This is a genomic window from Candidatus Nitrosocaldus islandicus (genome assembly GCF_002906215.1).
Classification (GTDB): Archaea; Thermoproteota; Nitrososphaeria; order Nitrososphaerales; family Nitrosocaldaceae; genus Nitrosocaldus; species Nitrosocaldus cavascurensis.
Map to the genome: position 1 here is coordinate 1,208,676 of NZ_CP024014.1, position 56,227 is coordinate 1,264,902.

At 42.5% G+C, this 56,227-nt stretch carries 66 protein-coding genes and 2 tRNA genes (2 of these 68 only partly in view); 31 read left to right on the top strand and 37 right to left on the bottom strand.

Translation table 11 applies throughout. The features are described 5' to 3' along the window. The 7 genes from CRG89_RS06265 to CRG89_RS06295 all read right to left on the bottom strand — a co-directional run. Positions 1–338: the 5' end (the start) of a Gfo/Idh/MocA family protein gene (locus CRG89_RS06265; protein ID WP_103287436.1), read on the bottom strand. The gene continues 763 nt to the left of window position 1, outside the view; 338 of the gene's 1,101 nt are visible here — the first part of the coding sequence; its start codon is at positions 336–338; its stop codon lies off the left edge, out of view. Then, the gene (locus CRG89_RS06270) at positions 295–2,442 is read right to left on the bottom strand and encodes an exosortase/archaeosortase family protein (protein ID WP_158648762.1); all 2,148 of its coding nucleotides are present in this window, start codon (positions 2,440–2,442) and stop codon (positions 295–297) included. The genes CRG89_RS06265 and CRG89_RS06270 overlap by 44 nt, the downstream gene beginning before the upstream one ends. 76 nt (positions 2,443–2,518) lie before the next feature. Beyond that, positions 2,519–2,947, bottom strand: coding sequence for a hypothetical protein (locus CRG89_RS06275; protein ID WP_103287438.1), 429 nt, complete (start codon positions 2,945–2,947; stop codon positions 2,519–2,521). Between the two features lie 576 nt (positions 2,948–3,523). Further along, complete coding sequence (locus tag CRG89_RS06280) at positions 3,524–4,339, bottom strand: S-methyl-5'-thioadenosine phosphorylase (RefSeq protein ID WP_197706706.1); 816 nt, start codon at positions 4,337–4,339, stop codon at positions 3,524–3,526. Next, positions 4,329–4,847 (bottom strand): adenine phosphoribosyltransferase, encoded by a 519-nt coding sequence (locus tag CRG89_RS06285; protein WP_103287956.1) that lies wholly within the window; start codon positions 4,845–4,847, stop codon positions 4,329–4,331. The genes CRG89_RS06280 and CRG89_RS06285 overlap by 11 nt, the downstream gene beginning before the upstream one ends. 66 nt (positions 4,848–4,913) lie before the next feature. Next, positions 4,914–4,998: transfer RNA gene (locus CRG89_RS06290), tRNA-Leu, on the bottom strand. A 432-nt stretch (positions 4,999–5,430) separates the two neighbouring features. After that, a complete protein-coding gene (locus CRG89_RS06295) occupies positions 5,431–6,189 on the bottom strand; it encodes an SDR family NAD(P)-dependent oxidoreductase (RefSeq protein WP_197706705.1) in 759 nt (252 codons plus the stop codon). 378 nt (positions 6,190–6,567) lie between these two features. Between CRG89_RS06295 and glmM the strand changes: the two genes are divergently transcribed. Continuing rightward, positions 6,568–7,932 (top strand): phosphoglucosamine mutase, encoded by a 1,365-nt coding sequence (gene glmM / locus CRG89_RS06300; RefSeq protein WP_103287439.1) that lies wholly within the window; start codon positions 6,568–6,570, stop codon positions 7,930–7,932. 72 nt (positions 7,933–8,004) lie between these two features. Here the strand turns inward: glmM and CRG89_RS06305 are convergent, their stop codons facing one another. Next, positions 8,005–8,565 carry a hypothetical protein gene (locus CRG89_RS06305; protein ID WP_103287440.1) on the bottom strand — a complete coding sequence of 187 codons (561 nt, stop codon included), beginning with the start codon at positions 8,563–8,565 and terminating at the stop codon, positions 8,005–8,007. A gap of 157 nt (positions 8,566–8,722) precedes the next feature. Between CRG89_RS06305 and rpl7ae the strand changes: the two genes are divergently transcribed. Genes rpl7ae through infB form a run of 5 tightly spaced genes read left to right on the top strand, consistent with a single transcriptional unit; the run spans position 8,723 to position 11,923 of the window. Continuing rightward, positions 8,723–9,094 (top strand): 50S ribosomal protein L7Ae, encoded by a 372-nt coding sequence (gene rpl7ae / locus CRG89_RS06310; protein ID WP_103287441.1) that lies wholly within the window; start codon positions 8,723–8,725, stop codon positions 9,092–9,094. 45 nt (positions 9,095–9,139) lie between these two features. Next, a complete protein-coding gene (locus tag CRG89_RS06315; protein ID WP_103287442.1) occupies positions 9,140–9,352 on the top strand; it encodes a 30S ribosomal protein S28e in 213 nt (70 codons plus the stop codon). 57 nt (positions 9,353–9,409) lie between these two features. Beyond that, the gene (locus CRG89_RS06320; protein WP_103287443.1) at positions 9,410–9,619 is read left to right on the top strand and encodes a 50S ribosomal protein L24e; all 210 of its coding nucleotides are present in this window, start codon (positions 9,410–9,412) and stop codon (positions 9,617–9,619) included. A 38-nt stretch (positions 9,620–9,657) separates the two neighbouring features. Then, complete coding sequence (gene ndk, locus CRG89_RS06325) at positions 9,658–10,113, top strand: nucleoside-diphosphate kinase (RefSeq protein ID WP_103287444.1); 456 nt, start codon at positions 9,658–9,660, stop codon at positions 10,111–10,113. A 31-nt stretch (positions 10,114–10,144) separates the two neighbouring features. Beyond that, the gene (infB, locus tag CRG89_RS06330) at positions 10,145–11,923 is read left to right on the top strand and encodes a translation initiation factor IF-2 (RefSeq protein WP_103287445.1); all 1,779 of its coding nucleotides are present in this window, start codon (positions 10,145–10,147) and stop codon (positions 11,921–11,923) included. Positions 11,924–11,977: 54 nt separating this feature from the next. On the opposite strand, the gene CRG89_RS06335 is transcribed toward infB, so the two are convergent. The 6 genes from CRG89_RS06335 to CRG89_RS06360 form a co-directional block, all read right to left on the bottom strand. Next, positions 11,978–13,189: a ZIP family metal transporter gene (locus tag CRG89_RS06335; RefSeq protein WP_103287446.1), complete on the bottom strand. Its 1,212-nt coding sequence runs from the start codon at positions 13,187–13,189 to the stop codon at positions 11,978–11,980. Between the two features lie 100 nt (positions 13,190–13,289). Next, positions 13,290–14,312 (bottom strand): multicopper oxidase domain-containing protein, encoded by a 1,023-nt coding sequence (locus tag CRG89_RS06340; protein WP_103287447.1) that lies wholly within the window; start codon positions 14,310–14,312, stop codon positions 13,290–13,292. A gap of 175 nt (positions 14,313–14,487) precedes the next feature. Continuing rightward, positions 14,488–14,898 (bottom strand): thioredoxin, encoded by a 411-nt coding sequence (gene trxA, locus CRG89_RS06345; RefSeq protein ID WP_197706704.1) that lies wholly within the window; start codon positions 14,896–14,898, stop codon positions 14,488–14,490. Positions 14,899–14,936: 38 nt separating this feature from the next. Continuing rightward, positions 14,937–15,368 (bottom strand): archease, encoded by a 432-nt coding sequence (locus CRG89_RS06350; RefSeq protein WP_103287448.1) that lies wholly within the window; start codon positions 15,366–15,368, stop codon positions 14,937–14,939. Between the two features lie 55 nt (positions 15,369–15,423). Further along, positions 15,424–15,498: transfer RNA gene (locus CRG89_RS06355), tRNA-Arg, on the bottom strand. 63 nt (positions 15,499–15,561) lie between these two features. Then, entirely contained in the window at positions 15,562–16,401 is an 840-nt protein-coding gene (locus CRG89_RS06360) for a DNA glycosylase (protein ID WP_158648763.1), read from the bottom strand. 84 nt (positions 16,402–16,485) lie between these two features. Between CRG89_RS06360 and CRG89_RS06365 the strand changes: the two genes are divergently transcribed. Together CRG89_RS06365 and CRG89_RS06370 are read left to right on the top strand one after the other, a co-directional pair. After that, complete coding sequence (locus CRG89_RS06365) at positions 16,486–16,866, top strand: hypothetical protein (protein ID WP_148695138.1); 381 nt, start codon at positions 16,486–16,488, stop codon at positions 16,864–16,866. 66 nt (positions 16,867–16,932) lie between these two features. Beyond that, positions 16,933–17,127: a hypothetical protein gene (locus CRG89_RS06370; protein ID WP_103287451.1), complete on the top strand. Its 195-nt coding sequence runs from the start codon at positions 16,933–16,935 to the stop codon at positions 17,125–17,127. Between the two features lie 42 nt (positions 17,128–17,169). Here the strand turns inward: CRG89_RS06370 and hypF are convergent, their stop codons facing one another. Further along, positions 17,170–19,512, bottom strand: coding sequence for a carbamoyltransferase HypF (gene hypF, locus CRG89_RS06375; RefSeq protein ID WP_158648764.1), 2,343 nt, complete (start codon positions 19,510–19,512; stop codon positions 17,170–17,172). Between the two features lie 61 nt (positions 19,513–19,573). After that, positions 19,574–19,834: a muconolactone Delta-isomerase family protein gene (locus CRG89_RS06380; protein WP_158648765.1), complete on the bottom strand. Its 261-nt coding sequence runs from the start codon at positions 19,832–19,834 to the stop codon at positions 19,574–19,576. 70 nt (positions 19,835–19,904) lie between these two features. On the opposite strand from CRG89_RS06380, the gene CRG89_RS06385 reads away from it, so the two are divergent. From CRG89_RS06385 to CRG89_RS06420, 8 genes are all read left to right on the top strand, one after another. Beyond that, positions 19,905–21,029, top strand: a complete 1,125-nt coding sequence (locus CRG89_RS06385) for a 4Fe-4S dicluster domain-containing protein (RefSeq protein ID WP_103287959.1) — start codon at positions 19,905–19,907, stop codon at positions 21,027–21,029. 5 nt (positions 21,030–21,034) lie between these two features. Then, positions 21,035–21,490, top strand: coding sequence for a cyclic nucleotide-binding domain-containing protein (locus CRG89_RS06390; RefSeq protein WP_103287454.1), 456 nt, complete (start codon positions 21,035–21,037; stop codon positions 21,488–21,490). A 107-nt stretch (positions 21,491–21,597) separates the two neighbouring features. Continuing rightward, on the top strand, positions 21,598–22,437 hold the full coding sequence (locus tag CRG89_RS06395) for an FAD/NAD(P)-binding protein (RefSeq protein ID WP_103287455.1): 840 nt from the start codon (positions 21,598–21,600) through the stop codon (positions 22,435–22,437). 3 nt (positions 22,438–22,440) lie between these two features. Beyond that, positions 22,441–23,253 carry an NADH-quinone oxidoreductase subunit B family protein gene (locus CRG89_RS06400; protein WP_103287456.1) on the top strand — a complete coding sequence of 271 codons (813 nt, stop codon included), beginning with the start codon at positions 22,441–22,443 and terminating at the stop codon, positions 23,251–23,253. A 188-nt stretch (positions 23,254–23,441) separates the two neighbouring features. Continuing rightward, positions 23,442–24,674 carry a Ni/Fe hydrogenase subunit alpha gene (locus CRG89_RS06405; protein WP_342747490.1) on the top strand — a complete coding sequence of 411 codons (1,233 nt, stop codon included), beginning with the start codon at positions 23,442–23,444 and terminating at the stop codon, positions 24,672–24,674. Positions 24,675–24,795: 121 nt separating this feature from the next. Further along, positions 24,796–25,284: a hydrogenase maturation protease gene (locus CRG89_RS06410; RefSeq protein ID WP_103287457.1), complete on the top strand. Its 489-nt coding sequence runs from the start codon at positions 24,796–24,798 to the stop codon at positions 25,282–25,284. Continuing rightward, positions 25,262–25,546, top strand: coding sequence for a hydrogenase/urease maturation nickel metallochaperone HypA (locus CRG89_RS06415; protein WP_103287458.1), 285 nt, complete (start codon positions 25,262–25,264; stop codon positions 25,544–25,546). The genes CRG89_RS06410 and CRG89_RS06415 overlap by 23 nt, the downstream gene beginning before the upstream one ends. Before the next feature lie 1,105 nt (positions 25,547–26,651). Continuing rightward, on the top strand, positions 26,652–27,068 hold the full coding sequence (locus CRG89_RS06420; protein ID WP_103287459.1) for a 30S ribosomal protein S11: 417 nt from the start codon (positions 26,652–26,654) through the stop codon (positions 27,066–27,068). A 27-nt stretch (positions 27,069–27,095) separates the two neighbouring features. Here CRG89_RS06420 and CRG89_RS06425 read toward each other — a convergent pair whose 3' ends face one another. The 4 genes from CRG89_RS06425 to CRG89_RS06440 form a co-directional block, all read right to left on the bottom strand. Beyond that, a complete protein-coding gene (locus CRG89_RS06425; RefSeq protein ID WP_103287460.1) occupies positions 27,096–27,494 on the bottom strand; it encodes a hypothetical protein in 399 nt (132 codons plus the stop codon). Positions 27,495–27,542: 48 nt separating this feature from the next. Then, a complete protein-coding gene (locus CRG89_RS06430; RefSeq protein WP_103287461.1) occupies positions 27,543–27,968 on the bottom strand; it encodes a hypothetical protein in 426 nt (141 codons plus the stop codon). Positions 27,969–28,059: 91 nt separating this feature from the next. Continuing rightward, positions 28,060–28,470: a double-stranded DNA-binding protein gene (locus CRG89_RS06435; protein WP_103287462.1), complete on the bottom strand. Its 411-nt coding sequence runs from the start codon at positions 28,468–28,470 to the stop codon at positions 28,060–28,062. Continuing rightward, complete coding sequence (locus CRG89_RS06440) at positions 28,467–29,915, bottom strand: RtcB family protein (RefSeq protein ID WP_103287961.1); 1,449 nt, start codon at positions 29,913–29,915, stop codon at positions 28,467–28,469. Before CRG89_RS06440 ends, CRG89_RS06435 begins: the two co-directional genes overlap by 4 nt. A gap of 61 nt (positions 29,916–29,976) precedes the next feature. Here CRG89_RS06440 and purB point away from each other — a divergent pair, with 61 nt between their 5' ends. Continuing rightward, positions 29,977–31,344, top strand: a complete 1,368-nt coding sequence (gene purB, locus CRG89_RS06445) for an adenylosuccinate lyase (protein ID WP_103287463.1) — start codon at positions 29,977–29,979, stop codon at positions 31,342–31,344. Here purB and CRG89_RS06450 read toward each other — a convergent pair. Further along, positions 31,334–31,522, bottom strand: coding sequence for a hypothetical protein (locus tag CRG89_RS06450; protein WP_103287464.1), 189 nt, complete (start codon positions 31,520–31,522; stop codon positions 31,334–31,336). The two genes, purB and CRG89_RS06450, sit on opposite strands and share 11 nt — an antisense overlap. 130 nt (positions 31,523–31,652) lie before the next feature. Between CRG89_RS06450 and CRG89_RS06455 the strand changes: the two genes are divergently transcribed. Then, entirely contained in the window at positions 31,653–32,300 is a 648-nt protein-coding gene (locus CRG89_RS06455; RefSeq protein WP_103287465.1) for a DUF47 domain-containing protein, read from the top strand. A gap of 46 nt (positions 32,301–32,346) precedes the next feature. Continuing rightward, positions 32,347–32,919, top strand: coding sequence for a tRNA-intron lyase (gene endA, locus CRG89_RS06460; protein ID WP_103287962.1), 573 nt, complete (start codon positions 32,347–32,349; stop codon positions 32,917–32,919). 25 nt (positions 32,920–32,944) lie between these two features. Here endA and CRG89_RS06465 read toward each other — a convergent pair whose 3' ends face one another. The 3 genes from CRG89_RS06465 to CRG89_RS06475 form a co-directional block, all read right to left on the bottom strand. Further along, positions 32,945–33,352 carry a hypothetical protein gene (locus CRG89_RS06465; RefSeq protein ID WP_103287466.1) on the bottom strand — a complete coding sequence of 136 codons (408 nt, stop codon included), beginning with the start codon at positions 33,350–33,352 and terminating at the stop codon, positions 32,945–32,947. Between the two features lies 1 nt (position 33,353). Then, entirely contained in the window at positions 33,354–33,671 is a 318-nt protein-coding gene (locus CRG89_RS06470; RefSeq protein ID WP_103287467.1) for a hypothetical protein, read from the bottom strand. 73 nt (positions 33,672–33,744) lie between these two features. Then, positions 33,745–34,893 (bottom strand): hypothetical protein, encoded by a 1,149-nt coding sequence (locus CRG89_RS06475; RefSeq protein ID WP_103287468.1) that lies wholly within the window; start codon positions 34,891–34,893, stop codon positions 33,745–33,747. Between the two features lie 212 nt (positions 34,894–35,105). On the opposite strand from CRG89_RS06475, the gene CRG89_RS06480 reads away from it, so the two are divergent. Beyond that, the gene (locus CRG89_RS06480; RefSeq protein WP_148695136.1) at positions 35,106–35,381 is read left to right on the top strand and encodes a hypothetical protein; all 276 of its coding nucleotides are present in this window, start codon (positions 35,106–35,108) and stop codon (positions 35,379–35,381) included. Between the two features lie 56 nt (positions 35,382–35,437). Next, entirely contained in the window at positions 35,438–35,764 is a 327-nt protein-coding gene (locus CRG89_RS06485; protein ID WP_103287470.1) for a metal-sulfur cluster assembly factor, read from the top strand. A 51-nt stretch (positions 35,765–35,815) separates the two neighbouring features. On the opposite strand, the gene CRG89_RS06490 is transcribed toward CRG89_RS06485, so the two are convergent. The 4 genes from CRG89_RS06490 to CRG89_RS06505 all read right to left on the bottom strand — a co-directional run bounded on the left by CRG89_RS06490 (position 35,816) and on the right by CRG89_RS06505 (position 39,245). After that, a complete protein-coding gene (locus tag CRG89_RS06490; RefSeq protein ID WP_103287471.1) occupies positions 35,816–36,571 on the bottom strand; it encodes a succinate dehydrogenase/fumarate reductase iron-sulfur subunit in 756 nt (251 codons plus the stop codon). Between the two features lie 37 nt (positions 36,572–36,608). After that, positions 36,609–36,956 (bottom strand): succinate dehydrogenase, encoded by a 348-nt coding sequence (locus tag CRG89_RS06495; protein ID WP_103287963.1) that lies wholly within the window; start codon positions 36,954–36,956, stop codon positions 36,609–36,611. Positions 36,957–36,976: 20 nt separating this feature from the next. Beyond that, a complete protein-coding gene (locus CRG89_RS06500; RefSeq protein ID WP_197706699.1) occupies positions 36,977–37,405 on the bottom strand; it encodes a succinate dehydrogenase/fumarate reductase transmembrane subunit in 429 nt (142 codons plus the stop codon). A gap of 112 nt (positions 37,406–37,517) precedes the next feature. Continuing rightward, a complete protein-coding gene (locus CRG89_RS06505) occupies positions 37,518–39,245 on the bottom strand; it encodes a succinate dehydrogenase/fumarate reductase flavoprotein subunit (protein ID WP_103287473.1) in 1,728 nt (575 codons plus the stop codon). A 58-nt stretch (positions 39,246–39,303) separates the two neighbouring features. On the opposite strand from CRG89_RS06505, the gene CRG89_RS06510 reads away from it, so the two are divergent. Next, complete coding sequence (locus tag CRG89_RS06510) at positions 39,304–39,591, top strand: hypothetical protein (RefSeq protein WP_148695135.1); 288 nt, start codon at positions 39,304–39,306, stop codon at positions 39,589–39,591. Between the two features lie 58 nt (positions 39,592–39,649). Here the strand turns inward: CRG89_RS06510 and CRG89_RS06515 are convergent, their stop codons facing one another. Next, on the bottom strand, positions 39,650–40,957 hold the full coding sequence (locus tag CRG89_RS06515; RefSeq protein ID WP_103287475.1) for an ArsB/NhaD family transporter: 1,308 nt from the start codon (positions 40,955–40,957) through the stop codon (positions 39,650–39,652). A gap of 91 nt (positions 40,958–41,048) precedes the next feature. Between CRG89_RS06515 and CRG89_RS06520 the strand changes: the two genes are divergently transcribed. Further along, positions 41,049–41,558: a hypothetical protein gene (locus CRG89_RS06520; RefSeq protein ID WP_103287476.1), complete on the top strand. Its 510-nt coding sequence runs from the start codon at positions 41,049–41,051 to the stop codon at positions 41,556–41,558. Between the two features lie 10 nt (positions 41,559–41,568). Here CRG89_RS06520 and CRG89_RS06525 read toward each other — a convergent pair whose 3' ends face one another. Next, complete coding sequence (locus tag CRG89_RS06525) at positions 41,569–42,123, bottom strand: hypothetical protein (RefSeq protein ID WP_103287477.1); 555 nt, start codon at positions 42,121–42,123, stop codon at positions 41,569–41,571. Positions 42,124–42,276: 153 nt separating this feature from the next. Here CRG89_RS06525 and CRG89_RS06530 point away from each other — a divergent pair, with 153 nt between their 5' ends. Then, complete coding sequence (locus CRG89_RS06530; protein WP_103287478.1) at positions 42,277–42,933, top strand: peroxiredoxin family protein; 657 nt, start codon at positions 42,277–42,279, stop codon at positions 42,931–42,933. Between the two features lie 22 nt (positions 42,934–42,955). On the opposite strand, the gene CRG89_RS06535 is transcribed toward CRG89_RS06530, so the two are convergent. Further along, the gene (locus CRG89_RS06535) at positions 42,956–43,201 is read right to left on the bottom strand and encodes an antitoxin VapB family protein (protein WP_103287479.1); all 246 of its coding nucleotides are present in this window, start codon (positions 43,199–43,201) and stop codon (positions 42,956–42,958) included. 73 nt (positions 43,202–43,274) lie between these two features. On the opposite strand from CRG89_RS06535, the gene CRG89_RS06540 reads away from it, so the two are divergent. Then, a complete protein-coding gene (locus tag CRG89_RS06540; RefSeq protein ID WP_103287480.1) occupies positions 43,275–44,117 on the top strand; it encodes a sulfurtransferase in 843 nt (280 codons plus the stop codon). Positions 44,118–44,182: 65 nt separating this feature from the next. On the opposite strand, the gene CRG89_RS06545 is transcribed toward CRG89_RS06540, so the two are convergent. The 3 genes from CRG89_RS06545 to CRG89_RS06555 all read right to left on the bottom strand — a co-directional run bounded on the left by CRG89_RS06545 (position 44,183) and on the right by CRG89_RS06555 (position 49,194). Continuing rightward, on the bottom strand, positions 44,183–46,933 hold the full coding sequence (locus CRG89_RS06545; RefSeq protein WP_103287481.1) for a bifunctional acetate--CoA ligase family protein/GNAT family N-acetyltransferase: 2,751 nt from the start codon (positions 46,931–46,933) through the stop codon (positions 44,183–44,185). Positions 46,934–46,951: 18 nt separating this feature from the next. Then, the gene (locus tag CRG89_RS06550; RefSeq protein WP_103287482.1) at positions 46,952–48,373 is read right to left on the bottom strand and encodes an alpha/beta fold hydrolase; all 1,422 of its coding nucleotides are present in this window, start codon (positions 48,371–48,373) and stop codon (positions 46,952–46,954) included. A 68-nt stretch (positions 48,374–48,441) separates the two neighbouring features. After that, positions 48,442–49,194 (bottom strand): sulfurtransferase TusA family protein, encoded by a 753-nt coding sequence (locus tag CRG89_RS06555; protein ID WP_103287483.1) that lies wholly within the window; start codon positions 49,192–49,194, stop codon positions 48,442–48,444. A 113-nt stretch (positions 49,195–49,307) separates the two neighbouring features. Between CRG89_RS06555 and uppS the strand changes: the two genes are divergently transcribed. Further along, positions 49,308–50,108, top strand: a complete 801-nt coding sequence (gene uppS, locus CRG89_RS06560) for a polyprenyl diphosphate synthase (protein WP_103287484.1) — start codon at positions 49,308–49,310, stop codon at positions 50,106–50,108. Positions 50,109–50,197: 89 nt separating this feature from the next. Next, a complete protein-coding gene (locus CRG89_RS06565) occupies positions 50,198–50,851 on the top strand; it encodes a hypothetical protein (protein WP_148695133.1) in 654 nt (217 codons plus the stop codon). 28 nt (positions 50,852–50,879) lie between these two features. Here CRG89_RS06565 and CRG89_RS06570 read toward each other — a convergent pair whose 3' ends face one another. Genes CRG89_RS06570 through pth2 form a run of 3 tightly spaced genes read right to left on the bottom strand, consistent with a single transcriptional unit; the run spans position 50,880 to position 53,386 of the window. Next, on the bottom strand, positions 50,880–52,253 hold the full coding sequence (locus tag CRG89_RS06570) for an MFS transporter (protein ID WP_103287486.1): 1,374 nt from the start codon (positions 52,251–52,253) through the stop codon (positions 50,880–50,882). A 54-nt stretch (positions 52,254–52,307) separates the two neighbouring features. Further along, entirely contained in the window at positions 52,308–53,027 is a 720-nt protein-coding gene (locus tag CRG89_RS06575; protein ID WP_197706698.1) for a class I SAM-dependent methyltransferase, read from the bottom strand. Next, complete coding sequence (gene pth2 / locus CRG89_RS06580) at positions 53,027–53,386, bottom strand: peptidyl-tRNA hydrolase Pth2 (RefSeq protein WP_103287487.1); 360 nt, start codon at positions 53,384–53,386, stop codon at positions 53,027–53,029. The genes CRG89_RS06575 and pth2 overlap by 1 nt, the downstream gene beginning before the upstream one ends. A gap of 51 nt (positions 53,387–53,437) precedes the next feature. Here pth2 and CRG89_RS06585 point away from each other — a divergent pair, with 51 nt between their 5' ends. From CRG89_RS06585 to CRG89_RS06600, 4 genes are all read left to right on the top strand, one after another. Continuing rightward, entirely contained in the window at positions 53,438–54,745 is a 1,308-nt protein-coding gene (locus CRG89_RS06585; protein ID WP_103287488.1) for an FAD-dependent oxidoreductase, read from the top strand. Positions 54,746–54,770: 25 nt separating this feature from the next. Continuing rightward, positions 54,771–54,953, top strand: a complete 183-nt coding sequence (locus CRG89_RS06590) for a zinc finger domain-containing protein (protein ID WP_103287489.1) — start codon at positions 54,771–54,773, stop codon at positions 54,951–54,953. A gap of 64 nt (positions 54,954–55,017) precedes the next feature. Next, a complete protein-coding gene (locus CRG89_RS06595; protein ID WP_103287490.1) occupies positions 55,018–55,296 on the top strand; it encodes an elongation factor 1-beta in 279 nt (92 codons plus the stop codon). Then, positions 55,293–56,227, top strand: partial view of a CDC48 family AAA ATPase gene (locus CRG89_RS06600; RefSeq protein ID WP_103287491.1) — the 5' end (the start) only. It continues 1,234 nt past the right edge of the window; the window shows 935 of its 2,169 coding nt (coding positions 1–935); its start codon is at positions 55,293–55,295; its stop codon lies beyond the right edge, outside the window. Before CRG89_RS06595 ends, CRG89_RS06600 begins: the two co-directional genes overlap by 4 nt.

Sequence of the window (56,227 nt, forward strand, 5' to 3'; positions counted from 1 at the left end):
GGCTTCTCTACGAAGAAGTTGATTCCATGCCTTATACAGTCATTGACCATCCTAGCATGCAATGATACTGGAGTAGTTATATATACGAGGTCAAGATCCTCCTGGGAGAGCATCTTGCTATAATCATCATACACATTCATATCATGAAGTATGCCTTTCAGATAGTTCCTGATAGTATCGTCTTTCTCTGCTACTGCCTTAACCTTTACTCCATCCAATGCTGCAAGTATGCCAGCATGCAGTATGCCCATCTTACCCATTCCTATTATACCAACATTCAATGAACCCATCTCATCACACTCTAACATTACTCTTCCATACAACCTTAGGCTCATCATCTATACTTATTATCATACTCTTAACCAGTCCAGAGTCCCTAGCATTCTTCAACATTAGAAGTATATCATTTATGCTTACATCCCTATTCACTAACCTTCTGTACTCAACCATAACCTCTTCGGTTGTAGCGTATGCCTTGCCTAGTAGTGGTCTATCCCCTCCTCCTATCCCTTCCTTTCTCTTCTTCCTCTCTGCATTGACTACAGCATCTACTATCGCCTTGTCATCATGAGCAAGTCTTGAGTATATACTCTTGCTCCTACTCCTTGCAGAGTTGAATCTAGCAAACTCCCTTATCGATAAGAGCGAAGCCGGGAGTAGTGCTGTACCCATAACCAATGGGAACCTATGCCTTACAGTATTCTCAACATTCTTCTGAGCAAGCAACTCCTCTGTTATACTCTTCCAGTATGCTTTTACTGGCTTAGCCATAGATAGATAGAACTCCTCAGCACCTTTTACATCACTCTCATCCTTTATGAACCCGTTCCTTGCTAGAGTGCTCATATAGGACCAGAAGACTATCTGTATATTCCTATTCTCATAGGCATCCCCAAACTTCAAGGGCACCCTCTCGAACCAGTAGAGTACTGCCTCAGCATTCTTCTGCCCAGGCCTTATATACACGAAGAATCTAGCATTACTATCCTTATCAAGTTGGACATCCTTCAACTCTAACACTTCAGCAGTTGGTCTTCCCACTCTAGATGGATATATGAGCATAGAATCCTCCCATCTATGCTTCCCAGTAGATATCTGTACAGCAGCATAGATACTAGGCTGCATGAGCCTCCTTATCTCAGCAGGTGTACCACCATCCTCTCCAGTACTTGGTTCTAACTTCACATACCTATATGCAAGGGCTGCATCCTGCCTAAGAACCTTCTCAACCCTCTGATCCCTATAGGAGTACTCTAACCTATAACCATCTATCTCTGGCAGGAAGATGCCAACCGTATCCTTCTCTCTACCATCTATGCTTAGCATATCGAATGATGCTACCCTTGATGCTAGAGATGATTGTGCCTGCACTTGGGAAGCATTGACAGCAAACATGCTAGCAACTATTAATGCGATTAGGAAGAACCTTGCTATTGTTTTCCCATCTATCTTTACGGATGATAGCAATCTAGAGCATACAAGGCATATATGCTCCTTTAGGCTCCTACTTGTTTGACAATGCTCACATCCTTTGTTGGCATTGCTAATTGAGCCTATGCTTATCCTTACCCTAAGGAGCCTCTCCCCTATGATAAGTATTGCTAGAGTACCAGGAACAGCCATTATAGATCCAGACATGGCATGGAATGCTTCAGATACCTGCTCACCATAATGGTACCAGAGTAAGAGTATTATTGATATCCTTAGAGCATTGAGCATGAAGAAGATTGGGAAGCCTATAACGTACATTATAGCCCTCTTCCATAACGCTCCTCTAGCAATATATGCTGCTATTAGAGCAAAGAGTGATAACCCTATGGTAGAGAATAAGCCTGATGATGGCTCTCCAACGAAGAATGGTGTCTGAGTATCGCCCTTGCTTACAACTAGGGCAGGGGCACCATAATCAACTTGGAGAGCAACATTGAGCCCATAAGCCTTTAGCATAGTCTCAGCAAGGGTAGCAGAGATCCATGAGAGATCCCCTGCTATCTCTGAGAGCAGTTCAGCAGGTGGAGGTTGCAGATAAGCAAGTATTATGATAGCAAATATAGAATGCCTTAGAATCTTAAGGTTGAAGAGTAGTGCTGTAAGACCAGCAACGAATACAGGTATAGAGTATATATGGTACTCCATGGCATAAAGGGTTAAGGAGCCATAGATGTAGAGCATCAATGCTATAAAGACCAATGTTAAGCCTATAGCATCATCAAGCCTGAATGCCTTTACCCTATGCTCTAGAGCATGAGCAGTTAGCATCCTTCTCTTCCTATACACTATATATGCTATGAGGAATGGTATCACAAGGATGTAGTTTGTTATATTCGCTGAGCTGAAGACTAGGGCATTACTGAACACTATAGATAGATCCTGTGTGTAGATTAGGGCAACTGCAATGGCTATAACTATAGCCTTTACAAGCATACTTGTATACCCCTTCATACCTTGGATTATGGCTAGACTCATATCACACTAATTAATTACTCAACTACCTTATTACTATCACTGCCTCTCATTATTAATAATCCAATCTCCATCCATGCATAAGGTTAGCCTCTAGCATAGCAAACCACTCTATTATACTCTTGCTTGGGATTAATAGGGTTGGTGTTTGTGTTGATAAATATGCTCCATTACCACCAATACCCATAACACACATGAATATACCCATGCCACTCTTCAGTGCACCCTTCATCCATGCATATGCCCTAGCAAACCCATGTTGCTCAGCCATTATGAACCTGTTTATAGCAATACTCAGCTTTATTACTATCCTAGCAAGCACTATTGCTAACTGCTTATTCCTTACCTGCCTTATATATCTTGTTGCTAAACCTGTCAGTACTCTCTCATCTATGCTTAATGCTCTATACCATACCTTGCTCCTCATAGCCTTATGTTTGAGCATGGATAACATGCTTAAGAGGTTCGTCCCATTGCTATACATTGACTATGCTCTATACCCTAGAGCAAAGATATTAAGATTATGTTGTTGGAGTACCATAATGAATGTTATATAATAAGTGTTATAGAAGATCTGTACTATTATTGTTGCATAACTGGAGGATATAGCCATTCCTTAACATAATTAGTGTTATAGAATATGCTAGATTTACTAAATATACTCATCTATAGCCTATATTAGTACATGCTTCTGATCTAGGAGATTGTCAAGATAAATACAATATATCTGCATAGATCATTTGTCTAGATTGTACACAGTTACTGTTATCTTGACAATCTCCTTTTGGGTAGAGCCTAAACGTGTAGGTTAGTTGAACTCTCTTCATTCTTCCTTTTTGTTCTTAAGATATAATCTTTGTTCGCTTTATTAACAGCTAAAGCATGTGGGGCTTGCTCACTCAACAGTATACAAGATAAGGGGTTGGATACACTCTACCTTCTCAAGAATACAGACTTAAGCGAGCAATCAAAGATAGTATAATACAGGGAGAGGAGTTGGCATATTCAGCAACTGCAGAATGTTGTGAAACATCAATAATAACAATATATAGTTGATGATTCAGATCTTTGCATCCTTTAGAGCCTCTTTGCAGATACAGTTCCTCTCATCTGGTATCTTAGGTATTACTGCCTTGAGCAATCTCTTCACATTTGAGGAGTTCTTACTCAACGTCTCTATGACCTCTTGTGTACTTACTGGCTTCTCAGCCCATACATCGTAATCTGTTACAGTTGCTATGCTAACATAGCATATCTCCATCTCTCTAGCAAGGATACATTCAGGCACTAGTGTCATCCCTATTATATCTGCCTTCATCATATCCCTGAAGAATCTTGACTCTGCTCTAGTTGAGTACCTAGGTCCTTCAATGCACACATACGTGCCTTGCTCATGAACTTTTAGGTTTAGGTTCTTGCACTCCCCTATTACTATACTCCTAAGTTCAGGGCAGAATGGATCTGCTAGAGAGACATGACATACCTCTCCACCATCGTAGAATGTGTACTCCCTCCTCTTTGTAAAGTCTATGAACTGATCTGCTATAACTATATCCCCAGGCCTTACATCATCCCTTAGACTCCCAACTGCTGCTGGGGCAATTATCCTCTTCACACCTAGGTGCTTCAGTGCCCATATGTTTGCTCTAGCAGGTATTCTATGAGGGGGTATCCTATGCTCTCTACCATGCCTAGGGAGGAAGGCTACGCTCTTGCCTGAGTACTTGCCTACAGTGATGAGGTCTGATGCATCGCCATATGGGGTGTAAACCTTAACCTCTCTAGCATCTTCAAGCATCTCAACATCATAGACACCAGTACCTCCAATGATTGCTACCTCAGCATGTACATCCTTACTACTGCTATTACTCATCATACACCACCAATGAGCATACATCATAACCTTTGAGCAGTTCTCTCCCCCTCAACCTTGCCAACTCTACTATGAATGCAAATCCAGCAACCTCTGCGCCCAACCCTTCTATAAGCCTTGCAGCAGCAACAGCAGTACCTCCAGTTGCTATTAGATCATCTGCTATAAGCACTCTATCCCCAGGGGATACAGCATCCTCCTGTATCTCCATCGTTGCCTTGCCATACTCTATAGTGTACTCTATACTCCTAGTCCTTCCTGGGAGTTTACCCTGCTTCCTTATCATAACCATACTGCAACCAAACCTAATTGCTAGAGCAGTTGCAACTATGAACCCTCTAGACTCTATTCCTGCTATAGTGTTGATCTTCTTATGCTTAAAGTGTTCATAGAACCTTTCTACTATGTAGTTCATAGTAGTGGCGCTCTTCAACAATGGGCTTATATCCCTAAAGAGTACACCCTTCTTTGGAAAGTCTGGGAACTCCATTATCATAGCCTTGAGGTTCATGAGCCTTACTACCAACGTAGGTTAAATAACCTTTTCCAAACGTTCTTGCACTTACTGGTTGAGAGGTGCGGGGGGTGGGATTTGAACCCACGAACCCCTACGGGACGAGGTTCTAAGCCTCGCGCCTTTGACCAGGCTAGGCAACCCCCGCAGTGTTGAATCTTCTACTTAAGAGGTATTTTTGTTTATGCTTATTTGTCATTATCTTATAAAGTAGATGTAAATGAATGCTTGATGTGTTGGATGTTGTATGAACTGATATAGCAGTATGCATACTATACCATATACACAACTTACAATACAATATTAACAAAGGCAGTTTAAGTTATGTAACAGTTATGCTATTTCTATAGTATATCAACCATTATTCTACAAACATTATACTCATCCTTCTCCTTCCTTCTTCCTCCTTCCTCTTCATCATCACTCTCCTCCATTCTCCTACCCTTCTATCTATCTTCCTTCATACCTCCCTCTTACCTTTCTTGCTACTATTCTCTCCCTAGATAGATGATATCTATCAAGCATGACTAATTAAGGTTGATAGAATTATTTTGATAAGAAAATCATTATCAATAAATCCCTATGCTATACTCAACCCACCATCAATTATGAGCATGGTTCCAGTTACCCATCTTGCACTATCAGATGCAAGATAGAGTATTGCATTTGCAACATCCTCAGGTTCACCTATGCTACCTAATGGCTGTAACTTACTTAACTCCTCCCTAGCCTCTGCATCCTCAAGGTAAGGTTCTAGGAACTTGCTCCTAACCGTACCAGGGCATATACAGTTGCACCTTATGTTGTACTGAGCATACTCTAAAGCAATGCTCTTTGTAAACATTATTACCCCTGCCTTCACTGTATTGTATACTGAGAGAGGTATTCTATACGCCTTTATCCCAGCAACGCTAGAGATGTTTATTATGCATCCATTCTTCTGGTTCATCATGATTGGAAGCACTGCCCTAGTCATCCTTAACGTACTGACGAGGTTTATGTTTATGAGCATATCCCAATCCTCATCATGCATCATATGGAATGGTGTTGGATCGTTTATGTACCCAACGTTATTCACAAGCACATCTATCCTATCATACTTCTTCAGTACAGTATTCACTGCTGCCTGAACATCCTTCTCATCGGTTACATCAGCCTTTATAGGCAGTGTATCACCATCTATGCTGGATGCTACACTCCTAAGTCTCTCAAAGTCCCTAGCAAGCATGGCAACCTTTGCCCCATTCTTTGCAAATACCCTAGCAGTTGCCTCCCCTATACCCCTACTTGCACCAGTCACCAGTGCAATCTTATCCTTTAATATCATACGGTTACTCATTCAAACCAACCCACTATATAAAGAGTTTGTTACCTGCTTAATCTGAAGCATGTGATTTACATGCAACATACTAATCAGTTAGAAGGCTAGCAAGATACTCTATGATGATGTTAACAGTACTATACTATCCCATTCTACTATCATACACTGTAAATAATATTTAGTGCTAGTGTATTGGCAAAGATGATGCTCCTCTACTTCAATAAATGCTGAGAAGAATAAGCATTACAGTACTGTACAAGCAATTGGTGTTGATAGATAATGATGGATATAATCATGCTATAGAGATGAGTTTTGATACATTCAATTATATAACAGTTAGACAAGTTAACTGTATCTATAGCAAAAATATTTATGATTGATGGATGAGCAGATTGTATGGCTAGGTTATTTGGTACAAATGGGGTTAGAGGTGTATTTGGTAAGGACCTTACACTAGATCTAGTGTTGAAGCTCTCTTATGCATTGGCAACATACTATAGGGAAGGTCCATTACTACTTGCCTATGATGGAAGGCACTCTAGCCCATTGATTGCTAGTGTTGTAAAGGCTGGGCTAAATGCAATGGGTATAGATGTACATGATGCTGGGTTAGTGCCTACACCATGCCTCCAATACTGTACCAAGAGGCTTGGATATAGGGGAGGGATAATGATAACAGCATCCCATAACCCTCCAGAGTACAATGGTATAAAGGTAATGGCTAGTGATGGGGTTGAGGTTCCTAGAGAGGATGAGTTGAAGATAGAGGATATATACTTTGAGGAGAGGTTCATGCAGAGTAAGGGCATAGGTAGAGATGAGAGGTTAGGTGATGCTGTTGATCTCTACCTTCAAGGTATAAGATCGCTTGTAGATGTGGATAGGATAAGGAGTAAGGGTATGAAGGTTGTAGTTGATTTAGGGAATGGGGCACAGGCCGTTGCTGTACCTAGGCTACTCAACTCTCTAGGCTGCAAGGTTGTAACCTTGAATGGGATGATAGATGGTTCATTCCCAGGAAGAGGATCTGAGCCTACCATTGATAACCTTGGAGAGCTTGCTTCAAGTGTAAAGGCTAATGGTGCAGATCTAGGTATAGCATATGATGGTGATGGTGATAGGAGCATATTCTGTGATGAACAAGGCAATATATACACTGGGGATAGGAGTGGTGCATTGCTGGTTGAGCATGTACTTGCAAAGGAAGGGGAAGGGCAGAGAGGTAAGGTAAAGGTAGTCACACCAGTGAACTCATCTATGCTTATAGATATGGTTGCAGCAAGTTATAATGCCAAGGTTATAAAGACGAAGGTTGGGAGTGTTGAGGTATCTAGAGAGATGGTTAGAGCATCAGCCCTTGTAGGTCTTGAGGAGAATGGTGGGTTCATGTATGCAAGGCATATACCTGTAAGGGATGGGGCTATGAGCACAGCACTCATGCTTGAAGCACTTGCTCTAAGGGATGAGCCATTATCATCCCTAATAGGAAGATATAAGAGGTTCTACCAGTACAAGACCAAGTTCCCATGCACAAGGGAGCAGTCATCAAGCATAATAGATGCTCTTAAGGGCACATCATCAAGGGTAGAGACCATAGATGGTATCAAGGTATGGGTTGATGATGAGTCATGGATAATGGTTAGGCAGAGTGGTACTGAGCCTATAATGCGCCTCTACGCTGAGTCTAGCAGTGAACAGAGGCTTAAGCAGATGGTGGATGTGTATGTAGAGAAGATAAGATCTCTATTAGGAAGTAAATAATAATTATGATGGGAATGATATTATCATAAGAAAAAAGGAATCATTTACTTCCTTCCTCTCTCCCTACATCTATCAACGCTTTGCTATCCTCATAGTCTTCATGGAATTCCTATACGTTACCATGAATCCAATTCCCCCGAGTACAACTCCTACAGCAAGTACAATTATGAACGCTGCTATAGGTATGACCAATGGTGCAAGTACCTCATGCGCCTCTGCTGCTGTCAACCCTAGCCCTCCAACGTTCACAGGCAGCATGACCTTTGCAGCCTCATAACCTCCATACATCATCAACCATGTTGCTCCTGTTATACCAACATTCATCATGATGAGGTGTGTCCATGCAAGGTACCTTGCAATGCCCCTGTACGCTGCAGTAAGGGTATGCTCAAGGTAATGGTAGAAGAGTGCTGATACCGCTACTCCTATAACACCAACAACAACATACATTATGTAGCCCATTGTGAACCACATACCAGCACTACCAAATGCTATAACCCTAGATACCTCAGGCTTCACATACATCTGACCAATAACGATAGAGAGTGTTAATATGGTAACTAGCAGACCCTGTATTATTGCTGCTACCATGAACCTACTTGACCAATCACCTATAGCAATATTACCAACCATATACACAATCACCTATCTAAATATGTGGGGAACAGTAATTTAAGTCACCGTCAAGATTCTCATGTATGATAATGGGGTATTGCGTTGATTATAGATATAACAACATTTTTAAAAGGCTCCATCAATGCTATCCTGATGATCCCGATGGGTGATATGTATGAGTAAGCCATACTATGTGAAGTTTGAGATACCAAGGGAGATGGTGAACCTGATATATGAGGCTGTGAGGATAGCAAGGCAGACAGGTAATGTAAGGAGAGGTACGAATGAGACAACAAAGGCAATTGAGAGGGGAAATGCAAAACTGGTTATAATTGCAGAGGATGTGGAACCTCCAGAGGTGGTTGCTCATCTACCAATACTATGTGAGGAGAGGAACACACCATTTGTGTACGTTCCAAGCAAGAAGCAGTTGGGTGAGGCACTTGGTATAGATGTGCAGGCAGCAGCAGCATGCATAACAGATGCTGGCGATGCTAGACAGGCTGTGGAGCAGATAATTAATACTGTAAAGAGTATGAAGAGGTAGGTAGATAGATAAATAGATGAAGAGAGGTGTAGAGAGGGAGAGTATATGAGTAGAGAGGAGGAGAAGCTTACACCTGCTGAGGTTATACAGATAGTTGGTAGAACAGGTATAGCAGGAGAGATAACACAGGTTAGGGTAAGGATACTTGAGGGTAGAGATAAGGGTAGGATAATAGCAAGGAATGTGAAAGGGCTGGTTAGACTTGGAGATATACTTATGCTCAGAGAGACTGAGAGGGAGGCTAGGAAGATACAGTGATAAGTAGGCATCTTATGATGGTATGATGGATGATGATGAGTAGAGTAGGTGGGTGCGATGAGTGTTAGCCTATCAAGCAAGTCATGCAGTTTCTGTGGTAATACTATAAGGTTTGGAGAGGGTAGGATACTTGTTAGAAACGATGGTAGCATGCTCTACTTCTGCTCAAGTAAGTGCTGGAAGAATATGCTTGTGCTCAAAAGGGATGCAAGAAAGTTAAAGTGGACTAGGAGGTATGTGAAGGGCGGGATAAAGGTAAGTAGGTAGATAGGTAGATAGGATAAGGTTATGGAGGGGTGTGCAATATGCAAGCAGGTAGTAAGAGCGATAAGACGCTAATAGTAATAAAGCCAGATGCTGTAAGGAAGAATGTTATAGGCTCTATACTCAAGAGGTTTGAGGACGAGGGTTTCAGGATAAGGGAGTTACGTATGCTAAGATTAAGCAAGGAAGATGCTGAGGAGTTCTATTCAGTGCATAGGGATAAGCCATTCTTCAACGAACTTGTTCAGTTCATAACCTCAGGCTCTGTAGTTGCAGCTATACTTGAGGATGAGAGCAGTCGTGGTGGTGATGATGGTGATATGGATGCTATAGCAAAGGTTAGGAAGATAATAGGTGCAACCAATCCAAGCAAGGCAGAGGAGGGTACTATAAGGAGGCTCTATGGTTCAAGCATAACAGAGAATGCAATACATGCTAGTGACTCTATTGAGAGCTTTGAGAGAGAGGCTAAGGTAATATTTAATGATAGGAAGTAGATTACCTTACAAGGATAGTGAGTGAGCATACTTGCCTATAAGACAGCCAGTAGTTGTTGTGTTAGGACATGTTGACTCTGGCAAGACATCCCTACTCGATAAGATAAGAGGCACTGCAGTACAGGCTAGAGAGGCTGGAGGGATAACACAGCATATTGGTGCAAGTTTCTTTCCATTGGAGACTATAAGGGAGATCTGTGGCCCACTCTTCACTAGATTTGGTGCAGATGTAAAGGTCCCAGGCCTACTCGTCATAGATACACCAGGGCATGAGGTCTTTGCAAACCTAAGGATGAGGGGAGGCTCTGCAGCAGACATAGCAATACTTGTAGTAGATATAAACAAGGGTCTAGAAGCGCAAACGTATGAGAGCATAGAGATACTCAAGAGCAGGAAGGTACCATTCGTTATAGCATTGAACAAGCTGGATATGCTCCATGGCTGGAGGAGTGGTTCAAGCAGCATGGTACTGGAGTCGCTCAAGAAGCAGAATAAATCAGTTGTAGATGAGTTGGATGCAAAGATATACTCAGTAGTAGGAGCATTATCAAGGTTAGGGTTCAGGGCAGAGGCATTCTACAGGGTTAAGGACTTCACAAGGGAGATAGCCATAGTGCCAGTCAGTGCAAGGACTGGGGAAGGGATTGCAGAACTTCTTGCAGTGCTTATAGGTTTGACACAGCAGTACATGCTTAAGAGGCTAGAGGTAGGTGAGCATGGAAGAGGTATAGTGCTTGAGGTAAAGGAGGAGACTGGTCTAGGGATGACTGCAAATATAATACTTCTTGATGGCATACTAAGGGAAGGGGATGAGATCATGCTTGCAAAGAGGGATAGCATAGTTACTGCTAGAGTCAAGGCACTCTTGCTACCAAAGCCCCTCGATGAGATGAGGGACCCTAGGGATAGGTTCATTAGGACCCAAGAGGTGCATGCAGCAGCAGGAGTAAAGGTAGCATCACCAGACCTAGATGGTGTTCTTGCAGGTTCACCATTCTATGTTATAGGCAAAGGTGTTGATATAGAGAGGTTGAGGCAGATGTTGGAGAGTGAGGTTAGGGGCCTTGTTATAAGTACTGATAGGATAGGTGTAGTGCTAAAGTGTGATACCCTAGGCTCACTTGAGGCTATAACTGAGATGCTCAAGCGTTCAAGCATACCAATAAGGATTGCAGATATAGGGCATGTTACAAAGAGGGATGTGGTAGAGGCATCAACTGTAAGGGAGAAGGACCGCTACATGGGAGTTGTTCTAGCATTCAATGTTAAGGTTCTACAGGATGCTCAGGAAGAGGCAGATGCACATAACGTTAAGATATTCACAGATAAGGTGATCTACAACCTTGTAGAGTCTTACAGGCAGTGGGTTGAGCAGGAGAGGGAGAGGGAAGAGAGTACTATATTTGCCTCACTAACCATGCCATGTAAGTTCATGCTACTCAAGGGTTTTGTATTCAGGAGGAGCAATCCAGCAGTCTTTGGAGTAGAGATAATAGAGGGGAGGTTGAGGCAGAAGAGTCTTGTTATCAACTCTGAAGGTAGTGAGGTAGGAGCAATACACCAGATACAGGATAAGGGTAAGAGCATAGATGAGGCTAGGAAGGGTATGCAGGTTGCTGTATCTATGAACGAACCTGTAGTAGGGAGACAGATAAAGGAGGGAGAGGTGCTCTACACACTACCATCCACACAACACCTAAAGTTGCTTAATGAGAGGTTCAAGCATAAGCTTACGCAAGAGGAGCAGATGCTTCTAGATGAGATAGCAAAGATAAGGAGGAAAGTAGATCCATTGTATGGCTACATATAACAACTCATGTAGATAGAACAAATCATCATATATTATTATTATTATCAAGCAAACTTATACAAGCAAAGATGTTAAGTACATGACCAGCATACCTGTAACCAATCCAACGATGTTATATTTTGATAATATTGCTACACTCATCTTACTACTCATCAACCCAAAGATGGCATATACTACTTGTAGTATCGCACCAGCGCCTACTGCAAGGAATACTACAGATACAATAGGTATGTTTATGAAACCACCAATCCATGTTCCAACTATAGTTGGTATGCCTGCTATCATGCCTAGCATTGCAAAATGTGCTATCTTTACTTTAGATCTAACCAGAGGGGATGCTATTGCAAACCCTTCTGTGCTATTATGTATTGTAAATCCTATGATAAGGAACTTAGATAGTGCTATTGCTCCAACTGCTAACGCAGCACCTATCGCTAACCCTTCGCCTAGGTTATGCAGACCTATGCCAACTGATATCATATATGCTATGTGTAGTCGTAAGTTATGATTAGTAGTTACTACATCATCTTTATTATCATTAGTTGTTATATTATCTGGAGTGTTGAGAGTTGAAGATATGTTACCATCATTATAACTGCTATCACCAGCCTTGTTAACTGTTAGTAGTAAGAATAGAAATGTAGATATCATGATCATAGGTATCAACACTTTACTGTTGTTCATAACTACAAACTTGTCAACTATCTCAAATGCTTCTACTATAGCATCCATAGCAAGAAATACAAGAAGTCCAGCAGTAATGCTAAGGAAGAATTCGTTCCAGTGTTCTCTAACCCTTTGCATAGAGGGGAACCAAAGAAAGCCTAGTGCAACTGGTATAACACCAACGTATATTCCAAGCAGTGCAAAGTAGAATAACTGTTCACTATCTGGTTCTGGAGTAAGTGTAGCAATCTCTATGCTAGAGGCAAATCTAGTGCCATCTGAAGTGGTTATTCCTATCTCATAGGGTCTTCCTTCTATCCATCGATAGTTGATCATCAACTGGGCAGATGATAGTCTTGTCAATACATTTGTAGGTTTAATTATAGCATCTATAGGCGCATCATCTATATCTGTCTGTGCTATAGTTACTGTATCTTGTCCAATGTTACGTACATATACTACAATCATCTCAGGTTTGAACTCTACCCTTTCTATAACTATCTTTGGTAATGGCTCTCCATAATCAAATATAGGTGTGTATGTAATGTAGTATATAATACCAGTTAAGAGTAAGATAGGTATTACAGTTAATATTACCATCGTTATTCTCACATAGCATCCCTCTTACCATCATCTTTGTTGTGTGTAATTATATCATAAGTACCAATATCATAAGCAAGCGCCTCAACCATCACCACAATTAATTACCATCATTACCGTTAATAGCACTAGCATCGTTACTATCATCATCATTCCCATAATCGTCTACAACTTTAAAGAATCCCATCCAGCCTTTATCAGAGAACTCTATAACATGGGCATGGAACATATACAAACCTAGATAATCGTATCTAAACTCAAGTATAGCCCTCTCTCCTTGGCTGAGTGTAATCATATCCGTAAACTCATCTGGTACATAGCTGGTACCAGTCCTGTAGAGTTTGAATAGATCACCATGAAGATGGAAGTTGTTTATGAGATCAAACTCTGTCATATTTACAAGGTAGATCCTTACAAGCTCACCTCTCTTCACCTCTATTGGGTTCTTCACGTAGTGAAATGGTATACCATTCACAGTGTAAAAGTTATTCTCTTTGTCGAAGTCAGTATCATAACTATTCAATACCATGACTATCTCTTTTGCTGGTTCCCTTGGTATCTTTGGATCAACTATGAACACTCCATACAGTCCTCTGTTTATATGCTCTGCTACTGGAGGAACATGACAGTGATATAGGTGCAAGCCATATGGCTCTGCAGTGAACTCATACACGAACCTCCCTCCAGGAGGTATCATGGGGAACACACCATCCATCTCTGCAGGATGCTTTCCATGGAAGTGAATTGTATGGGGCTGACTTCCATCATTGATGAAGGTTACCCTTACCCTATCCCCCTCTGTTGCCCTTAAGGTTGGACCTGGTATGGTGCCATTGTACGTCCATGCATCAAAGTATATGTTTGGTGCTATCTCAAGCCTAACATCCTTCACTGTGATTGTAAATTCTCTCAATACTGTACCATCATCCAATACAAAAACTCTACCATAATCAAAGTTAGTAAGGAACTTATCGGGATCTATGCTGGATCTCTCTACGTTATTATGCATTGATGATATATGCACATCTATACTGCTTGTGTTATAATCCGCATTTACAACAAATATACTAACTAGGGTTACTGCTGCTAACAATAGAACCGCCACACTAGGTTTAACATTCATATCCAGCCAATATTACCTTTTACCATATTTAAATTTTTTAGACATGGCTAAATAATGGCTGTAGTAGGGCAAAAAGATAATTAGTTATCTGGACTAAACAGTAAGTAACCATATAATGTATACTAGTCTATCCAGTAGTAGACCCATAGATTGATTGCCATATATCAGGAAAAGATTATACGATATACTTCTTTATCAGCCTCTCCAATCCCATCTCTCCAACAGCCCCTATTGCCCTATCAACCATCTTACCATCCTTGAATACTATGAATGTAGGTATAGCATATACATCGTATCTTGCAGCAACAGCATTGTTCTCATCAACATTAAGCCTAGCAAAGACCATCCTATCCCCATACTTCCTTGCAAGCCTATCGAATATTGGGAGCATGAACTGACATGGACCACACCATGCAGCCCAAAAGTCAACTATGACTGGTTTAGAGCCATTGATCACATCATCGAAGTTCTGCTCATTCAACTCTATGAGTTTAGGTTCATTACTAGTGCCCTTCTGCTGCTGGCTCCTCATCATCTCCTCCATCTTCTTACGCATTATCCTCTCTATCTCTTGATCTCTCTCCACACCTATCATATGAAGTGCTCAAATATAACATTTATTTCTCATAGGTCAAGCAAGAACCTTAACCTATACTTACCTTCTACATTCTCTACACTCATCATATGGTAAGTTACACCCTTTATCTCAACCTTGTAGTTGTGCTTCTCCAGATTAAGTGCCTCGCCATAGGCTTTGGCAGTTATCCTGTACCTACCATCATCATAATCCCCTACCTCTATCCTTGTGTTGAACCTGCTCATTGCTATATGGTCACTAACCAGTGCTATCATAACCTGCTCAAGCCAGTTGTAGAGTAGGTTCTCAAGGTCATGGCCATATGCCTCTAGCATTATCTCAAGCCTCTCCTCAACCTTGCTAACATCTACCATAACATCCACAAGGGCCTTTGCTGCCAATGCAAATGCCTCCTCAAGCGTATCTGCCTCAACCTCTACAAGTGCATCTGTCATATGCTCAAGCATCCTATAGCCCATGTAACTACTTGCTCAAGCAGGTTTAAATATATTCAGTACAGCTTAATTATGCTAGCGGGCCCGGTGGGCTTCGATCCCACGACCACCTGCTTAGAAGGCAGGCACTCTATCCATGCTGAGCTACGGGCCCTTAGGGTTCATCACTAGTCTGGATATATCTATCTATTGTATGTATGTACTAATGAATGAATTGCTACATGTATGCTCTAGCATAGCAGTAGAGGTACTGTTGAGCATAACCAGCATACATCCCAAAGTAACCCCTCATGGCACTAGATACCCTTCTATACATGGGAGGTGTAAACTTTACCATATCACCTATACCTGTAATATGCCTGTAGTACCTTGCTATAACCCTTCCAATCCATACATCTATAGGGAACGCCTCAAGCTTCTCTAGTGAAAAGAGCATTACACAGTCAGCAACCTTGTTGCCTACACCATCAATGCTCAAGAGTACATCCCTTGCATCATCATAACACCCCTTAACTAGATCATCAACATCCATCTCAGCATAAGAGCGTACTGCCTGCACTATGAACCTTGTCCTGTAACCTAATCCACAGCCTACAAGATCATTTATACTTGCATCCTGCAATGCCCTTACAGATGGGAATGTATGGAATGTTATACCATCCAACTCTATCTTGCCTCCAAATCTCCTGCATATACACTCAAGCATCTGCCTAACCCTTGCTATATTTGTGTTGGTAGCACATATGAATGAGATGAGGCACTGGAATGGGTCTTGACGCATTATCCTGAGCCCTTTGAACCTCTCAATAGCATCTGCTATTAAAGCATCCTTGCATCCTATGCTGCTATTTATAGCATGGATATCATCATCCATCCTGAAGAGCCTCTCAACATCAACATGCTCTGGTCTTGACTCATACACAAACTCTCCATTGCATGACTCTATCTTAACAACGCTGCTAGAGCATATTATGTAGTAGATGCCTCTCCTCTCATACCATAGGAATACCTGCCCACTCTCAAGTGTACGCTTCAGGTTTATTGCATCCATCTTCATCAGTAGTACTATCTTGCTTCTACCCTGCAATAAACAAATTTCTTGACAAGCTTGTATCTAGTAATGGATAACATGGTTTATGATATGATGAGTGCTTCAATAAGCATGCAGGATAAGGGTAGCAATAACATAAAGAGGGCAAGGGATGCAGTTGATATGCTCAAGAGGAGGATAGAGTTACGTTCATCGATGCTTGATGCTCTAGCAGATAATAACCTGAAGGCATCAATAAACAGTATAAGGCATGCACCACAGTTAAGCAAGAAGATTAGTAGAATAGGCTGGATGCTCTTCTGGATACCAGAGCCAACCATGGTATCTACTGCAGTAGGAATCCCAATGATACTTGCAGGTAAGGCACTTGAGAGATACTATAACAGCCTTACAGTAAAGGGATTGTATGAGGAGACATCAAGGATGCTCAAGTCCCTAGAGCAATTAACTCAAGATAACCTATATAAATAAATAAATAAAGAAGGTAAAGGAAGTAAAGAAGTAAGGAATGAAGAAGGAAGGGAGGATGGGATAGCAATGCCTAGACAGGTATTCAGCAAGGATGAGTTGCTCAAGCTTGTTGAAGGGGCAGAGGAGTGTAGAGTAGTGAGGAGGGGAGATAAGGTTAAGATAAAGGTTAGGAGGGCAAGGTACCTTTACACATATGTAGCAAGTAGTAGTGAGGCTGATGAGATACTGAGCAGGATAAAGGTTGAGAAGGTAGAACTATAACAAATTCTGCTCTCGCTCTTTTTATGCATCTTAACTAACTAATTAATTATTGCTAAGGCTAGTATCGTTGATACATGTATGATATGCCTGCCCTATAGATAACCCTGCATCCCCTGCTGGTATGATGCTGTTGTGTACGAACCTTAGCCCATGCTCCTCCACATACCTCTTGATGAGAGGTGTTATTATCCTGTTGTATGTAACCCCTCCAGATATGCCTATGGTATCTATACCATGCCTCATAGCATTATCTAATGCTAGAGTAGCAAGACCCTTTGCCATATATACATGGGCAGAGTATGCAAGGTCCCTAGTATGGAACCTCTTCATGCTACAGAAGATCTCCTCAATAAGGTACTTTGTATCTAGAGTACAGTTGATGATCCTTGGCTCTAACTTGAGTACATCATCGCCACCATATGCAACAGACTCAAGCAGCATTGCAGGCTCCCCCTCATACCCTCTTCTATCTGCAACCCCTAGCAGGAATGAGATAGCATCGAGTATTCTTCCTGTGCTTGTAGTCTTGATATATCTACCCTTCCTTGCCACATCTAGTATAGCATCCATCTCAGCCCTACCATAAGGCAGTGTATAGGACCTAGAGTACAGGTAATCCTCTACACCATCCACACTGCTAGAGTAGAGTATGCCAGCAACCATGCGTAATGGGTAGTATGCTGCTAGATCCCCTCCTATCATTGGCTGCTCCATGAGGTGTGCAACCCTCTCATACTTGCTACCATCTATAAGGAATACCTCCCCACCCCATACATTCCCATCATAACCGTATCCATTACCATCACACACTATGCATACCATCCCTCTTCTCCCTTCCCTAACCATATTCACCTTCTTATCCTCTATGAGTAGTGTTGATGCATGTGCATGGTGGTGCTGTACCCTCTTAAGAGAGCATCCATACTCTCTAGCAATGGTGTATGCTAGGTTTGTAGTTGGTATAGATGGATGGAGGTCGCATACTACAACATCTGGCCTTACATTAAGCATTCTACAGAACCTCTCAACTGTATTGCAGAGGTTTGTGTATGTTTTAAGTGAGTCCATATCACCAAGGTGCTGTGATGCAACTATCTTATCCTTGAAGAGTATAGATATGGTAACGTTGAGATGGGCACCAAGTGCAAGTATGCATCTTGATGAGTATACATCTATGCTTATTGGTGATGGTACGTAGCCTCTAGCCCTCCTAACTATCATAGGAGAGCAGGAGTTTACAATAACAACAGAGTCATCGCAAGGGTTGATTATCCTCCTGTTATGTATGAGCAGGTAATCAACGAATCCAAGCCTTAACGCTTCATCATCATCAGCAATTATAGGCTCATCGCTAACGTTTGCACTTGTAACTACCAATGCGTTAAGGTTGAGCATGTTGAAGATGAGATAATGGAGTGCGGTGTATGGTAGCATAACACCAACTGTATCCAAGTTTGATACCAGTGGAGATAGGTTGTAGTTGCTACCCTTCCTCAACAGCACTATTGGTCTTGCATATGATCTTAGGATGCTCTCCTCAACCTCATCCATAACAGCAAACTCTCTAACAGCATCAATGTTCCTAGCCATGACTGCTAATGGCTTGCTCTCCCTCCTCTTCCCCTTTCTAAGCCTAGAGATTGCATCATCATCGTATGCAGATGTTATGAGATGGAAGCCACCTATGCCCTTGACTGCAACGATGCACCCTTGCTCTATCAACCTTGATGCAGTTGCTATAGGATTGCCATCATCACTATTATCATCATCATTAACAACAGCAGCATCAACCCTCCTCCCCTTACAATCCACAAGGTAGAGCCTTGGTCCACACTCATGGCATGCTATGCTCTCATTATGGAACCTTCTATTAAGAGGGTCTTTATACTCTTTAAGACACTCATTGCATAGAGGGAACTCAGCCATGCTTGTATTTACCCTATCATATGGAAGTGCCCTTACCATCGTGAACCTTGGACCACAGTTTGTGCATGTTATGAAGAAGTACAGATACCTTCTATCATGTATGTTGAAGAGTTCATGTAAGCATTCATCACATATAGCAATATCAGGAGGTATAGATGGCTCAACTGTAGATGGTGTATCTACACTCCCAAATATTGAGAAGTTAGCAAACTCCTCAGAACCCCCTTCGCTCTTCTCTATATCCATAAATTCATATAATGCCAATGGTGGCTTATCATGCTTCAGTGCATCTATAAACCTCTCAAGATCATGCTCGTTACCATCAACCACTATCTCAACCGAGCCATCACCCATATTCCTTACATAACCCCTCAAGTTATTTGCAATAGCAAGCCTATACACGAATGGTCTAAAGCCTATACCTTGAACCCTGCCATGTATAGTTATTGTGTAGCGCACATGCATACTTATTGCTAGAGCATAATAATAATGATGATGGTGAATTATGATGATGGTGGTATCATCTCATCTCTGTTAATGGATATATCTCATACTCTGCATAGTTATAAACTGGCATACCTGCTATGAGGTTCTCTAACTCATCGTTAGACTCCACATTTAGTATCCATGCACCACCATGCCTACCAACTATATGGTAGTATGCTTCTAACTTTCCATCATCCTTGAGCCTCTTTGCATATATCCTCATATCAAGCACTGCTCTAACCAGATCTGGAGTTAGTGCTACCTTCTTGAAAGACCATAGTATGAGGAACTTCATACCCTGATAAGGACTACCTACCATTATATAGATTAGCCAGATTTAAATACTGTAGAGGTTAATGTACTTTATGCCATTCATAGTTGAGAGGGATGAATTCAATGGCTTCTTTACTGCATTGAGGGATATGGGTTATGAGATCATAGGTCCAAGGGTTAGGGACTCTGTAATAGTATATGATAGGTTGGACTCTGTTGATGATCTCCCTATAGGTATGACTGAGCAGCAGGAGAAAGGAGTGTACAGGTTAAGGAAGAGGGATGATGGAGCACTCTTTGGCTACACAGTTGGTCCTCATTCATGGAAGATGTACCTATTCCCTCCACGCATACGCTTATTCACTGCAGAGAGGCATGATAATAACCTCAAGATTGTAGAGGAGCAATACAATGAAAAGAGGTTAGCATTCGTAGGTGTTAGGGCATGTGAGTTGCATGCTATACAGATACAGGATAGGGTATTCCTTAATGGTACATTCAAGGACCCAGTATACGAGAAGCAGAGGAAGAATGTATTCATACTTGCTGTGAACTGTACTGTATCTAGCAGTACATGCTTCTGCACATCCATGAATACAGGACCTATGGTAGGCTCTGGCTATGATCTGGTTGTTACTGAAGTACTAAAGCCTAGACACCAATTTCTTGTTGATGTTGGTACATCATTAGGGCATGAACTCTTGAGCAAGGTTAAGCATAGAGAGGCTAGCAGTGAGGAGGTTGAACATGCTCTAAGCATGGTTGAGGAGAATGCTAGAGCAATGAGTATGATGGGTAGGAGGAGGATAGATACCAAAAACATAAAGGAGTTATTGTACAGCAGTTATGAGAGCAAGCACTGGGATGATGTTGCAGAGAGATGCTTGGCATGTGCAAACTGTACCATGGTATGCCCAACATGTTTCTGTAGCACTATGGAGGATGTTGTTGATCTCAAGGGTGAGCATGCTGAACGATGGAGGCTATGGGACTCTTGCTTCAGTGATGAGTTCACATACATACATGGTAGTACTGTGAGGAGGTCAAGAGGTGCAAAGTATAGGCAATGGATAACCCATAAACTTGCCTCATGGATAGATCAATTTGGTACATCTGGCTGTGTTGGATGTGGTAGATGCATAACATGGTGCCCTGTAGGCATAGATATAACTGAGGAGGTAAAGGCACTGCAGCAAGGCTATGCAGCAGACAGGTGAATTACATGAGCATAGAGGAGAGTATAAAGAGGCACTCATTCTTCAGGGATATAGGGATAGGTATAGATTTGAGCAGTATAGCAAGGTATGCTCAACATACAACATTCGAAGCAGATAACTTCATATTCAGGGAGGGGGAGGATGCAGATGCATTCTACCTCATAACACATGGAAAGGTATCACTTGAGTTATCAACTGCACATAGGGGAAGGATAATCATACAGACTATAGATGAGGATGATGTACTTGGAATATCATGGCTCTTCCCCCCATACAAATGGCACTTCGATGCTAGAGCATTAACACTAACAAGGCTAATAAGGATAGATGCTGCTCAGGTGAGGAGGATGTGCGAGGAGGATAATGCATTTGGCTACAAGGTTATGAGCAAGCTTGCAAGTATAGTTATGAAGCGCCTTCAAGCAGTAAGATTACAGCTACTTGAGATAGAGGAGATGTGATATGTGTAGGGATGGGATGAACAGGTATGTTATAAATGTTGGTACAGGAATCACGTGGGAGGGAGAGAGGAAGGTAGAGAGGAATGGAGGAATGGTGAGTATGTAATATGATGATGCATGATAACTGTAACAGCATCATCAACCCTTATCTGCCTAGAATACACAAGGTTAAGAGGATCAAGAGGGAGACTCATGATACATTCACAATAGAGATATCTGCAGATGGCTTCAAGTTCATGCCAGGACAGTTCAATATGCTCTATGCATTCGTTGGTGAAGTACCAATATCAATAAGCAGTGATCCTGCAGATGGTAACGTTATAATGCATACAGTACGTAGGGTTGGGCATACAACATCTGCCCTCTGTAGCCTAAAGGCAGGGGATAGCATAGGGGTAAGAGGACCATTCGGTAACCCATGGCCTGTAAGGGAGCAGGAAGGTAACGATATAGTAGTTGTTGCTGGAGGATTAGGACTTGCACCACTGAGGCCCCTGATCTACCATCTGCTCTCAAACAGAGGAAGGTATGGAAGGGTATGCCTGCTCTATGGTGCTAAGACGCCTAGGGATATACTCTACAGGAACGAACTTGCAAGATGGCGGGCTAGGTTCGATATAGATGTGTATGTAACAGTTGATAGGGCAGATGAGAGATGGTATGGCAATGTTGGTGTTGTAACATCCCTCATACCTAGAGTACATGTGGATCCTCTACACTCATCAGCATTCATATGTGGGCCAGAGGTTATGATGCGTTTCACTGCAAGGGAACTGATCAATCTAGGTTTCAATGCTGAGAGGATATTCATATCAATGGAGAGGAATATGAAGTGTGCTCTAGGCATCTGTGGGCACTGCCAATTTGGACCTGAGTTCATATGCAAGGATGGACCAGTGTTAAGTTACAGTAGGATAGCAAGGTTATTAAGCATAAGGGAGGTGTAAGTAATGAGAAGGGGTAGCAACAGCAGTAGGAGGAAGAGGCCAAAGCTTGCAGTATGGAAGTTTGCATCATGTGATGGATGCCAGTTGAGCATCCTAGACCTTGAGGATGAGTTGCTTGAACTTGTTGATAGTGTAGAGGTAGCATACTTCCTTGAGGCATCAAAGGCAGTTATCAAAGGACCATATGATATCTCCCTTGTTGAAGGTTCTATAACAACTGCAGATGATGTAGAGAGGATAAGGAGGGTTAGGAGTGTATCAAGATACCTGATAAGCATAGGGGCGTGTGCAACATCAGGAGGCATACAGGCGTTGAGGAACTTCAAGGATGTAAAGGAGTTTACAAGCATAGTATATGCAAGGCCAGAGTACATAAGCACACTTGAGAGATCAACACCAATATCTGAGCATGTCAAGGTAGATCTTGAGTTGCATGGCTGTCCTGTAAACAAGTACCAGTTGCTTGAGGTGATATCATCATTGCTCAATGGAAAGAGGCCCAATATAAACTCCTACAGCGTTTGCATGGAGTGCAAGAGGGCAGGGAATGTATGTGTTATGGTTGCATATGGTATGCCATGCATGGGCCCTGTAACTAGGGCTGGATGCAATGCAATATGCCCATCATATAAGAGAGGATGCTACTCATGCTTTGGTCCAAGCGAGTCTGCAAACATAGGAGCGTTGAGCAAGAGGTTCAAGGATCTAGGGGTGGATGATGAATCTATAGTAAGGATGTTCAGGATGTTCAATGCCTATGCACAGGGATTCAGGGATGTAGAAGAGAAGGTGATGGGGGTGAACAGTAAGCAATGAGCAGGATGATGGGTAAGGATGATGATAATGGTGGGTATGAGGATAGAAGGTATGTGAAGGGTTTGCAAGGAAGAGAAGAAATAAGTGAAGAGAAGGATGATGATAATAATAGCAGTAAAGCTGATGATAAGAGTAGTGTAAGGAGGATTAAGGTTGATTACCTTGCTAGGGTTGAAGGCGAAGGTGCCATGTACATCAAGATCGTTAATGGCAAGGTTAGTGATGTAAAACTCAAGATATACGAGCCTCCTAGGTTCTTTGAAGCCTTTCTTAGGGGAAGGAAGTTCTACGAGGCACCAGATATAACTGCTAGGATATGTGGAATATGTCCAATAGCATACCAGATGAGTTCTTCATATGCTATGGAGTATGCTGCAAAGGTAAAGGTAGGAGGAATGATACGCCTGCTAAGGCGTCTAATCTACTGTGCAGAGTGGATAGAGAGCCATGCACTCCACCTCTTCATGCTCCATCTCCCAGACTTCCTTGGATATGATAGTGCTATAGCAATGGCAAAGGAGCATGGTCAGATGGTCAAGCAGGGACTGAAGGTAAAGAAGGTTGGGAACAGGATAATATCACTCATAGCAGGCAGGGAGGTTCATCCTATCAACGTAAGGGTTGGAGGGTTCTATAGGGCAGTAAGGGAGGATGAACTCTACCCTCTGATTGATGAACTTGAAAGGGCTAGGGATGCAATGGTTCAGACCATGGCTTTCCTCTCAAGGTTGGACTTCCCTGAGTTTGAGAGAGAGTATGAGTTTGTATCATTAAGGCATGAGGATGAGTATCCAATAATTGAAGGAAGGTTGGTGTCTAACAAGGGCTTAAGCATAGATATTGATGAGTTTGAGGACCATGTGGTTGAGGAGCAGGTTGAGTACTCTAACGCACTCCATGCAAGGCTTAAGGGTAGGGGGGCATACATGGTAGGCCCAATGGCTAGATATAACAACAACTATGATAGGCTTCATCCAATGGTTAAGAGTATTGCAAGGGAATCAGGGTTGGAGCATCCATGTACAAATCCATTCAAGAGCATACTGGTTAGAGGTGTAGAGATACTCTATGCTATAGTTGAGGCTATATCACTCATCAAGGCCTATAGGATGCCTGATGAGCCATTCGTAAATGTTGATCCAAGAGATGCAGTAGGATATGGGTGCACTGAAGCACCAAGGGGCATACTATACCATAGGTACAGTGTAGATGCAGATGGAATCATAGTTGATGCAAAGATAGTGCCTCCAACATCACAGAACCAGAAGGTGATAGAGGAGGATCTTTACCACTTTGCAAGTAAATATGCACAACTTCAAGATGATGAACTTGTATGGAGGTGTGAACAGGCGATACGCAACTACGATCCATGCATATCATGTGCAACACACTTCCTAAAGGCAAGAATAGAGAGGTTGTGAGTATGATATGGATGAGTTGATTGATGAGGTTTGATAGATATCCAGTACTAGAGAGGGTATAGTTGGTAAGTGGGTGGTAGAGGTGAATAAGATGAATATATAGATGGAGGGATGATGGGTGATGAATGAGAGAAAGAAGGGTGTGCTTGTAGTTGGTATAGGTAATGAGTATAGGCGGGATGATGGTATAGGTGTTGTTGTTGCTAGGCATCTGAAGAGCATGATTGAGAGTAAAGTTGATGTGGTAGAGGCTAGCGATGCATCAAGCCTAATAGATATGATGGAGTTGGGCTACAAGAAGATGGTAATAGTAGATGCTATACACTCAAACGTTGGAGGAGTAGTGTACAGGTTCAGGAAGGAGGAGATACTTAAGATGGGTCAGTATAAGCAGCAACAGCAATCATCTACTCATGCAATGGATGTGGCTGAGGCCATAAAGCTTGCTGTAGAGTTGGGCGTTGCGAAGGATATGGATGTGGTTATGTTTGGGGTAGAGGGCAATGACTTTGGGTTTGGAGAAGGGCTCTCCAAGGAGGTTATGGAGAGCGTTAATAGAGTTGTTGATGAGATCATCAAGGAGATAGGTGAGCATAATAATAATGCATGAACTTGCGCTCATCAAGGATATAATTACAAGGTTAGAGGCTATTGCTATTGAGAATAATGCTAGAAGGATAAGGAGTATAAGGTTGAGGTTTGGAGCACTGACCCATACACCTGCTGAGATATTCAAGGAGCAGTTCAGGATGATGGCTACTGCTGAAGGTAAGAGCATACTTGATGGCACAAAGATAGAGATAGAGGTTGCAGATGAGATAGATGATGATGCTCAAGACGTAATACTGGAGAGTGTAGAGTTGGAACAGTAGTAATGAGATACTGTAAATCAACACTCTATAATTAAAGTGAGAGATAATGTGCTATGCTAGAGGCTAATGAAGGAAGGGGATAGCAATGGTAAGAAGAGAAGGATGGTGATGAAGAGAATGCAGTAGTAGTAGCAAGCATTACCCCTACTTACAAGCATCATACTAGCAGTGACAGCAGTAGTGTTATCCTATTTATGTAGTATATGCTCAAGCAGCAGAGTGCAATGGGCATACAATAGAGCAAGTTAGTGATGCTCAGATTGTAGTTGATGCTATGGATAACAATGGAGAGAGCATTACATTAGATGGCAAGAGTTATACAGTGATGATTGTTATATCTTCTCCATGCTAAGGCACTGCTGGTAATGACTTTCGATAACCATAAGTAATTTACAGAATGTCTAGAATAACCCTGTATATTCCATCAAGCATAACCAATATCTGAATTGGTATAGAATTGAATAGACGTAGTATCCTCACATGCTTTATCTAACATCTCCAACGATCAGCAAGTCATTCTTACCCAGCCTACTGCTATCTATGATGAACATACCAATAGTTGAGTGGTTAAGATACTCTGACTAAGTCTAGGACTACCATCTTAAATCAGGCTTATTAAGTGATACTCTATTATGTTATTGAACGTTTGATTTGTTGCATATTACCTTCTTGGTTAATTATAATGGTGCCCACCTTACCTTAACTCCTTCTTGCCATCTACATCTATTGCTAGATATACACATCTTTATCTTTAACCTTAAGCTTTGTTGTCTCATCTATAACAGCAATACACCTTCTATCTATACTTACGCTCATCCATTAGCAAACTTTGGTTGATGATACCTTGATAGCATGATCATTACATAGACTTGCTTATAGGTTCAATAGCAAGGGTTAGAGCATAAGAAACCTTCCTACAACTACCAAGATGTATACTAGTACTGCTAGAACCTTCACTCCTTGTTATATGCTTAAAGCAACTAGATATCAACTCTACTACTCATAAAGGTGAATAGAACAGATTTTAAAGCAGTCCTCATCCTTATCTGGACACTCGTTTAGATGTGTAGAAAGATTTTTTATACCCTTTGGCAAGTAACAAGCCATGTCTGTAGAGCAGAAGGGCGAGGATATAAAGGGCGAGAAATGGGGTATAGCCCATATATACAGTAGTTTCAACAACACAATAGTGCATATAACAGATCTTAGTGGAGCAGAGACTATAGCTATAAGCTCTGGAGGGAGGCATGTAACTGCAGATAGGTATGAGTCCTCACCATATGCAGCAATGAAGTCAGCAATGGCAGTTGCAGAGATAGCAAAGAGTAGAGGGATAACTGGTCTGCATATAAAGGTTAGAGCAGTTGGTGGTGTAGGACCAAGGATCCCTGGACCTGGGGCTCAAGCAGCGATAAGAACGCTAGCAAGGGCAGGGTTCAAGATAGGCAGAATAGAGGATGTTACACCAATACCACATGACTCAACTAGGAAGCCTGGAGGAAGGAGAGGTAGAAGGGTCTAACCTCTCATGATAAACCTTATCTTCTCATCATCCTTGCTTATATACAAATCTTCTAACTATTATAAATGAGAGAGATGCTACCAAGGCACCAGTTATGTATGGTAGTACAGCTCTAACGTACTGCTCCCCTTGCTCCTGTGCTTCTCTTTGTAACTTCTCTCCTGCTGGCTCACTTGTTATACCTGCTATCTCCCCTGACTTTGCACTTGCCTGCTCTTGTCCTTGCTCCTGCCTAACAGTAGAGCGCATGCTCTCTTCTCCTCCCTTTCCACCTACACCCCCTTCTCTCTCCCCTTCACCTGTTCCTGCTAACCCCTCTCCTCTCTCTACCTGCATCCCTGCAGATAACATGTTAAGTATAAGCACTGTTGCAACTGCAAGGGCTGGTGCAGAGCCCCATACTATGAATATGCTCTTCACACTCATAATTCAACACCCAAAGATATAACGCTATAGATTAGAACAGTTAGAACACTAGAACGGTCTCCTCCTCCATAACCTTATAGTCTCAAACCAGAACGCTATACTTGCAATTATTGCAAAGATAAGTGCATGTATGTTGAGCGAAGAGTAGTTTACAATAAGATAGGTTATTAGTAGGGTTGTGAAGAAGATTGCAAAGAATGTTAGTCTAGGTATGGTATAGCCTAGGATGCTAACGAATGACTCTAATATGCTTATCTCAGCCTTCTTTACTATGTAGTATCTGCCATACTCATCCTTTGCTATAAGGTTTATATCCATGAGTTTATCTAGATGGTAGCTTGCTACGCTTGGGCTTGAGAAGTTAAGATCCCTCTGTATCTCCCTTACACCTACTGGCTCATCCCTCTTGAGTAGATAGAGGTATACTTGGAGTGTCTTACCCTTCAACACATTCTCTACAGCATCGTCATACATCTAACTTGTCTAACAGGATAGAGGATATTAGTTTAGTGTTGTTAGTATGACTTTATAGTATTTAATCAATGGTTAACAAACAAAGAACTGCTCATTCATCATCACTCTTCTTGAACTTCTCTGCAAGAGATATGAACCTACCATCCTTCTCTATCACTATCCTGCTATCCAACCTCACATTCAAGCCTACTGATCTAAGTATGGCTAGGAGATCTGCACCAGTTATCATCCCCTTCACCTCACCACTCTTGATCAGGCTTGCAAACTTTGGGATTATGAATGCCATCTCCCTAGGATACTGATGCTCTGCAGCCTCAAGCACCTCCTCCCCCCTATCTGTAAGATGCTCCAGCAGTATCTCCCTATCGCTCTTCTGCCTCTGCTCAAGCATCCTCCTCTTCATATCAAGCAGTTTCTTCACCATTATTATCTGCTCTGCAGGATCATAGTGTTCACTGCTGCTGGTATCCTTATCACTAGCATGGTTACTGCTATGGCTCATCCCTTTATAACACCTATTGGGACTAGCCTAGCAACCTTGGTTGCTATCCCAACGCTATGGCTTACATCTGCTACAGCATCAACATCCTTGTATGCCTCTGGCGTCTCCTCTACAACACCCTCTCTTGTCAGTGCCTTTATGTATATACCTCTACTCTCTAGCCTCTTCTGAACCTCCTGTGCAGTGTATGAGCGCTTTGCTGCTGCCCTGCTCATAGTCCTCCCTGCACCATGTGCTGTAGAGCCGAATGTAAGCTCCATTGCCTTTGGGCTCCCAAGGAGTATCCAACTAGCAGTGCCCATAGATCCTGGGATGAGCACTGGCTGGCCTATCGCTCTATACTTCGCTGGTATCTCTTCCCTACCTGCAGGGAATGCCCTTGTTGCACCCTTCCTATGCACAACAACCCTCTTGAGCGAACCATCAACCTTATGCTCCTCAACCTTGGCTATGTTGTGTGCAACATCATACACAAGGTGCATGTTAAGATCATTCTCGCTAGCATTGAATACCTTCTCGAATGCCTTCCTTGTCCAGTGTGTTATCATCTGCCTATTACTCCATGCAAAGTTGAGTGCAGAGTACATTGCCTTCCTGTATGCTTCACCCTCCTCTGAGTTGTTAGGTACACATGCCAGTTCTCTATCTGGTAGCGTTATCCCATACTTCTTTAATGCTACCTCTGAGACCCTAAGATAATCACTACATATCTGATGCCCTAACCCCCTTGAGCCACAGTGTATTAGCACTGTTATCTGCCCTTCCTGCTCTATACCCATAGCCTTTGCTGCCTCCTTATCATATATCCTATCAACCTTCTGAACCTCAAGGAAGTGATTCCCAGAGCCTAGAGTACCAAGTTGTGGTGCACCTCTCTTCCTTGCCATGTTAGATACCTTGCTTGGATCTGCACCCCTCATCTTGCCATTCTCCTCACACACATCTGCATCCTCACTCCATCCATAACCATTCCTTATAGCCCAGTACACACCCTCTGTAAGCACCTCATCAAGTTCAGAACTACTCAACTTCACAACCCCTTCACTACCAACCCCAGATGGTACTGCCCTGAACAACTCATTAACCAACTCCCTTAACCTTGGTCTAACATCCTCTTCCCTAAGATCTGTCCTTATAAGCCTCACTCCACAGTTTATATCATAGCCTACTCCTCCAGGGCTTATGACACCATCATCAAGGCTCATGGCAGCTACTCCTCCAACAGGGAAGCCATAACCCTCATGCCCATCTGGTAGCACTACAACATGCTTCTGTACACCTGGAAGGGTAGCAACGTTCATAGCCTGCTGTATAGTTCTATCGCTAAGCATCTTGCTGAGCAGTTGCTCATTTGCATATATGGTCACTGGCACCCTCATACCTTTGCTTGCTATAGGATCTATCCTATACTCAACATCACTTACCCTCTTTATGTAATCGCTCATCATACCACTTCCTTGCTATGATCAAAGATAATTTAAATTAAACTATGAAGAGCAGGATAACATGCCTATACTGCCTATAGATGCTGGAAGATACGGAAGTAGAGAGGTGAAGAGTATATTTGAGGAGGAGCAGGTGCTCAGATATGCTCTAGAGTTTGAGGCATGCGTTGCTGAAGCACAAGCAATGCTAGGGATAATACCTAAGGATGCTGGAGCAGAGATAGCAAGGAAGGCAAGGTCTGGCATGGTTAGGCTTGAACGTGTTAAGGAGTTGGAAGCAGTAAGGGAGCATGATGTTGCTGCTATGGTTGAGGCGCTGGTAGAGGTATGTGATGAAGTAGCAAAGCCATGGGTGCACTATGGGCTTACAAGTTACGATGTGGTTGATAGCAGGATAGCAATGCAGTTGAGGGATGCTCTAGCAGTGATAGAGAGGAAGATGAAGAGGCTAGCACTGCTCCTAGCAGAGAAGGCGTTGGCATACAAGGATACCCCAGCAGTAGGAAGGACTCATGGTCAGCATGCAAGCATAATCTCCTTTGGACTCAAGTTTGCTGTATGGGCATCTGATATGCTGGTGCATATAAAGGGTATGGAGGAGGTTAAGAGCAGGGCACTTGTATGCAAGACTTTAGGGGTTGTTGGTACAGGATCGCTCATGGGTGATAAGGCAGTTGATGTTCAGAGCATAGTTGCTGAGAGGCTCAGCCTTAAGCCTGTGGATGCTGCAACACAGGTAGTATCAAGGGAGAGGCTTGCAGAGTTCATTGCAAGGTTAACGCTCATAGCATGCACGCTAGAGAAGATTGCAGTTGAGGTTAGAAACCTGCAGAGGACAGAGATAGGTGAGGTTATGGAGCCATTCAAGGAGGGGCAGATGGGTAGTAGTGCTGTGCCAGTTAAGAGGAATCCAATAAAGAGTGAGAGGATATCAAGCATAGCAAAGATGTTGCGTAGTATGTTGATAGTTGCACTTGAGAATATAGCGTTATGGCATGAAAGGGATCTTAGCAACTCAGCCAATGAACGCTTCATAATACCTATGAGCATCATCCTGCTAGATGAGATGCTTGAGAGCATGATAAGCGTGATCTCTGGCTTGGTAGTCAAGGTGGATAGGATAAAGAGTAACCTGAATTCAAGTAAGGGGCAGATATTTGCAGAGTTTGTGCTGGATGCGCTTATAAGGAAGGGTATGGATAGGATAAGAGCATACTCTATAGTACAGAGCATAGCATTCAGTGCAGAGATGAGGGGTGTTGAGTTTAGGGATGCGTTGAAGGATGATGCTAGAGTTACAGCGCTACTCTCTGAAGAGGAGATAGACTCTCTATTCGATGCGGGGAAGCATCTAGCCTCATCATCAAGGATAATAGAGGGTGTAGCAAGTAACGTATATGCTGTATGCAAGGATATGACTACTTCATGAATATGGCTAGTAATGCCATAGGTACTGAGATTACTACTAGGATGATCACTATCCCAGTTAATGCTTGCTCATTAACGCTAACGCCCCATATTGGTAGCACTGGGATGGGGAATAGTGCTATGAACCATAGAAGTGCAAGTGCTGCTAGCCTCTTCCACCTCTTCCTAACAACCTGCATATGTACACTTTACATCAAAGTGATTTTAACCTTTCCTATGCCAATCTTGACTATATGCCTTGATAATTTATTATGAAAATCAGATGGAATATTGTTACATTTATAAGATGATTCATACAATAGTCTACTCATGTATAGTGGGGAGCTTGAACTACAGGCTAAGAGGAAGGCACTTGCAGTACTTCAGGATGAGATAGGCAAGCTCCTTAATGCTGGTAGATCACTTCTAGCAATATACACCATGGTACTTAATGGCAATTATGATGGTGTACGTGCAAACCTAGAGAGGATAAAGACTGCTGAGGATGAGATAGAGAATCTAAGGAGGAAGATAACCATGGATATAAGTGAGATAGGCTCTCTCATGGTGAATAGGGAAGAGTTACTCAGAACCATATACCTCATGGATGAGATAGCAGGGCATATGAGTGGAATAGCGTTCAGGCTATCAGCACTAAGACCAGATATATTCAAGAACATAGATGGCGAGGTGCAATCACTCCTTGATCTTGTGCTTGATGAACTCTTCAAGTTGAACGAGATGGCTAGAGCATTAAGTATGAACCCTCTAACCATAATAGAGATAGGCCCAACAGTGCAGAGGCTTGAGAAGCAGATAGATGATAGGTATAGGGCGCTCGTTGTGAAGGGCTTGAGCAGTGTTACAGATACAAGGGACCTTATACTGCTCAAGGATGTCCTTGATGGGGTTGAAGGCATGGCAGATAAGTGCTTAGAGGCATCTGATCACATGACAATACTAGCATTAAACATGTAGTCTAGCAGATAGTGTAGTTGGTATTGCATAGACCATGGTAGAGAGCATAAAAGGTGAGTTGATAGAGAATAGGATAGTTGTATGGGACCTAGAGCACTCTAGGGCTCTCTTTAAGGAAGGGTTCTATGGCAAGCCCCTTGGCATACCAAAACCAAAGGATGCGGAGTTCGATGCACCACTCATCCTTGACCTCATAGAGGGTTACTATCTAGCAAAGAAGGGAAGGTTAGAGATCTATAAGCGTGATGGAGCAGACTCAACAGATATGAGGGTTAAGATTGAGCCTCTCTCGATGAAGGAGATGGCCTCTATATGCAGGAAGGAGTACGCTAGGTTCGATAGCAAGTATATGGTATTCAAGGAGTTGAGGGATAAAGGCTATGTTGTAACACCTGGAATAAAGTTTGGCTGTGACTTTGCTGTATATGAGCATGGTCCAGGGATAGATCATGCACCGTACCTTGTGCAGGTTGTTGGTCCAGGGGATCTATTAACAGCAACCATGATAGTGCTATCTGGTAGGCTAGCAACTACTGTAAGGAAGCAGTTCATACTTGCAGTTGTAAGTGTCAAGGAGAAGAGGGTTGAGTTCCTAGCATTTGACTGGTGGAGGGCTTAAATATAATCTATTTCAGATAAATCACTCACTCAAACTCCTTCATGATGCTCCTCACATACCCTGCTATTATATTGTAAGCCTCTATAGCCTCCTTGCTCAAATGCCTTGTAATATCACTCTCCATCTTGAACCTAGTATATATCCTTACAGCATTCTCAACTGGATCTATGAATATATCATCCTCATCCTTTAGCACTGATAGAAGCAAGTGCTTTAGCCTTGAATCGTTGTTCAACCTTTCAACTATCTTGCCTCCCTCCCACCACACATCCTCAACACTCTTCTTTATCACCCCTTTAACCCTCTTCCTTGTCCTAGCCAGCAGCAGTTCTTCAAACATCTTTCCATCCCCCTTTACCACGAAGTGTATCTGGTAGAATGGCAGTGCCCCATACGTATGAAGTCTAGGACTGTTGTTATCCTCCATAGCCATCTCAACCTCTAACGAGTAGGTTTATGCAGTCAAAGTTCATGCCATTAACCTTTATACAGCATACACTTGTAACTACCCTTGGGCTTGATGCAAAGTAGTAACTATAGTATGATCCTTCCTCTATCTCTTTATCGCTAACAATGTAAGCATCCAAGCCTAGCCTCCTTAGATGGTTCAGTAGTATAATCCTTATATCTGACTCTAGATACTCCTCTTCACCTTCACCTTTATGCTCATGCTCATCACCCCCATCAACCCTTTTTGCATCTCGCCTATGTGAGGTATCCATAACTCCATGATCAGTTCCTTTACCCTTCACACCTACACCTATAAACCAACATAAAATAAAGATTTTGTAGATTATTAACCTCTACCTTATCCTCATGAAGATATCAACTATTAAGTCTCTTGAATCTACCCATAAGTACGCCAATACCAGTTATTGTTGCCAGTGTAACCACTACACTCATTGGGAACTCTGGTATAACACCCACTGCCATTATCTTGCTTACATTATCCTTCAACTGCTCTATCTTTGCCTTCACCTCTTCTACAGACTTGGCACCATCTATAAGTCCTATAAGGTCATAGAACATCGCCTCAGTATCTCTCATCAGACTTGGATCTACAGTATCTATAGATGACTTTAATGGCTCAAAATTCTCTTTATATGCCTTAATAACTAACTCCTTTGCCTTCTCATAGTTTGCTAGAGCCTCTGAGTACTCTCCTTCCTCTTCCTCTTCGAACTTGCCTGCCTGATAACTCTTCAATGCTAGATCTAGTAGTTCTCTAACCCTTCTGATATCTGGAGCGTTCTGCTCTCCCTTTAGTGTTAATCCATTCAGTTTATCAGTTATTGAGTTTATAATAGAACCTATCCTCTCTGAACTTATCTTATCCTTCATACCTTTAATCAGCTCATGTAGGCTGGACTCTATAGCGCTGCTCAGATCAACATCTAGTCTATTCTTCAACATTACAGGGAATAGATCCTCCACCATCATGCTTGTGAAACCTATGGAATCCTGCCATTCTATAATATTAGATACTTCTCCCTCAACTTCAACACCCTCACTATACTCTTCATATGCATCCTCTAGAACGTCAAGCATAACAGTAGCCCAGAATCTAATATCACTTCTCTTCTCCTCAGGCAGTATATTATTGTTGAGTATAACATTATTCAGTAGACTATGTATATGAGTTACCGTGCTCTTAAGCTCTTCACTACTCATATTAGGTACATTTGATGGTAACGATTCAAGTTCACTTCCTATCTTCTCTGCAAGATCTTGATCTGCATCTGCTATATCATCCCTTATGAGCATGAAGAGTTCTGATGCTGGATGACCTGCATGCGCTATTGCAAGCTCATCATTACCATTACTCTTATTCTCTCTAGCCTGTTCAAGATGCCCCAATATCTTTATGACTGTAGATGTTAGATGAACATGCTTATCCTCAACTACCGTAGCATATACATTATGTGGTAGAGTGTATGTGAAGAGTAGTATCAGCATTATACCAACCATCCACATTAGTCTCACCTAATTAGGCTAACCTAATTAGCATTTAAACATTGCTACAGATGGAGTTTGTCAATATACCAATCTTAAGTGAAATTGTACAATAATGCAATATAAGCAATTAACTATCTTCCGTTAGATAGTATGTGTAGGTTTATCTTGATAGCCTCTCCTCATATCTCAGCTCAGCAAAAGATTTAAGCATGGAGAGCCAATAGTATGCGATGATGAGGAATTATTATGTACGCATGCTGATCTGGATGGCAGTTAGTGCTGCAGTTAGTTTTATACTGATAAGGTTGTTTGGGCTCATAATAGGGCTTGTACTATCCTTTGCAATATTCATACTACTGAACATACTGGTGAATAGAAGGATGCTAAACTATGGTAGAGGCTCTTTCAGTGTTGGCATAACCTATAGATGTATAAACTGTGGGTACAGGTTCAAGGGTGGCTCATGCCCAAGATGCGGCTCCAAGATGAAACAGGCAGAGTTCTGAGGGGAAGAGAGGAAGAGAAATAAATAATTAATTTTAAATACCTTGTCAAGAGTACAATGGATATGAGCATACAAGAGATGCGTGTAAAGATATTTGAGGAGTTGAGCAAGATAGTAGATCCAGAGATAAACGTATCTATAATGGAGTTACAACTGGTAGATAATGTTGAGATCAAGGATGGAAATGTTAAGGTTGAACTACACCTTACAAGCCCATTCTGCCCTGCTGTATTTGGATTCAAGATTGCTCAAGATATAAGGGATAACCTGAAGAGGATAGAGGGTGTTAAGGATGTGAAGGTTTTGGTTAGCAACCACTTCATGGCAGAGGTAATAAACAAACAGGTTAATGAAGGCTCTAGCAGTAGTAGCACTTACAAGTAAGAGATAGATGAATGGATAGATGATGGATGAGTGAATAGATAGATATAGATTTTACTTTGGTTCTCTTCTATACAGCTCTGCTACAACCTTGCTATCCCTGTTCATGCCAAGAAGGTATGCTCTGAGCAACTGTATCCCTAGAGCAGGGTCAACACCCTTTGGGCATACCATGCTGCATGAACCAGCAAAGTGGCATCTCCATACCCCATGCCTATCATCAACAATCCTTAACCTCTCATCAGTAGCCTTATCCCTGCTATCTATAAGGTATCTATACATTTGTGCCAATGCTTGAGGGCCAGGGAACCTTCGATCTGTAGCAACTGTAGGGCATGCTGCATAGCATAGCCCACACTTTATACAGTATGAGAACTGAAGGTACTTCTCAACCTCATCAGGCTTCTGGATGAACTCTCTGCCATCTATGTTCTCTGCTGCCTCATTTATTATGTAAGGCTTCATGCTCTTATGCTTTGCAAAGAATGCTGCAAAGTCTGCTGCTAGATCCCTTATTATTGGGAAGTTTGGCAATGGTCTACAGGTTACAACATCGCTACCCAACTCGTATACCTTTGTGTAACATGCAAGCCTTGGTATACCATTTATAAGCATGCCACAAGAGCCGCATGATGCCATCCTGCATGAGTATCTCAACGCTATGCTATGATCCTTATGAGCCTTTATGTACAGTAGAGCATCGAGCACAGTAGTCCATCTCTCAGCCTCAACCTCAAACTCATCGTACCTTGCATCTGCATCATGTGCTGGATTGTACCTGAATACCCTTATCTTAACCCTCTTTACCATGATGTTCACCTACATACCATACCATGCCATATTCTACCTACGTCATCATGCTTGCAAGGAGTATGGTTCTTGTTCCATATGCTATTACTGCTACTGCACCAGCAATACAGAGCCATTTAACAGCACTCTCCCATCCATCTCCTTGCCTCAACTCAAGCAGTATAACCCTAAGTCCATTGAACCCATGTATAGCAACAGTAACAAGTATCAGTTCTAGGACTAGTGAGTATGAGATGTTCTTGTAGTTTGCTATAACATTCTCATACTCTAAACTAGCACTGTAACCCTCTGGCACAGTTAGTCTGAAGAGTATGTGTATTGCTACAAGGACTATAGCTGCAAGGCCAGTGTAGTAGTGAATCTTCATTATACTGCTCTCCCTAATCATATGGCTCACCTCCTCCATCATACCTCTCCAAAGAGCACATAAGCCCCATACATCATTGCTAGGGCAGCAAGTGCTACGCTTACCCATATGCATGCCTTCATTCCAAGCCCTAGGGATGTTGGCTTGTATGGGTACTCTGGCCTACCTGGTCTCCCAATTCCCTTGCCATGCTCAGCGATGTAAAGCCTAACACCATTTGCAGCATGGAATACACACATACCTATAACCACCATAAGCACTATATGCCCCTCAGTTGTCTGGGTAACGGCAAGCATCTTCTCCCATGCATTCTTCCCATAAACTATGTTGCTGGTCTCTATAACATGTGCTATGAAGTAGACTAGAAGCCCCAAGCCTGTAAGCCTTTGGAGCCAGTATGCGAACCTATTAGCCCCATACCTTGTCGGGTTCAGCCAGCCCTTTATACCCTCCCTATTCTCCTTCATATGCAAGAGAGGGCTACACCTGCATATATATGAGTAACTGAGCTTCAGTTGCTAATAGTGCTAGTTACTGTTTATTAAGGCATCATATGAATAGTGCATGATACTGGTACTACTAGTACTTCCTCTCTGCAGGTTGATACCTAGTTATCCTTACAGGCAGATATGTTATCTGAGGCCCATCCTCACCATAGTAGGCTAGTGTATGCTTGAGGAAGTTAATATCATCCCTCTTTGGATAATCAAGCCTTGCATGTGCACCCCTAGACTCTAGCCTTCTATATGCACCAACAAGGACAACCTCACACACCCTTAGCATGGAATCTAACTCTAGAACGTGTATGAAGTTAGTATTGTACTCCTTAGCCTTGTCATCAACATGCCTCCATGCCTTCTCCCTTAATGCTCTAACCTTCCTTATACCCTCTGCTAGGGACTCTCCAGTTCTAAACACATATGCATGCTCATCCATAACCTTGGTTAATGCCTCCCTTATCTCATATGGATTCTCATCACCAGAGCCGTGGAAGATGCCATCGTATATCCTCTTCTCCTCACTTGCAATAGCATCCTTTGGTATGCTGTTATCAGCACTCCTACTGCTTATCAACCTAAGAGCATGCTTTGCTGCCAACTCTCCTGTTATCCTGCCCCATACAAGACACTCAGCAGTTGAGTTTGCCCCTAGCCTATTTGCACCATTTATGCTTACACATGCTGCCTCCCCTGCTGAGTACAACCCTTCCATCTCAGTCTTCCCATCTATATCAACATGTATCCCTCCCATCATGTAGTGGCATACTGGCCTTATAGGTATAGGCTCATCTATTGGGTCTACACCAGCAAATTTGATGGCTATCTCCCTTATCCCTGCCAACCTCTCCTTTATCTTCTCCTCCCCTAGGTGCCTTAGATCTAGTAGCACATAGTCCATACCAGTATCCTCATCCCTGTAACCTCTACCCTCATTTATCTCAGTTATTATTGCCCTTGAGACAACATCCCTACTTGCTAATTCAAGCTTGTTTGGGGCATACTTCTTCATGAACCTCTCACCATCCTTGTTTATAAGGTAGCCCCCCTCCCCCCTTGCCCCCTCAGTTATTAGTATGCCAGAGGGTATTATCCCAGTAGGATGGAACTGAACAAACTCCATATCCTTCAACGCTAGCCCTGCCCTATATGCTAGATCTATCCCATCGGGTGTTGATGATAGTGCATAGGTAGCAAAGGAGTATATCCTCCCTGCACCTCCAGTTGCTATTATCCCTGCTCTACCTTTGAATGCTGTAAAGTTCCCACTTGCAATCTCTATGGCTGTGAAGCCCTTGAATGTATGGTTCTCATGCAGGATGGAGGTTACGAACCATTCGTTGTAGAAGTGTATGTTATCATACTTCAATGCTGTATCATACAAGGTCTGCATCTCGTAGAACCCAACCTTATCCTGAGCAAACGTTGCCCTAGGGTAGTTGTAGCCTCCAAACCACCTCTGTGCTATCCTACCATCCTCCCTCCTAGACCATGGCATCCCCCAGTGCTCCAACTGGTATACCTCTTGTGGTATTATGCTAACGAACCTCTCAACCGCATCCTGATCTGCAAGGTAATCGCTCCCCTTTATAGTATCATATATATGGGATTCTAGGTTATCGCCCTCCTCAGGGTAGAGTACTGCTGCTGTGCCCCCTTCTGCTGAGACAGAATGGGAGCGCATGACCTGCACCTTTGAGATCACTGCTATGCTTATATCCTTACTAGTCCTTGCTGCCTCTATCGCTGCCCTAAGCCCTGCCAACCCTGAGCCCACTATTATAACATCGTGATCTATTACCTCTACCAAATCGATCAAGTAGGTGAAGACCCTCAACTATATATTATGTTTGCTTGCATCTTCTGCTGTGTTTGATATGCTAGAGCAAAAGGATAGTGGGTATGAGCATGAAGATGAGCAACAGCAGGAGCAGATGCTTATAAAGAGGTTTGAGGAGCTGGTAGCAAAGTATGGTAAGAGCGAGAACCTTAAGATGTTCATATACTTCCATAAGCCTGGCTCTAGTGTTAAGCATCCCCCAGATGTTACAGATAACATAATATATGTTCTGGATGGGAAGAGGGTTAAGGTTAGGTGCAGGTGTGGAGCATCGCTAGACCTCACAGATTACAGTAAGATGGATAAGGTTGATTGATGATAACACCATGTTTAATTATTCATACATCATTATATATATGATCGAGTATAGATGCTCAAGGTATCACTAGGAGGAATGTTAGTAGGATAAGCATGTTTGCTAGAGTTACAAGGGAGCCTATCTTGAAGAACTCTAAGAATGTGAACCCATCCTTCCTTGCTGCTTCAAGTATGATGAGGTTACTTGCTGCTCCAAGTATGGTAAGGTTCCCTGCAAGAGTACTTGCGCCAGCAAGCGTAACCCATGCCTTGATATCATCGCTTGAGAAGCCCTGCTCATGCATAACGTTCAGGTAGAATGCTACAAAGGGTACATTGCTCATGAACTGGCTCAGGAATGTGCTTGTAGATACTATGGCAAGTATGGTTGATGGGCTTGTTGGTTCACTAGCATCACTATCAAGCTGGAGGGGGGAGAGCATGTCTGCGATCATTGCTATTATACCTGCCTTTGAAAGTGCATCCATGAATACAAACATAGTAATGAAGAGCACTATTATGCCCCAGTTCATATGCTTAAGTATAGCAACCCTATCCCTTGAGTATGCCAGCATGAACAGTCCTCCAACCAATGCTATATGACTCATATCAAGCATAGGTTCAAGACCTATTGCTCTTGCTATACTTACCATGAAGAATCCAAGTATCACAGCAGAGACTACAAAGATGCTGATCTTTGCCATCCTAGGCTCATAAATTATGCTCTTCGATGGATCATGATCATCATTATAAAGAGTGATATTAACACTCATATCCTTAAGATTATTCCTGTAATACCATCTTAGCAGATAGTACGTTACAATGTAGTTTGTTATGGTAGGTAATGCTAGATACTTAATAAACTCTAGCATAGGAGCCTTCATACCACTCTCAACGGATATTAGGAAGTTCTGGGGATTTCCTATAGGTGTCATTGCACTCCCTATAGTTACAGCAAATGCCAATACAATGAGAAGTGGTTTAGGATTTATGCCAAACCTTGACATACCCACTAGTATAGGGGTTGCAACCAATGCTATTGTATCATTCATAAGGAAGGCTGAGAGGGTGCCCATAACAACAAGGATGAAGAACAATAGCCTATCCATGCTCCTTGTACGCTTGAGTATGCTTACAGTTATATGCTGTATAATCCCTGCCCTCTCAAGCACTGCTACGATCATGAACATGCCCAGAAGGAAGATTATAACATCCATCTTAACTGCTTTATAAGCCTGCTCTATGCTTATGGTCTGTGTGGCAAGCATCACTAGAGCACCTATTAGCATTGGTATCCATACAGGGATGCTGAACCTTCCTACCCTCCTTACTGCTATCAACCCATAGACAAGTAGAAATGTTAACAGTGCATATATTGCAGTCATAGATTGGGTCTACTAGCGTCTTCTATAGAGGAGGATCTAGTTAGTAATAAATGTTGTTAAGTTTAAGAGTTACATCATACTACTCTCTTATATGGATGCGAAGAGTAAGGTAAGGGATATCATAGCAAGGGAGGTTGGTAGTAAGAGTATAGATACTAAAGTTGAGTGCTTTGCCTGCCATGTTATGTATACCGTTATGCGTGAGTGCAACATGGATGAGGCTACAGCAGATCTGCTCTCACAGGTGCTTAGTGAAGATTCAGCATTGAATGAGAGGTTCATACAGGCTATAGAGTATCTGCATCTGTACTCAAGGGCTAGAGCACTATGGTTCTACAGCAAGGATAGGGTGGAGAAGGATGCTTATCTTGCAATGCATGTAAGGAATGCTATAGCAGAGATTGAGCATGAGGCTAGGGAGTATGGTAATGACACTGTGCTTAGAAGGTTACTGCTCTCATACCTCTCAACGTATATTGCTCAGGTAATAGGCATGGATCTACATGCTAGCACTGAAGAGTTATACTACATGCTGAGGAAGAATGGTGAATTGGAGGAAGAAATAAAGAGGATTCTTAGAAAAATAATAACAAATGAGTGAAGTGAATTGATTAATCCCTCTTACTTCTAAGTACCTTGTAGCCTGCGAATGTTGCTATTCCTGCACCTGTAACTGCTACTGCTCCTATTATGCTCTCAGGTACAACCATGAATGGTAGAACTATATCATCCCGGAAGAAGGCTGTACCAAAGCTAGTTACTATTGCACCATAGACAACCCATGTGCTTCCAGGAGCCTCATTGGTATCACAGCCATCATTTGCAATATTCCAAGTTAGAGCAGCATCAGTAGGATAGACCTTTGTTAGTGTTAGTGTTGTTGGACCAGTACCTGATAATGGACTTAATATTGTACATACATCACCATCAGGCTCATATACATTCAGATATAGCAACTGAACAGATGCTCCAGGAGGCAATGTTATAGTCAGGGTTATAGTTGTTGTACCTCCAGGGGCTGGTATGGGTGCTGGATTTACTTGATAACTTACACCGTATGTCTGTGCATGGACCTGTTGGAATGGCATGTTGAAGAGCATTGCTGCAACGCCCAACACTGCTATTACTCCTATTACACTACTGCCCTTCTTCCTATCCATATACATCGCTTCTATATATTCCTCATACTATTATATAAATACATATGGAAGATAGTTCTATAATATGAGTTATAGAAGATCTATAGAGGCAAAGATATAATTTTTTATCCATAATAGGATAAGCAATGATTTTTAAGTAGGTACCCAAATACAGGGTATATGGTTGCAAGGATAGGTGAGAAGGCACCAAACCTAAAGGTAAGCAAGTGGGTACAAGGCTTGCCAACTAACATAGATCGGGAAAGGGATCATGTAGTACTTGTTGAGGTATTCCAGGTAAACTGCCCAGGTTGCTTCCTCTATGGCCTACCAACTGCAATAGAGATATACAGGAAGTACAGCAAGGATGGGGTTAGGGTTCTAGGTTTAGCAACTGCATTTGAGGACTTCGATAAGAACACATTGGAGAACCTTGAACTGCTGGTAAGTACTGGCAGGGTTATAGGTGAGACGTACAGGGTGCTTATGCAACATGGGATGCTTAACCCTGATGGTACACTACCCTACAAGATACCATTCCCAATAGCAATGGATATGCTTGTAAAGAATAACGGTCATGTTACAGATGAGATGGTTATAAAATACATAGAGGAGAGGATACCAGACTTCCATATGTATGGGGATGCTAGAAGGTTGCTTCTTATAAAGAGGGTAAGGGAGTATCTAGAAAGCAAGGAGTATACACCATTAACATTTGAAGAGTATGCCTTACAAGGTACTCCATCCTCCATAGTGATAGATAGAGATGGTATTCTAAGGTATGTAAGCTTTGGTTATGATGAGGGTCTTGATAATGTTATAGAGAGTCTACTGTAGTTGCACTCACCATATCTTTATGCTAAGATCTGGTATATCCTGAGTGTATCTCTACCTCTCTTGATGAAGCCTCCTCCCTCTCCTTAAGAACCATATCTAATACAAGATCTATATCACTGCCCATCCATCTACCAGCAAACTCCGATAAAGGCCTCTTTGCTGCTTCCTTGATGAGCCTGAGTATAACATCTGAGAATGACTCATCCTTACCCTTTATCTTCTTCAAGGCTTGATAAGCCTCATCGGATAGTGAGATAACCTTGGTCATATATACACATACATATGTACATATATAAACCAAGGCTTCAAATCTTTAAATACCATACCTCCAGTATAATGGTATGAGCTACGCACATCCTGAGGTGCTTGTAAGCACGCAATGGGTGCATGAGCATCTTAACGATCCAAAGGTTAGGATAGCAGAGGTAGACTACGATCCAACATCAAACTACATGCTTGGGCATATACCAAATGCTGTACTCTTCGACTGGAAGAAGGATATAAACGATCCATTGAGGAGGGATATACTGAGCAAGGAGGCATGTGAGGATCTATTGCAGAGAGCAGGGTGCAATAGTGATACAATATTGGTGCTGTATGGTGACTTTAACAACTGGTTTGCTGCATTCGCATTCTGGGTCTTCAAGTACTATGGGTATGAGGATGTAAGGCTTATGAATGGAGGGAGGAAGAAGTGGCTTGAAGAGGATAGACCTGTTACAAAGGATGTACCAACATTTGCTAGAGGTAACTGGAAGGCTAGAGATCCAGATAGAACTATCAGGGTATTCAGGCAGTACGTTGAGAGCATACTAGGCATGAAGGATAAAGTGCTGATAGATGTTAGATCTCCAAAGGAGTACACTGGTGAGATACTCGCTCCACCAGAGTACCCAACTGAAGCAGCACAGAGGGGAGGGCATATACCTACTGCAATAAACATACCATGGGCACAGGCAGTGAATGAGGATGGTACATTCAAGAGCGCTGAGGAGTTGAGGAGGTTGTATGAGAGTAAAGGAATAACCAAGGATAAGGAGGTTATAACTTACTGCAGGATAGGTGAGAGATCATCCCATACATGGTTTGTGCTGAAGTACCTTCTAGGCTATCCAAATGTGAAGAACTACGATGGCTCATGGAGCGAGTGGGGTAACGCTGTGGGGCTACCTATAGAGAAGTAAGCAACAATAGCAGATTGAATATTTTATTTATTTTTATAGGCTTACAGGTTGAGATTCATGCTTACCTAACCAAGTTCAAGCCTGCCTACTAGTGTATCTTCATCCAATGCCTCAAGCCTAAAGCCCATCCTCTTCATAAGATCTATTATCCTAGCATTATTTGCAAGCATAACTGCATTAACAACCTTCACATTCATATCCTCAGCTATCTCAAGTATGTAATCCACAAGTTTTGTACCAAGCCCTAATCCCTGCCATGGATCTGCAACTATAACTGCTATCTCACCCTCTCTATAGCCATCCCTGCTCCTCCTCCCATCTATAACAAGGCTTGCTACACCTATTATCCTCCTCATACTACCCTCGCTCAGTTCAGCAACTATGCTCATCTCCCTAGCATAGTCTATGTTACAGTACCTAACTATCTGCTCATGTGGTGTATCCTTTATTACTGTGAAGAACCTCTGATACACACTCTCCTGCGAGAGATGCCTGAACATATCGAGCCAGAGAGGCTCATCCTCAGGCTTTATAGGCCTAAGGAGTACTATCCTACCATCCTTGAGCGTCCATAACCTCTCATACCTCTTTGGATAAGGGCTTATGATAAGATGCCTATAAGGGTCATGATCCTTGCCTGCCTTTGCCTTGGCTCTTGCACTTGCCCTTGCCTCATCAACTACTATCCTTGCATCTAGAGCAATGATGTTCTTACCATGAACAAGCAATGGGTTTATATCAACCTCCTCTATCTCTGGGAAATCTATAAGCATCTGGGAGAATGATACAAGCAGCTGCTCCAATGCCCTCATATCTGCTGCTGGTATATCCCTGTAGCCCTTGAGCAGTCTATGCACCCTAGTCTCCTCCATTAGCATCCTTGCAAGGACTTGGTTTAGTGGAGGTAGCCCTACAGCAAAGTCCTTGAAGAGTTCAACACCTACACCACCCATGCCGAAGAGTATCACTGGTCCAAATATTGGATCATACCTTGCCCCAAGTATAACCTCTACACCCTTCATCTTTACCATAGGTTGTACTGTAACACCATCTATCCTAGCATCTGGCATCTTAGCCCTCACATTCTGCATCATCCTATTGTATGCTTCCCTAACCTCATGCTCATCGTTAAGGTTAAGCATTACTCCCCCCACGTCGCTCTTATGTGTTATATCCTTGGAGTATATCTTGAGTACTACAGGGTAGCCTATGCTTGATGCTAGCGCTACTGCCTCATCCTCACTCCTTGCAATTAAAGTTCTTACAACAGGTATGTTGTAGTATGAGATGAACTCCTTAGACTCAACCTCATCCAGTATTCTCCTCTTCTCTGCTATAGCATTGTTTATCATAGTTAGTAGTGGTCTCTTTGGTGGCATGAAGTCTATTAGTGCTTCAGGTGTCTGATAGAGCATCTCAAGCCTATGCTTGTACTGGTACATGTGGATGAATGTCTTAACAGCCTGCTCTGGTGTATCGTATGTAGGGATGCCATTCTCGTTGAGTATCCTGTTTGCTTCATGCTGGAACATGAAGGATGTAAGGACTGGCTTGCTACTACTACCATACCTGCTATTATCGCTACTACTGTTACTGTTACTACTACTGTTAGTGCTATCCTTGCATACATCAACCACTGTCCTTGCTATCTCTACAGAGTCTATCATGGTTGGTGTGTATACTACAAGGATACCATCAACGTTGCTATCCTTCAAGCATAGTTCTAATGCTCTTCTATACCTTGATGCATCTGCATCCCCTATTAGATCTATAGGGTTACCCTTACTCCAATGCTTTGGGAGTACTCTGTTAAGTTCTTCTATGGTGTTAGGGTCCAACTCTGCTAACCTTCCTCCACTTGCTATGAGTGCATCTGTAGCCATTATCGCTGGTCCTCCAGCATTTGTTATTATTGCTAGCCTTGGCCCATTAGGCAATGGCTGCTTTGCTAATGCCTCAGCACAGTTGAATAGCTCAGATATCTCATCAACCCTTATTACCCCAGCCCTCTTGAATGCTGCATCATAAACAACATCCTCACCAGCAAGGGAGCCTGTATGTGATTGTACTGCTCTAGCGCTCTCTGCAAACTTGCCTGCCTTAACAACTATTATAGGCTTTGTTCTGGAGAAGTGCCTTGCAGCACTCATGAACCTCTTTGCATCACTTATCCCTTCAATGTAGAGGAGGATGCTCTTCGTCTCTGGATCCTTGCCTAGATACTCTATGAGGTCTCCAAAGTCAACATCTAGCATTGAGCCTACTGAGATGAATGCACTAAACCCTATATTCTCATTCACAGCCCAGTCTACTATCGCTGAACCAAGAGCACCACTCTGGGAGATGAAGGCAACGTTCCCTGGCTTTGGTGTCCTGCTTAGGAATGTTGCGTTAAGGTTACTGCTAGGCCTTATTATGCCAAGGCAGTTTGGTCCTATTATGTTTAGAGCATACCTATCCCTAGCCTCTATTATCTTTGCTTCCAATGCCCTGCCTTCTTCACCAACCTCCCTGAACCCTGCAGAGATTATGATGAGGTTCTTCACACCTGCTCTACCACACTGCTCAACTATCCCTGGCACTGTTGGTGCTGGTGTTGCTATAACTGCAAGATCAACACTCTCTGGTATATCCTCTACACTCCTGTAAGCCTTTACACCTAGCACCTCATCCTTCCTTATATTCACTGGGTACACATTACCCTTATACTCCATTAGATTCTTCATGAGCCTCCAGCCTACAGTACCTTCCTCATCGCTAGCCCCTATCACAGCTATGCTCCTTGGACTAAAGAAGGCTGAGAGATCACTAACCATCTAACAACACCTGCTTTACTAGCCCTGATTCTCCTTACCCCCTCCTACACTCCTCCCATTTGCCTCTTCTATACTAGACTCCCTAGCCTTCTCAATAACCCATCTTGCAACATTAGGCCAGAGTTGCTTGTGTGCAATGCTGCTTATGCATAGACCAACATGCCCTCCAGGTATACTCATAACCCTCTTCTCCTTACTTGAGACATGGTCGTTAACTGCAAGTGTTGATGCAGGTGCTGTAAGATCATCATTCTCAGCAACTATTGTAAGGAGTGGAATATCGATGCTCTTAAGATCAACCCTCTTACCATCAACCTCCAGCAACCCTCTTACTAGCATATTACCCTTGTATAGATCCTCTATTATCTGCTCATAGAACCTTCCTGGTACAGTTGGTGTGTTGTAGAGCCATCTCTCAACTGCATAGAACGTCTCTACGAATGCTCTATCGTTGATCCTCTTCCATAGGTTGAGATACTTCATCACCGTATATCTTACAGGATTGCGAAGTAGGAATGCTATATCAAGTGCTTGACCATTCATATGTCCATACTCTTCAACAAGCCTCCTCGCATCTATAGCCTTTGCCCATACAGCAAGTATACCATCATCCTTATCGAAGTCAACTGGTGCTGCCATGACTATTAGGCTATTCAGTTTCTGCTTGTAGAGTGAGGCATAGATGAGCGATACTATACCACCCCAGCAGTAGCCAAGCATTGATATCCTATCCTTACTGCTAACTTCTCTAACCTTATCCACAACCTCATCAAGTATATGTATATAATCCTCAAGGGAGAGATGTTCATCCTCATAACCCATATGCCCCCAGTCTAACATGTACACATCCAAACCCCCTTCGATGAGCCTCCTTATTACGCTCTTATCCTTGCTCACATCCATTATATGATACCTGTTTATCATGGCATAGACTATGAGTATAGGGTATCCTTTGCCTCCTCTGTAGTGTAGAAGCCTAACCTTGCCCTTAATGTACACAACATCATAACCACTTGCATCTATAGGGAGATTCTGCGTTGATAGCATGAATGAGAGCATCCTTGTATATGATCTGAACTGCTCTGCAAGGATATCCTCAAGCATGATATCGTAATGCCTCACAGGATAGATCCTCTTAAGCATGGCATGTATGCTTAGCCATGAGTCAAGGTAGTCAGTTAGCAGATGGGCAAACCTCTCTGACTTCAACTCCTCATCAAGCATAGCATCCATGATGTTAAGCATCCTCATGTATGGGTTCTCTTTGCTACTCACACCATCCTCCTGCAATAGCATCATCAACGCTTTATAGAAGATGCTAGAGTATGTATCGTATATCTTGAGCATACTGCTCACAACCCCCATCCACTCTAATGCTAATCTGTTGTATACAAGTGGTAATGGCATACTCCTAGACCTTACGTACTCTATCATGGTCATAGGAGGCGATACTCTAAAAGCATATTTAAACTATTGCCATTACTAGCCTAATCTTGCCCTATTCTACCTTATCTTACCCTAATAAACCTTATACCATCAGACTTCCTTACCAGCATGTGTATCAACTGCTCTTCCCTCCTTATCTCAAGGAGTTCATGTCCTCTCTCCTCACTCCATCTAACTATCTCTATATCTGCTGTAGGATCATCAGATACTATATGCACAACCTCCCCCTTCTCTATCCTTGCTATTAGTTCATCCAGCTTTGGTATAACTGCAGCACACTCAACCCCTATCTCCACCATCTCATGGTCAGGGAATGCAGAGAAGCACCTTACATGCATCTCTCTTATCTTCTCAGCAAGTTTATGCTTGCACTTCTCCAATGGCTCAAGTTGATCAAGGTCTTTAGCATCACTAACCTCTAGCACTGCTATCCATCCATCTCCATATGGATTATCATTCACTATCTTTGGCTTACCTACTACCAACTTGTTTATCTTAACCATCCTACCTCTAACAGGAGATCTTACTACACCAAAGTACCTTAGGCTCTCAATACTTGCTATACTCTTACCTTTCTCAACCTCAGTACCTTCAGGTCTTATCTTTACACTTGTAAGCCTACCAGCGATGTATGCAAGTATGCTTGTTATCCCAATCTTTACAAGTGTCTTCCTTCCAGTTATACTATCCCCTTCTTCTCTACCTTCCCATTGAGATGAGGGGGTTGAAGAAGGATGTTCTACCTTGAGCCATACAAGATTCTCAGTGTCGTATAGCAATGTATCATCGAATTCACAGTTTTCTATCCTCCCCATATAAGCACATTAACCATACACCATCATATTTATCCTTTCATTGTATGATGATACTGCTCTTTACAATTCTATAAATAAATGTGTAGATAGTTGTAGTATGAGAGGATGATGCTATGCGTATACTAATAAGCGTGATAAGGTACCTGCTCAACCTTGCTGGAGCATACAAAGTGTATGAATGGTATCTGGAGAAGCAGTTAGATCCTAAAAGGATACCAAACCACATAGGGATAATAATGGATGGGAATAGGAGATGGTCAGAATCGTTAATGCTTGATAAGTTTGATGGTTATGCTATTGGTGCAGATAAGGTGTACAAGGCTGTTGAGTGGTGCATGGACCTTGGAATAAGGCAGATAACCCTCTACGTACTCTCAACAGAGAATCTAAGGAGGAGCAAGGAGGATCTTGAATCGCTCTTCAAGGTACTTGAGTCAAGGTTGGATAACCTTTACCATGATCCAAGGGTGTATGAGAAGAGGATGAGGATAAAGGCCATAGGCAAGGTTGAGAGGCTACCTGAGAGTATAAAGGCTAAGATACACAGGCTTGAGGAGGCTACAAGAGAGCATGATGGATACTATATAACACTAGCAATAGCATATGGAGGGAGGGCAGAGATAGTTGAGAGTATAAAGAGGATAGCAGAGAAGGCTAAGAGGGGAGAGATAGAGCCAGATGCTATAGATGAGAAGGTTATAGAGGACCATCTCTTCACTAGAGAGTTACCAAAGCAAGAGCCAGATCTTATAATAAGGACATCTGGCGAGGTTAGGCTTAGTGGTTTCCTGCTCTGGCAGTCAGCGTACAGTGAACTTGTATTTCTAGATGTGCTATGGCCAGAGTTCAGGAGGATAGATCTACTCAGAGCCATAAGGATCTACCAGAGTAGGAAGAGGCGTTATGGACTATGAATATTAGTAGCAATGGTTAAACTTCTCTGACAGTAATGTTAGGGTTAGTGTTCTTCACCATATATATTGTGATTAGCAGTTCTGCATCTATGCTCATACCTCTGCTAGGGATAATGTACATACCATTCCTACAGTACTTCGATACCTCTATGGTGTTAAGGGTAGCAGAGGCTCTAGCACCACTCACATATACAATAGTTATAGGCATAGGCACTACTCAAGGTGTTATAATAGGGGAAGCAATAGTTGAGAGGTTCCCAAGGCTGACATTCCATACTAGAGTAGCATCCATAGCACTCTTCATACTCTTTGCTGCAAATGCAATTGCTAACGTGCTCAGGTTTGTAAGCCCAAAGAAGATCCACACCCCTCCAATACTGAATGGTAGCGATGGTTTAGCAATGGTAAGCAAGATACTAGATATAAGCAATCCTACCACACTGCTAACATTCTCTATAAGCATACTGGTATTTGCATTGCTTAGTATGTTGAGGATCAGGGATTACAGGAGATCCTTCCTGCTCATCATAAGCATAGTTATGGCCTTCATAACATCTGCACTACTCTTCTCAGACTACAAGCCATCTGAGTTCGAGGTACTCCTCTATGCCCTGTACCAAGCAGGTATTGTTGGAGGTGTAGCCTTAGGTACTAGGAGGCAATTGAGCAATAGGGAGATAAGGTTCAGGTACATGAGGGAGAGATGGATGGGTAGTAGTGATAACGATAGCGATTATTATTAATGTAAGTAAAACAACACTGTAACACTATTTATTTTGTAATGGTTCCATCCTTCAAGCGAAGCATGGTATAGATGGGTATCATAACAACACCAATCAAGAACATAGCAAGGTAAGGAGCATCTATGCTGAATACATCAGCGACTATGCCAGAGGTTATAGGACCTAACGTCCATCCTATCCCAAATATAGTCTCGTACAATCCTACCATACTACCTATCATCTTGCTAGGCACATAACGGGTAAGCATGGTAAGTGTTATAGGGAAGTAGATGCTGAATGCAAAGCCTAATGCTAGCAGTGCTATACCAAAGGATGGTGGTGTTGGTGCAGTATGCATTATAAGCATAGATGATGCTATTGCACCACTTGCAATGAGTATGCTTATATGCTCATACCTTGCAAAGAGTTGTATTGCTAACAGTGTTAACATCCTTGCTATCCCAAATATGAAGAAGAGCATACCTATCAGTTGCTCATCCACACCATTATCCTTCATGTAACTTGGTACTATTGAGAGCAGTATTGCAAATGATGCACTGTAGTACATTATCATTGCTATAAACATGATCTTGCCTTTGACAATGCTAATCAAGGTTAGATCTACTCTACCCTTGCTGTCACTACTCCTACTCCTTCTATCCTCCTCTCCCTTTATGCCATCAGATGAATAACCTTTATGCTTTGATAGTAGGATGATGATAATGGAGCATGCCAACGCTGGGATGATCATAGTTGAAGAGTATATGAATAGTTGAAGGTATCCTAGATGGAATAGGGATGAGCCTATGAGTGGGCCTACCATGTAACCAAAGACCCACGCCATGGTGAATCTGGATATTGATCTTACACTACCTAAACTACCACTACTGCTATTGCTATTGCTACTACTATTACTACTACTGCTATTACTACTCTTATCCCTATCATTATTGCCAGAACTACTGTTATTTCTATCAGGGCTATTGCTAGACTCATCAATCCTTGTACTCATGCTTATCATAGCCTCTGCAGATGGCCAGAAGAATGCATGTGCTATGCCAGAGAATGCTCTTATCAATGCAAGGTCAAGTATGCTCCTTGCTAGGCTTAACATTGCTATGGATGCTAGAGCCATGCTAACACCTGATAAGAGCATCGCTCCTTTGTTAAACCTATCCAGCAGCAATCCAACTATGAATGGGAAGAATGCATAAGGGATGTAGTTTGCCATACCTACCATACCAACTTCTGTATACGTTGCATTGAGAACTTCTCTTGCAAATACTGGAACCAATGGTACATGGGCACCATACGCTATGCCCATGGATAGTGCACAGATGTAGAGTAGGAGGAGCATCATCGTGCTACCCTTCTCCTCCCTTTCTTTTTTCTTACTCTTACCATTGCCTCTATCACAATCCATGTATATTGTTGGAGGATTGCATATATTACTACTCCCTTGATAGATTGTTCTGCTTTACTGCTTTGATGCTATGAATATGATAGCAGCTCCAAACATCCTAGATACAAACCTTACGCTACCGAACCTCTCTCTAAGCATAGTAATCATCTCTGAGTTCTTTGGTAACCTCTTGTATGTATCGTATATTGCAGCAAACTTCAGCCCTAACCTGCCAGCAGCAAAGAAGGCTAGGATGGCAAGTATGAACCTAATGTAGAGAGTTACTCCAAGCCTAACAAATGGGTCATCTGGCTTGCCTATATCAACTATGATTAGCCTTCCATCATCTTTGAGCACTCTATGGAACTCCCTTATAGCATCCTTCATGATCACTGCATCCCTAAATGAGTACCCACACACTATAGCATCAAATGTGTTGCTCTTGAATGGTATGTACTCAAATATGCCAGATACAAGTGATATCCTGCCCCTATACTTACCATCATCCATACGCTCATTTGCCAGATAGAGCATCTCTGCTATTGGGTCTAGCATAACAACTTTGACATTTGGGAAGATGCTAAGCATGCTCTTACTCATGTTACCAAAGCCAGAGCCAGCATCAAGCACAAGATAACCATCCTCAACACCCTCAACTATGCCTAGCCTCCTCATCTCCTCTGCTCTGCCAAGAGAGATGACGTTGTTAACCTTATCATACACAGGGATTATCTCCCTGAGCACGCTTATTATGCTACCCCACTCATCCCTTAACCCCATCCTAATACTCACCATTATAGCAACTTGAGTTCGCCAGTAACCTTATCTATCATATCAGCAGGAGCAGGGCCTATTGCTATGCATGTTGTTGTTCCAGGCTCTAGTTGTGTTAGTCCAGCATCATCAACCTGAACAACTGGCAGAGCAAGCATCTCAGCCTTGCTCTTAACCTGCATAAGTTCATCCTTATCCTTGACCTTGAGCACTATCTTTGCTTGACCATGCATCATCCATGAATCGAACCATTCCCTTCTAGTTGCCTTGACCTTCTCTGCACCAAGTACAGCAGCGTGAGCAACCTGTGCAGCAAGTTTGCCTATACCCATGTGTATATCCCTCCTAACTACTATAACCTGCTTGATCATATCAGACATTAATTACTTAACCTTAAATAGATAGGGATATCATCTTTTCCTATCTTGCCTATGGATATGTATGATGTTATAGTGATAGGGGGGAGCATATCAGGGCTCCTTGCTGCAAGGGAGATAGCAGGGAGGGGGTTCTCAGTTCTAGTGTTGGAAGAGGATGCTGAGATTGGTACGCCAGAGCACTGTGGAGGTTTGGTTAGCGTTGATGCACTCAATTCATTGGGTATAGATGAGTATAGATTGCTTAGTAGGATAAAGTATGCAACTATAAGTGTGCTTGATACAACCATAAGTATAGATGCTGAGAGCAAGAATGTTATCGCAATAGATAGAAGAGCACTTGATAAACATGTTGCAAAGCAGGCTAGAAGGAATGGTGCTGATATAATGCTGATGTGTAGGGCAAGATCATTTGTAGTAAGGGATGCGTATGTTAAGGTAGATACAAACAGGGGCATGATGGAGTGCAAGGTGTTGGTAGATGCTAGAGGATGCTCCATACCTGCAGGTACTGGAAAGGGATTCTTGCCATCTGCACAGTACGAGGTTGACTCTGCATGCTGGATAGATGATGGTAGGGTTGAGGTATACATAGATCAGGATAAGTATCCTGGGTTCTTTGCATGGATTATACCTGGAGGTAAGGAGAGGGGTAGGGTTGGTGCATCAGGGAGGGGTATAAGCGTGGTTGAAAGGCTTGAAGAGTTCATAACCATGAAGGAGAGAGGCTATGGTAAGAGCAGTGATAGCAGTAGTAGTTATGATGGTGGTGCTTATAACCATAGCCATAGTCATAACCATACTGATGGTTATACTCATAAATACAAAGATAAGGGTAATGATGATAGATATGGGGAGAGATATGATGATGGTGGATGTGTTGTGCTAAGGAAGGTATTTGCACCCATATGGATTGATGGACCAAAGAGACCATTCGTTAAGGATGGGAGGGTTGTTGTGGTGGGTGATGCTGCTGGTCAAGCAAAGCCAACTACTGCTGGAGGGATCTACACATCTGGCATGGGGGGTTTGCTTGCTGGCACTACTATAGCAGATGCATTAGCAGACAATAACCTTGCTATACTTGGCAGGTATGAGGATGCATGGCTCGATCTATTTGGTAGAGAGTTTGAGAGGATGCTGATGCTAAGAAGGTTATTTGAGAGGTTGGATAACAAGGCTATAGAGAGGATCCTAAACTCAGTTTACCCTCATATAGATGAGGTATCAGCATCTGGGGACTTTGACTTCCATTCATCAGTATTGGCAAGGATGATCTTGAGTATGGATGGCTTGAGAGTGTTGAAGGCTGTACTTGGGAGTGAGTTTAGAAGGTTCCTAGCAAGTATAGCAAAGGTATAAATTAGATCTTCTAGGGTAGCAACTCATGTCACAAAGAGCGATAGCATTACCAACATGCGTATCATGTAACAGGGTAATAATGCCCAACGATAGATGTGTAAAGTTCAACTGCCCAAGGTGCAACAAGTTCTTGATATGGAGGTGTGAGTCATGCAGAGAGTTTGCAAGGATGTACAGGTGCAAGGAGTGTGGGTTCGAGGGGCCATAATCATAATAGATAGACTGATAACGGTATGCATGTTATGTTATAGGTAAGTAGGTAGGTGAATGGTATGGGTAGACTCATCACAAGGGTCAAGATAATGCCTGCTGATATTGATGTTAACCTTGATGCGCTAGTAGAGAAGGTTAAGGGTAAGATGCCAGACGGTGTGCAGGTTAAGAGATATAGCAAAGAGCCAATAGCATTTGGGATAAATGCACTCCTGCTTGATATGGTGATGGATGAGGATACTGCAGATACAGACTCGCTTGAGGAGGGTTTAAGGAGCATAGATGGTGTTGGTGAGGTTGAGATCGTGAGTATGAGTAGAGAGTCTGCTAGGCTATGAAACACGTACTTGAACCAATACAGTTAAGGGTAGCAGAGGCAAAGGCTAGGGATGTTGGTAAGAGGAGGGCAAGGGTAAGCAGTAGCGTGCTTGAGATGCTACAGGCATCTGCTGGAGATGTTGTAGAACTCATAGGGAAGAGGAGTACTGTAGCTATAGTATGGAATGATGAGGATATAGATGATCATACGATAAGGATAGATGGACAGACAAGGAAGAACGCTGGGGTAAGCATAAATGATGTTGTTATAGTTAGGAGGGTTGATGCAAAGACAGCAAGGAGCGTAACCCTAATGCCTCTAAGTTTGAAGATGAGTGTAGATAAGGAGTTCTCTGAGTTCGTTAAGAATAGGCTTAGATGCATACCAGTAGTTGAGGGGGATGAGATATCGGTTGTTATACTTGGGAGTTCCATGGACTTTAAGGTTCAGAAGGTTACACCAAAAGGTATAGTAAGGATAGAGCAGTCAACAAGGCTAAGCATACTCTCAAGTACTGCTGTTGAGAAGAAGCCTAGGGTAACTTATGAGGATATTGGAGGTTTGAAGGTGCAGATAGAGAGGTTGAGGGAGATAGTTGAACTTCCATTGAAGCATCCAGAGGTATTCCAACGCTTGGGCATAGAACCCCCAAAGGGTATACTGCTCTATGGCCCTCCAGGGTGTGGGAAGACACTTATAGCAAAGGCATTGGCAAGTGAGGCTGAGGCCAACTTCTACTCAATAAACGGGCCAGAGATAATGAACAAGTACTACGGTGAGACTGAGGCAAGGCTTAGAGAGATATTCAAGGAGGCAAGGGAGAATGCCCCTAGCATAATATTCATAGATGAGATCGATGCTATAGCACCGAAGAGGGAAGAGGTCTTTGGGGATGTTGAGAAGAGAGTAGTTGCACAACTCCTAGCGTTGATGGATGGGCTAGCAGATAG

What these genes read in the sequence shown, in the direction of transcription:
- CRG89_RS06270 (WP_158648762.1), bottom strand. Translation starts at nt 2,442, where the DNA reads ATGAAGGGGTATACAAGTATGCTTGTAAAGGCTATAGTTATAGCCATT.
- CRG89_RS06275 (WP_103287438.1), bottom strand. Translation starts at nt 2,947, where the DNA reads ATGTATAGCAATGGGACGAACCTCTTAAGCATGTTATCCATGCTCAAA.
- CRG89_RS06280 (WP_197706706.1), bottom strand. Translation starts at nt 4,339, where the DNA reads ATGATGAGTAATAGCAGTAGTAAGGATGTACATGCTGAGGTAGCAATC.
- CRG89_RS06285 (WP_103287956.1), bottom strand. Translation starts at nt 4,847, where the DNA reads ATGAACCTCAAGGCTATGATAATGGAGTTCCCAGACTTTCCAAAGAAG.
- CRG89_RS06295 (WP_197706705.1), bottom strand. Translation starts at nt 6,189, where the DNA reads ATGAGTAACCGTATGATATTAAAGGATAAGATTGCACTGGTGACTGGT.
- glmM (WP_103287439.1), top strand. Translation starts at nt 6,568, where the DNA reads ATGGCTAGGTTATTTGGTACAAATGGGGTTAGAGGTGTATTTGGTAAG.
- CRG89_RS06305 (WP_103287440.1), bottom strand. Translation starts at nt 8,565, where the DNA reads ATGGTTGGTAATATTGCTATAGGTGATTGGTCAAGTAGGTTCATGGTA.
- rpl7ae (WP_103287441.1), top strand. Translation starts at nt 8,723, where the DNA reads ATGAGTAAGCCATACTATGTGAAGTTTGAGATACCAAGGGAGATGGTG.
- CRG89_RS06315 (WP_103287442.1), top strand. Translation starts at nt 9,140, where the DNA reads ATGAGTAGAGAGGAGGAGAAGCTTACACCTGCTGAGGTTATACAGATA.
- CRG89_RS06320 (WP_103287443.1), top strand. Translation starts at nt 9,410, where the DNA reads ATGAGTGTTAGCCTATCAAGCAAGTCATGCAGTTTCTGTGGTAATACT.
- ndk (WP_103287444.1), top strand. Translation starts at nt 9,658, where the DNA reads ATGCAAGCAGGTAGTAAGAGCGATAAGACGCTAATAGTAATAAAGCCA.
- CRG89_RS06335 (WP_103287446.1), bottom strand. Translation starts at nt 13,189, where the DNA reads ATGGTAATATTAACTGTAATACCTATCTTACTCTTAACTGGTATTATA.
- CRG89_RS06340 (WP_103287447.1), bottom strand. Translation starts at nt 14,312, where the DNA reads ATGAATGTTAAACCTAGTGTGGCGGTTCTATTGTTAGCAGCAGTAACC.
- CRG89_RS06350 (WP_103287448.1), bottom strand. Translation starts at nt 15,368, where the DNA reads ATGGGCTATAGGATGCTTGAGCATATGACAGATGCACTTGTAGAGGTT.
- CRG89_RS06360 (WP_158648763.1), bottom strand. Translation starts at nt 16,401, where the DNA reads ATGAAGATGGATGCAATAAACCTGAAGCGTACACTTGAGAGTGGGCAG.
- CRG89_RS06365 (WP_148695138.1), top strand. Translation starts at nt 16,486, where the DNA reads ATGATGAGTGCTTCAATAAGCATGCAGGATAAGGGTAGCAATAACATA.
- CRG89_RS06370 (WP_103287451.1), top strand. Translation starts at nt 16,933, where the DNA reads ATGCCTAGACAGGTATTCAGCAAGGATGAGTTGCTCAAGCTTGTTGAA.
- CRG89_RS06380 (WP_158648765.1), bottom strand. Translation starts at nt 19,834, where the DNA reads ATGAAGTTCCTCATACTATGGTCTTTCAAGAAGGTAGCACTAACTCCA.
- CRG89_RS06385 (WP_103287959.1), top strand. Translation starts at nt 19,905, where the DNA reads ATGCCATTCATAGTTGAGAGGGATGAATTCAATGGCTTCTTTACTGCA.
- CRG89_RS06390 (WP_103287454.1), top strand. Translation starts at nt 21,035, where the DNA reads ATGAGCATAGAGGAGAGTATAAAGAGGCACTCATTCTTCAGGGATATA.
- CRG89_RS06395 (WP_103287455.1), top strand. Translation starts at nt 21,598, where the DNA reads ATGATGATGCATGATAACTGTAACAGCATCATCAACCCTTATCTGCCT.
- CRG89_RS06400 (WP_103287456.1), top strand. Translation starts at nt 22,441, where the DNA reads ATGAGAAGGGGTAGCAACAGCAGTAGGAGGAAGAGGCCAAAGCTTGCA.
- CRG89_RS06405 (WP_342747490.1), top strand. Translation starts at nt 23,442, where the DNA reads ATGTACATCAAGATCGTTAATGGCAAGGTTAGTGATGTAAAACTCAAG.
- CRG89_RS06410 (WP_103287457.1), top strand. Translation starts at nt 24,796, where the DNA reads ATGAATGAGAGAAAGAAGGGTGTGCTTGTAGTTGGTATAGGTAATGAG.
- CRG89_RS06420 (WP_103287459.1), top strand. Translation starts at nt 26,652, where the DNA reads ATGTCTGTAGAGCAGAAGGGCGAGGATATAAAGGGCGAGAAATGGGGT.
- CRG89_RS06425 (WP_103287460.1), bottom strand. Translation starts at nt 27,494, where the DNA reads ATGAGTGTGAAGAGCATATTCATAGTATGGGGCTCTGCACCAGCCCTT.
- CRG89_RS06430 (WP_103287461.1), bottom strand. Translation starts at nt 27,968, where the DNA reads ATGTATGACGATGCTGTAGAGAATGTGTTGAAGGGTAAGACACTCCAA.
- CRG89_RS06435 (WP_103287462.1), bottom strand. Translation starts at nt 28,470, where the DNA reads ATGAGCCATAGCAGTAACCATGCTAGTGATAAGGATACCAGCAGCAGT.
- CRG89_RS06440 (WP_103287961.1), bottom strand. Translation starts at nt 29,915, where the DNA reads ATGAGCGATTACATAAAGAGGGTAAGTGATGTTGAGTATAGGATAGAT.
- purB (WP_103287463.1), top strand. Translation starts at nt 29,977, where the DNA reads ATGCCTATACTGCCTATAGATGCTGGAAGATACGGAAGTAGAGAGGTG.
- CRG89_RS06450 (WP_103287464.1), bottom strand. Translation starts at nt 31,522, where the DNA reads ATGCAGGTTGTTAGGAAGAGGTGGAAGAGGCTAGCAGCACTTGCACTT.
- CRG89_RS06455 (WP_103287465.1), top strand. Translation starts at nt 31,653, where the DNA reads ATGTATAGTGGGGAGCTTGAACTACAGGCTAAGAGGAAGGCACTTGCA.
- CRG89_RS06465 (WP_103287466.1), bottom strand. Translation starts at nt 33,352, where the DNA reads ATGGCTATGGAGGATAACAACAGTCCTAGACTTCATACGTATGGGGCA.
- CRG89_RS06475 (WP_103287468.1), bottom strand. Translation starts at nt 34,893, where the DNA reads ATGTGGATGGTTGGTATAATGCTGATACTACTCTTCACATACACTCTA.
- CRG89_RS06480 (WP_148695136.1), top strand. Translation starts at nt 35,106, where the DNA reads ATGATGAGGAATTATTATGTACGCATGCTGATCTGGATGGCAGTTAGT.
- CRG89_RS06485 (WP_103287470.1), top strand. Translation starts at nt 35,438, where the DNA reads ATGGATATGAGCATACAAGAGATGCGTGTAAAGATATTTGAGGAGTTG.
- CRG89_RS06490 (WP_103287471.1), bottom strand. Translation starts at nt 36,571, where the DNA reads ATGGTAAAGAGGGTTAAGATAAGGGTATTCAGGTACAATCCAGCACAT.
- CRG89_RS06500 (WP_197706699.1), bottom strand. Translation starts at nt 37,405, where the DNA reads ATGAAGGAGAATAGGGAGGGTATAAAGGGCTGGCTGAACCCGACAAGG.
- CRG89_RS06515 (WP_103287475.1), bottom strand. Translation starts at nt 40,957, where the DNA reads ATGACTGCAATATATGCACTGTTAACATTTCTACTTGTCTATGGGTTG.
- CRG89_RS06520 (WP_103287476.1), top strand. Translation starts at nt 41,049, where the DNA reads ATGGATGCGAAGAGTAAGGTAAGGGATATCATAGCAAGGGAGGTTGGT.
- CRG89_RS06525 (WP_103287477.1), bottom strand. Translation starts at nt 42,123, where the DNA reads ATGTATATGGATAGGAAGAAGGGCAGTAGTGTAATAGGAGTAATAGCA.
- CRG89_RS06530 (WP_103287478.1), top strand. Translation starts at nt 42,277, where the DNA reads ATGGTTGCAAGGATAGGTGAGAAGGCACCAAACCTAAAGGTAAGCAAG.
- CRG89_RS06535 (WP_103287479.1), bottom strand. Translation starts at nt 43,201, where the DNA reads ATGACCAAGGTTATCTCACTATCCGATGAGGCTTATCAAGCCTTGAAG.
- CRG89_RS06540 (WP_103287480.1), top strand. Translation starts at nt 43,275, where the DNA reads ATGAGCTACGCACATCCTGAGGTGCTTGTAAGCACGCAATGGGTGCAT.
- CRG89_RS06545 (WP_103287481.1), bottom strand. Translation starts at nt 46,933, where the DNA reads ATGGTTAGTGATCTCTCAGCCTTCTTTAGTCCAAGGAGCATAGCTGTG.
- CRG89_RS06550 (WP_103287482.1), bottom strand. Translation starts at nt 48,373, where the DNA reads ATGACCATGATAGAGTACGTAAGGTCTAGGAGTATGCCATTACCACTT.
- CRG89_RS06555 (WP_103287483.1), bottom strand. Translation starts at nt 49,194, where the DNA reads ATGGGGAGGATAGAAAACTGTGAATTCGATGATACATTGCTATACGAC.
- uppS (WP_103287484.1), top strand. Translation starts at nt 49,308, where the DNA reads ATGCGTATACTAATAAGCGTGATAAGGTACCTGCTCAACCTTGCTGGA.
- CRG89_RS06565 (WP_148695133.1), top strand. Translation starts at nt 50,198, where the DNA reads ATGCTCATACCTCTGCTAGGGATAATGTACATACCATTCCTACAGTAC.
- CRG89_RS06570 (WP_103287486.1), bottom strand. Translation starts at nt 52,253, where the DNA reads ATGGATTGTGATAGAGGCAATGGTAAGAGTAAGAAAAAAGAAAGGGAG.
- CRG89_RS06575 (WP_197706698.1), bottom strand. Translation starts at nt 53,027, where the DNA reads ATGGTGAGTATTAGGATGGGGTTAAGGGATGAGTGGGGTAGCATAATA.
- pth2 (WP_103287487.1), bottom strand. Translation starts at nt 53,386, where the DNA reads ATGTCTGATATGATCAAGCAGGTTATAGTAGTTAGGAGGGATATACAC.
- CRG89_RS06585 (WP_103287488.1), top strand. Translation starts at nt 53,438, where the DNA reads ATGGATATGTATGATGTTATAGTGATAGGGGGGAGCATATCAGGGCTC.
- CRG89_RS06590 (WP_103287489.1), top strand. Translation starts at nt 54,771, where the DNA reads ATGTCACAAAGAGCGATAGCATTACCAACATGCGTATCATGTAACAGG.
- CRG89_RS06595 (WP_103287490.1), top strand. Translation starts at nt 55,018, where the DNA reads ATGGGTAGACTCATCACAAGGGTCAAGATAATGCCTGCTGATATTGAT.